Consider the following 57,021-nt stretch of genomic DNA (forward strand, 5'->3'; position numbering starts at 1 on the left):
CGTACTCGTCGTGGAGGCGGCGGTGCTCGGCTTCGTCCACCTCGTCCTCGGCCGGACCACCGAGAACCAGTCGATGTCCATCGCGGGCGCCGATCCGGATGTCATGTCCAAGGCAACCTACGCGCTGGGCGCCGGCATGGCCGTGTTCCTGCTCGCCTGCGCGGTATTCCTCGTCCTCGCCGCCGCCCGCGACCGGGCCCCGGGCGCCTTCGCGCGCGTGCTCCTCGTCAGCGCGGCCGTCATCCACGGGCTGCTCGGCGCCCTCGTCGTCGGCCTGGTGGGCTGGGGCGCCTTCGTGGTGCTGATGCTGATCCTGTGCCTGCTGGTGCTGAGCCTGACGCTCTACGCGGCCAAGGGCGCGGGCGGGGCCGCGGAGGGCTCGGGCGGCACCGCGGAGGGCTCCAGCGGGCCCGCGGACGGCTCCGGCGGACCCGAGGACGGCTTCGGCGGGCCCGCGGACAGCGTCGGCGGGCCCGGCGACGGACCCGACGGGCGGCCCGGGATCCGGGACGCGGCGCCGGGCCACCCGCTCGCCGACTTCGGGGACTTCGGCAAGCGCGGGGACGTCAAGCCCACAAGTCCGTGATGGACACGCCCAGTTCGGCCAGCAGCGAGCGCAGCAGCGGCAGGGAGATCCCGATCACGTTGCCGTGATCCCCGTCGATGCCCTCGATGAACGGAGCCGACAGCCCGTCCAGGGTGAACGCCCCCGCCACGTGCAGCGGTTCCCCGCTCGCCACGTACGCCGCCACCTCCGCGTCCGTCGGCTCGCCGAAGCGGACCGTCGTCGAGGCCGTGGCCGAAACCCGGCGGCCGCTCGCCGTGTCGATCACGCAGTGCCCGGTGCGCAGCACCCCGGCGCGCCCGCGCATGGACTTCCAGCGCGCCGTGGCCTCCGCGGAGTCCGCCGGCTTGCCCAGCGCCTCGCCGTCCAGCTCCAGAACGGAGTCGCAGCCGATCACCAGGGCGCCCGCGGCCTCGTCCAGGGCGGCCACGACGGCCGCCTTCGCCTCGGCCAGCGCGAGCGCCAGCTCGGCGGGGGAATCGGCGGTCAGGGCGTCCTCGTCGAAGCCGCTCACGATCACGTGCGGGGCGAGCCCGGCCTGCCGCAGCAGGTTCAGCCGGGCGGGCGAAGCGGAGGCGAGGACCAGGGCGTGGCGGGGGGCAGCAGTCATGCCTGCCATCGTAGGGGCGGCCGGCCCGCGGCCCGGCGGGGGCTCAGAATCCGCCCACGCCCAGTACGTACACCACGACGACCATCGCGATGACGACGATCACCGTCATCCGCCGGACCATCGCCGCGGCGTCGCGCATGTCCTTCGGCGGCTCGTTCTTCGGGTCTGACCAGAGCATGCTCCGATCCTGGCCCCGAGCACTCCGGTGGCGCCTGAGTACGGGTACTCAGGCGCCACCGGCAGTTCACGCCATCTTCATGACTCCATATGACGCCATCGTCATGACGGCCGCATCTACGCGGGCCAGTACGTTACGCGGGCCAGTACGTACGGCCCCACGCGGCCGGCCCCGGGCGCGGCAGGGTCCGCCGGGCCACCCGGCCCGGCGCCGCCCACGCGTCGCTCACCCGCGCTGCGCCCGACGGCTCCGACGCGAGGGCCGCCGCGCGCGCTCGGACCACCGCCAGTGCGGCGGCCAGCTCCTCGGGGGTCGGGTTCCCCTTGACGACCTTGATCACCACTGTGAGCTCCTCGTGACGGCTAGAGCGGGATGTTCCCGTGCTTCTTCGGGGGCAGCGACTCGCGCTTGGTGCGCAGCTGCCGCAGCCCCTTCACCACGTGTGCCCGCGTCTCGGACGGCATGGTCACCGCGTCGACGTAGCCGCGCTCGGCGGCCGTGTACGGGTTCAGCAGCGCGTCCTCGTACTCGGTGATGAGCCGCGCCCGGGTCTCCTCGGCGGTGCCGGCCTCCTCCGCTTCGGCGATCGCCCTGCGGTGCAGGATGTTGACCGCGCCCTGGGCTCCCATGACGGCGATCTGAGCCGTCGGCCAGGCCAGGTTCAGGTCGGCGCCCAGGTGCTTGGAGCCCATCACATCGTAGGCACCGCCGAAGGCCTTGCGCGTGATGACGGTGATCAGGGGGACGGTCGCCTCGGCGTACGCGTAGATCAGCTTGGCGCCGCGCCTGATGATTCCGTTGTACTCCTGGTCGGTGCCCGGCAGGAAGCCCGGCACGTCGACGAAGGTCAGCACCGGGATGTTGAAGGCGTCGCAGGTCCGGACGAACCGGGCCGCCTTCTCGGAGGCGTCGATGTCCAGGCAGCCGGCGAACTGCATCGGCTGGTTGGCGACGACCCCGACCGGGTGGCCCTCGACGCGGCCGAAGCCGGTGAGGATGTTCGGCGCGAAGAGCGACTGGGTCTCCAGGAACTCCGCGTCGTCGAGCACGTGCTCGATCACCTTGTGCATGTCGTACGGCTGGTTCGCGCTGTCCGGGATCAGCACGTCGAGCTCGCGGTCGCTCTCGGAGACCTCGGTGTCGGCCTCCTCGGGGAAGGCCGGGGGCTCGGAGAGGTTGTTCGACGGGAGGTAGGAGAGCAGCGACTTCACGTACTCGATGGCGTCCTTCTCGTCACCCGCCATGTGGTGCGCGACGCCGGACGTGCTGTTGTGCGTGCGCGCCCCGCCCAGCTCCTCGAAGCCGACGTCCTCGCCGGTGACGGTCTTGATGACGTCCGGGCCGGTGATGAACATGTGCGAGGTCTGGTCGACCATGACCGTGAAGTCGGTGATCGCGGGGGAGTACACGGCCCCGCCGGCGCACGGGCCGACGACCAGGCTGATCTGCGGGATCACACCGGAGGCGTGGACGTTGCGGCGGAAGATCTCGCCGTACATGCCGAGCGCGCTGACGCCCTCCTGGATGCGGGCGCCGCCGGAGTCGTTGATGCCGATCAGCGGACAGCCGGTCTTCAGCGCGAAGTCCATCACCTTCATGATCTTCTGGCCGTAGACCTCGCCGAGGGCCCCGCCGAAGACGGTGAAGTCCTGCGAGAACAGGGCTACGGGCCGCCCGTCGACGGTTCCGTAGCCGGTGACGACGCCGTCGCCGTACGGCCGGGTCTTCTCCAGCCCGAAGTTCGTCGACCGGTGCCGGGCGAACTCGTCCAGCTCGACGAAGGACCCCTCGTCCAGCAGCAGGGCCACCCGCTCACGCGCCGTCAGTTTCCCCTTGGCGTGCTGCTTTTCCACCGCCCGCCCCGAGCCGGCGTGGGTGGCTTCCTCGACGCGGCGCTGCAGATCCGCGATCTTGCCCGCGGTGGTGTGCATGTCGATCGGCTCTGACGGTTGTGACATCGGGGTCGCGGCTCCCTGCGTGGTGTCAACTGCCTGGTGACTTACTTGGTTTTTACTAGCTACTGGTGCGTAGCGTATCGGCGGGCATGGCGCTCGGCGGTGCGGCGTTTGACACACCTAATCTGGCTTGCTTGGCCTGGCGGTCCCGCTTAGGGGACCCCGTCCCGACCCTCGCGGGCGGGTTTCCTGCTTCACTGCGGACAGCCTGCCGGGAGGGTCCCCGGAGAGGTCTTCCGTCCGCTCGACAGGCTGACACCGCCGACCCGGCGGCCAATAGATTGACGGCTGCGTTGCCATCCCGGTCGTGAACGGCACCGCAACCCTCGCAGGTCCACGTACGGACGTTCAGTGGCATCGTGGCAGCGATGTCGCCGCAGGCCGAGCACAGCTTCGAGCTGGGGAACCACCGGTCCACGACGACCAGCTCGCGTCCGTACCAGGCTGCCTTGTACTCCAGCATCCTTCGCAGCTCGCGCCAGGCCGCGTCCGAAATGGCGCGGGCAAGCTTGTCGTTCTTGAGCATGTTGCGGACGGCGAGATCTTCGATCACGAGCGTTTGGTTTTCGCGCACGAGTCGAGTCGTCAGTTTGTGCAGGTGATCCCTCCGGCGGTCCACGATCCGGGCATGGATGCGGGCCACGCGGATGCGGGCCTTGGCTCGATTGCTGCTGCCCTTCTCCTTCCGGGACAGTTGCCGTTGTGCGCGGGCCAGTCGTTTCCGGTCGCCGCGTTCGTGCCGTGGGTTGGGGACCTTCTCCCCGGTGGAGAGCGTGACGAGGGCCGTCAGGCCGGCATCGATCCCGACCGCGGCGGTGGTGGCGGGCATGGAGGCGGGGATGTCCTCGCAGAGCAGCGAGACGAACCAGCGGCCGGCCGCGTCCCGGGACACGGTCGCGGTGGTCGGCTCCACGCCTTCCGGAAGGCGGCGCGACCAGACGACGGGCAGGGGGCTCGACATCTTGGCGAGGGTGAGCTCTCCGTTCCGGTAGCGGAATGCGGAGCGGGTGTATTCGGCGCTTGCCCGATGCCTCCGCTTCGCTTTGAAGCGCGGGTATCCGGACCGACGTCCCCAGAACGCGGCAAAAGCGCTCTGCAGGTGCCGCAGTGCTTGCTGAAGCGGAGCGCAGGAGACCTCGGCCAGGTAGGACAGTTCTTCGGACTGCTTCCATGCGGTGAGCAGGGCCGAGGTCTGGCCGTAGTTCACGCGTTCCAGGCGCGCCCATGCCTCGCTACGGGCGGCCAGCGCGAGGTTGTAGACCTTCCGCACGCACCCGAAAGTCTTCGACAGCTCTGTCGCCTGCGCTGCATCAGGGTAGAAACGAAACCTGAACGACCGCTTTACCGGAGATTCCCCCACAGCCCGGACGCTAGGGTCGATCACGATCCGTATGCAATCCCGGGTCAGAGGGTCACATACTGCTACATAGCGACATAAGGATCCGATCATGTCATCAGATGCCTCAGCAGGTACCGCGGGCCGTTGGTCGAGTCTTGACCGGCCGCCGCTGAACGTTGCCGCGCTGCGGCGGGCCCTCGTGACCGGTGAGGGGCTGTGGAGCTCGCTGGAGGTGGTGGCCGCCACCGGGTCCACCAACAGTGACCTCGCCGCGCGGGCCGGGACGCTCCCCGAGGGGGCCGTGCTCGTCGCCGAGGAGCAGACCGCGGGGCGGGGGCGGCTCGACCGGAGCTGGGTCGCGCCCGCGCGGTCCGGGCTGTTCTTCTCCGTACTCCTGAAGCCCGGGCCCGCGGTGCCGCAGGAGCGGTGGGGCTGGCTGACGCTGCTGGCCGGGGTGGCCACCGCCACCGGGCTCTCGCGCGCGGCCGGCGTGGACACCGCCCTCAAGTGGCCCAACGACCTGCTGGTCACCGTGGACGGTGAGGAGCGCAAGACCGGCGGGATCCTCGCCGAGCGCGTGGGCGACGGGGTCGTCCTCGGGATCGGGCTCAACGTGACGCTGACCGACGCCGAGCTCCCGGTGGACTCCGCCGGGTCGCTGGCGCTGGCCAAGGCCACCGTCACCGACCGGGACCCGCTGCTCAGGGCCGTACTGCGGTCCCTGGAGCAGTGGTACGGGACCTGGCGGGAGGCCGGCGGCGATCCGGCGGCCAGCGGTCTGCAGGAGACGTACGCGGCGGGCTGCGCGACCCTCGGCAAACACGTGCGGGCCGAGCTGCCGGGCGGGCGCACGCTCACCGGGACGGCCGAAGCGGTGGACACCGACGGACGGCTCGTCGTACGGACCGCCGAGGACAGGCACGAGGCCGTGGGGGCAGGGGACGTCGTCCATCTGCGGTCGGTGCGGTAGCCCGCGCGGAGACCGCCCCGGGTGACGGAGTAGGGGAGTGAGCTACGGCACACCTGCCGTATGGTTTAGGCGATCCCCGGTCCTCCCGGTGATCACCCGGTTCGGCAGTGCGCACGGCAATGGACAGGAGGCGGCCCTTGACCGTCGACGACCCTCGGTCCAGCGCGCCCGCCCCCGCGACGGCGACGGGCGGTGCGGGCGGCTCCGGCGGCGCCGGCAGCCCCGGCGGCTCCGGAGTCCACTCCACCCCCATCGGGCGCGACCAGCACACTCCGCACCACGAGGTCGACCACACGGCCCAGCCGACGGCCGACCCGCTGGCCATCCGCCTGGAGCAGCTGATCCTGGGCGCCGAGCGCCGCTACACCCCCTTCCAGGCGGCCCGCAGCGCCGGGGTCTCGATGGAGCTCGCCTCCCGCTTCTGGCGGGCCATGGGCTTCGCGGACATCGGCCAGGCCAGGGCCCTGACGGAGGCCGACGTACTGGCGCTGCGCCGGCTCGCCGGCCTCGTCGAGGCCGGGCTGCTGAGCGAGCCGATGGCGGTCCAGGTCGCACGGTCCACCGGGCAGACCACGGCCCGGCTCGCGGAGTGGCAGATCGACTCCTTCCTGGAGGGGCTGACGGAGCCGCCGGAGCCGGGGATGACCCGTACCGAGGTCACGTACCCGCTGGTCGAGCTGCTGCTGCCGGAGCTGGAGGAGTTCCTCGTCTACGTGTGGCGGCGCCAGCTCGCGGCCGCGACCGGGCGGGTCGTGCAGGTGGCGGACGACGAGGAGATGGTCGACCGGCGCCTCGCGGTGGGCTTCGCCGACCTGGTGGGCTTCACGCGCCTGACGCGGCGGCTGGAGGAGGAGGAGCTCGGCGAGCTCGTCGAGTCCTTCGAGACCACCTCGGCGGACCTGGTGGCGGCGCACGGCGGCCGGCTGATCAAGACGCTCGGCGACGAGGTGCTGTACTGCGCCGACGACGCGGCCACGGCGGCGGAGATCGCACTGCGGCTGATCGAGACGATGGAAGCCGATCCGCAGATGCCCGAGCTGCGCGTGGGCATCGCCTTCGGGACGGTGACGACCCGGATGGGCGACGTCTTCGGGACCACGGTGAACCTGGCCTCGAGGCTGACGTCGATAGCGCCGAAGGACGCGGTCCTGGTGGACGGGGCGATGGCCCAGGAACTGGGCCGCACGGGCGCGGCGCCGGTCTCGGAGAAGGAAGCCGAGAACGAGGAGGGCGGCGGCACCTACCGCTTCGCGCTCCAGCCGATGTTCCAGCGCCCGGTGCGCGGCCTCGGCGTCGTGGAACCCTGGTCGCTGACGCGGCGGAGCCCTAAGATCCCCGGATAACGTTCGTTAACCGGGAGGGTCCCTGTGTCCGAATCTTCGGCATTCGTTGCTATCCGCAGGCACGAGGGCGGGGTCGCCGAGCTGGTGCTGGACCGGCCCAAGGCGATGAACGCCGTGTCGACCGAGATGGCGCGGGGTATCGGCGCCGCGTGCGCCGAGCTGGGGGCGGATCCGTCGGTGCGGGTGGTCGTGCTCTCCTCCACCGCCGAGCGGGCGTTCTGCGTGGGCGCGGACCTCAAGGAGCGCAACTCCTTCTCGGACGCCGAACTGCTGCGGCAGCGGCCGACCACGCGGGGCGCGTACGGGGGAGTGCTGGAGCTTCCGATGCCGGTCATCGCGGCGGTGCACGGGTTCGCGCTGGGCGGCGGCTTCGAGCTGGCCCTCGCGTGCGATGTCATCGTGGCCGACGAGACGGCCGTCGTCGGGCTGCCCGAGGTGTCGGTCGGGGTGATCCCGGGCGGCGGCGGTACGCAGCTGCTGCCGAGGCGGGTGGGAGCGGCGCGGGCTGCCGAGCTGATCTTCACCGCGCGGCGGGTGGAGGCCGCGGAGGCGCTGGACCTGGGGCTGGTGGACTCGGTGGTGCCGGCGGGGTCGGACCGCGAGGCGGCCCTGGCGATGGCGGCGGCGATGGCGGCCAACTCCCCGGTCGGACTGCGGGCCGCCAAGCGGGCGCTGCGGCTCGGGCACGGCATGGACCTGGTGGCCGGGCTGGAGATCGAGGACGCGGCGTGGCGGACGGTGGCCTTCTCGGGGGACCGGGCCGAGGGTGTGGCGGCGTTCAACGAGAAGCGGAAGCCGCGGTGGCCGGGGGTGTGAGGTCCGGGGCCGGGTCCGGGTTTGGTGCGGGTACGCGACCCGCTCCGTGACGGGGTGTGATCTTGGTGCGTCTTGGTGCGACCGAATGTCGCGCCAAGTATCACTAAATCGGACAAAACTCCCTAACCTGGGGTAATGGGTGTTGACGGGCGGCTTCGAGCCGTTGTGGGCCTCGCGCAGGCCATGGCTGCCGCATGCGCGCCGCGGGACAGCGTGCGGGCCGCCGCGCGCGGGGCGAGGCTGGCGATGGACGGGTCGTTCGCCGCGATCTCCGCGTGGGAGCGGGAGCGGGGGCGCCTGCGGGTGCTCGTGAACGAGGGGGAGCGCCGGGACGGGGAGGAGGAGTTCCCCGAGGACGAGTCGTACCCCGTCCACGATTTCCCCGAGATCACGGAGTTCCTGCACGAACGCTGGGTCGGCGGCGGCGGGCCGCACGCCTGGGTGGACAGCGCGGTCGGCGACCGGCCGGGACGCCGGGGCGAGGCGCTGCGCAGGCGCGGGCGCGCCACGTGCGTGGTGGCACCGATCGTGCTCAGCGGGCGGGCCTGGGGCGAGCTGTACGTGGCCCGGGACGAGGGCATGGCGGACTTCGACGAGGACGACGCGGAGTTCGCCACCGTCCTCGCGGCGGTGATCGCGGCCGGGCTGGCGCAGAGCGACCGCCTGGAGGAGGCTCGGCGGCTCGCCTTCACCGACCCGCTGACCGGGCTGGCCAACCGGCGGGCCGTCGACATGCGGCTCGACGAGGCGCTGGAGGAGCACCGGCGGGGCGGGGGCGGGGGCGAGGTGGTGGTGAGCCTGGTCGTCTGCGACCTGAACGGCCTCAAGAAGGTCAACGACACCCTCGGCCACGCGATGGGCGACCGGCTGCTGGAACGGTTCGGCTCCGTGCTCAGCCTGTGCGGGGCGATGCTGCCGGGGGCGCTGGTGGCGCGGCTGGGCGGGGACGAGTTCTGCCTGGTCAGCGTCGGGCCTTCGGCGGACGAGGTGGTACGGGTCACCGAGGAGGTCTGCCTGCGGGCCGCCGAGCTGGAGCTGGGGGAAGGGGTCGCCTGCGGCGTGGCCTCCACGGGGGACCCGATCGGGCCGGTGAAATCCTCCCGGCGGCTGTTCCGGCTCGCGGACGCGGCGCAGTACAAGGCGAAGGCGGCGCGGTCGGCGAAGCCGGTGGTCGCGGGGCGGGACACGGCGGTGGTCCGGCTCGCCGACGCGGAGCCCGGCGACCCGGGGGAGCGGCGCCGCTTCCGCGGCCGGGCGTAGCCCCGCCTGGGCCCCGAGGCCCGGGCGCCCGGCGCGGCCCGGCCCGCCCGCAGCCCGGCCGGGCCCGGGGCCGGCGCCCCCGACCTCGGCGCCCGGCGCCCTGGCCCGCCGTTCCGGGTGCGGGTGGCTGGCCCTGCGGGGCGAAGTCCCCTACCCGCCCTTCCACCGTTCCCCGGGCGCTGCCCGGAGCCCGCGCCTCAAACGCCGGCGGGGCTGGAAGTGCCCCCGGGCGCTGACCAGACCCCGGTCCTCAAGCGCCGGACGGCTGAAAGGTCCTGGGGCTCCGTGCCGGACCCCGCGCCTCACGCGCCGGTGAGGCTGGATTTCGGCCGGCGCAGCCTGCGTGTGCGGGCGCGTGCCAACCGGATCAAGCCGGTCGCCTGCCAAATCCAGCCCCTCCGGCGTTTGAGGAGCGGGGGTGCGGGGGCTGGCCCCCGCGACGGGTCCGGGCGGAGCCCGGGGAACGGGCGAAGGGTGGGTAGGGGACCTTGCCCCGCAGGGCCCAGCCAGCCGCACCCGCCCACCGGACCCCCTCGCCGGGACGGCCGGGGCGCCAGCCCCGACCGGCCACCGCCGGACGGAGTCCGGCGCAGCGAAGCGAAGCCCGCGTAGCGGTGCGAGCGGCGCATTGAGAGGGGTGACATGAAGAGATTCAGTCCGTAGGGTGCTGAATATGGATATGCACACTGTCGTGGTGGGAACGTCCGGGACCACCGCCGAAGACGTGATCGCCGTCGCCCGCGGCAATGCCCGCGTGGAGCTTTCCGGCGAGGCCGTCGCCGCGCTCGCCGCGGCCCGCGAGATCGTGGACGCGCTCGCTGCGAAGCCCGAGCCCGTCTACGGGGTGTCCACCGGGTTCGGGGCGCTCGCCTCCCGGCACATCAGCCCCGAGCTGCGCGCGCAGCTCCAGCGCAACATCGTCCGCTCGCACGCCGCCGGCATGGGCCCGCGCGTCGAGCGGGAGGTCGTGCGTGCGCTGATGTTCCTGCGGCTGAAGACCGTCGCTTCCGGCCACACCGGCGTCCGGCCGTCCGTCGCGCAGACGATGGCCGACGTGCTCAACGCCGGGATCACCCCGGTCGTGCACGAGTACGGCTCGCTGGGCTGCTCCGGCGACCTCGCCCCGCTCTCGCACTGCGCGCTCGCGCTGATGGGCGAGGGTGACGCGGAGGGCCCCGACGGGACCGTGCGCCCTGCCGGGGAGCTGCTCGCCGAGGCCGGGATCACTCCCGTCGAGCTCCGCGAGAAGGAGGGCCTCGCCCTCCTCAACGGCACCGACGGCATGCTCGGCATGCTGGTCATGGCCCTCGCCGACCTCGGCAGGCTGTACACCGCGGCCGACATCACCGCCGCGCTGACGCTGGAGGCGCTGCTCGGCACCGAGAAGGTGCTCCAGCCCGAGCTGCACGCCATCCGCCCGCACCCCGGCCAGGGTGCCTCCGCCGCGAACATGGCCGCCGTCCTGAAGGGGTCCGGGCTCGTCCGGCACTACCAGGAGGAGACCGCCCCGCGCGTCCAGGACGCCTACTCCGTGCGCTGCGCCCCGCAGGTCGCCGGCGCGGGCCGCGACACCATGGCGCACGCGGCCCTGGTCGCCTCCCGCGAGCTGGCCGCGGCCGTCGACAACCCGGTGGTGCTGCCCGACGGGCGCGTGGAGTCCAACGGCAACTTCCACGGCGCACCGGTGGCCTACGTGCTCGACTTCCTCGCCATCGCGGCCGCCGACCTCGGGTCGATCGCCGAGCGGCGCACCGACCGGCTGCTCGACAAGAACCGCAGCCACGGTCTGCCGCCGTTCCTCGCGGACGACGCCGGCGTGGACTCCGGGCTCATGATCGCCCAGTACACGCAGGCCGCCCTCGTCAGCGAGATGAAGCGGCTCGCGGTTCCGGCCTCCGCCGACTCGATCCCCTCCTCCGCCATGCAGGAGGACCACGTCTCGATGGGCTGGTCGGCGGCGCGCAAGCTCCGTACCGCCGTCGACAACCTCACCCGGATCGTCGCGATCGAGATGTACGCGGCCACCCGCGCCATCGAGCTGCGCCACGGGCTCACCCCGGCGCCGGCCAGCCAGGCCGCCATCGCGGCGGCGCGCGCGGCGGGCGTGCAGGGCCCCGGGCCGGACCGGTTCCTCGCGCCCGACCTGGCCGCCGCGGACGCCTTCGTTCGTTCGGGTGGACTCGTGGACGCCGTCGAGACCGTCACCGGCCCGCTCGCCTGAGAGGCATCCGAGAGGTGCCCGAGTAGGGGTGCGGCCCCGGGGGTGCCCCCGGGGCCGCACCCTTTCGTGTGCGGCGCGGCCGCTACACCGTGCGCGAGCGGCGTACGGAGAAGGTCACGAAGCCGGCCCCGGCGCCCAGGAAGAGCGTGCCGGCGAGCAGGTAGGGCGTGGTGTCCAGGCCGCCCGTGTCGGCGAGCTCCAGGGTGGATCCGGCCGCGGAGGCGGCCTGGACCTGGGTGTTCGCGGCGGCCGGCGCGGCGGAGGAGGCCTTCTCGTGGCCGGGCGCGGTGGCGTTGGCCGAGGGAACGAACCACAGGACGGCGAGGAGGGTGGTCGCTCCGAGAGCGGTGACTGTTGATCGTCGTGCGGACACGGTGCGATCCCCCTTGTGGCAGCAGCGAATTGGCCCCGTGCGGTGATGCTACGGAAAGGGGCGGGTCGTGGGAAAGCCGGGGCTGCCGCGGGATTACTCTCCGTCGTATGAACCCTTCTGAGACCTCACGATACGTACGCCTTCGGGTGGATTTGGTACTTGAAGTACCGGACGTCGATGCGCTGACCGGCGCGGCCCTCGCCCACATCAAGGCCGACGAGTTCATGCCGGACGAGGAGCGCGGCCACGCCGAGGCGGCCGTCCGGGAGGACGAGTCGGAGGCCCTGGCCTACCTCGTGGACCCCACTGACCTGGTCGCGGAGATCCCCGGAGTGGAGCTCGCACAGGCCTCCTGGAGCAGCGAGCCCGTGGAATACGACCCCGAGTCCATGGAGTGGGACCTGGACGAGGAAGATGGGGAGCTAGACGAAGAGACTGACAACGCCTGACGGTGGGGTTGACCACATTCGAACGGAATGGGGCAGCACCTCGGGGTGTAATGCGTTGTCAGGACAGAGGCAGGGGGTCATGACCCCCTGCCCGGGGATTCGGGGTTCCGGCAACGATGGAGTGGCGTGTGAGGACGGACAGCAAGCGGCGGAGAAGGTCCCTGGTGGCCATATCCGCCGTACTCGGCGGCGTACTGGTGCTCGCGGGATGCGGCGGCGGTGACGACGGCGGCGGTGACACGCCGAAGGCCAATGGGGAGGCATCGGCCAAGTCCCAGGCGGACGTGGACGCGGCTGCGGCCAAGGACGCCTCCAAGGCCAAGATAGCCATCACGCCCAAGGACGGCGCCGCCAACGTCGGCCTGAACGACGCGGCCAACGTGGCCGTGACCGAGGGCACGCTGACCCAGGTCGAGCTGAAGAGCTCGGAGGGCACGGCGGTGCCGGGCAAGATAGCCGCCGACGGGAAGAGCTGGAAGCCGGACGGGGCGCTGAAGCGCTCGACGAAGTACGCGCTGTCGGCGACCGCGAAGGACGAGGCGGGCCGCGAGGCGCACGAGAACGCCTCCTTCACCACCGTCTCCCCGCAGAACAGCTTCGTGGGCTCCTTCATCCCCGACGAGGGCCAGACCGTCGGCGTGGGCATGCCGGTCTCGATCACCTTCGACAAGCAGATCAAGGACAAGAAGGCCGTCCAGGCGGGCATCACGGTCACCTCCAGCAGCGGCCAGGAGGTCGTGGGCCACTGGTTCAGCACGCAGCGGCTGGACTTCCGCCCGGAGAAGTACTGGCAGGCCGGTTCCACGGTCACCCTGAAGCTGGCGCTGGAGGGGGTCCAGGGCGGCCCGGGCATCCAGGGCGTGCAGAGCAAGACCGTCACCTTCAAGATCGGCCGGAGCCAGGTCTCCACGGTCGACGCGAAGACCAAGAAGATGACGGTCACCCGGGACGGCGCGGTCCTCAAGACCATCCCGATCTCGGCGGGCTCCCCGGAGAACCCGACCTACAACGGTCAGATGGTGATCTCCGAGAAGTTCAAGGAGACCCGGATGAACGGCGCCACCGTCGGCTTCACGGACGACGACGGCAAGGGCGAGTACGACATCAAGGACGTGCCGCACGCGATGCGCCTGTCCAACTCCGGCACCTTCGTGCACGGCAACTATTGGGGACCGGACTCGGTCTTCGGCAGCGCCAACACCAGCCACGGCTGTGTCGGCCTGAACGATGCCAAGGGCGCGAACGACCCGAGCCAGCCCGCGGCCTGGTTCTACGACAACTCCCTCATCGGAGACGTCGTCACGGTCGTCAACTCCCCGGACAAGACGATCAAGCCGGACAACGGCCTCAACGGCTGGAACATGAACTGGGCGGACTGGAAGGCCGGTTCGGCCGTCTGACGCACCGGCAGGTGAACTGAACCCCGCGACGGACGGCGGGGAGCCCCGGCCAGGGGGCTCCCCGCCGTCCGTCTGTGCGTGTCGCTCCCGCCGTGCGCCTGCCCGCGGTGCGCCTGCCCGCGGTGCGCCTGCTCTCCGTGCGCCTGCGCGTCATGCGCCTGCCCGTCGTGCGCATTCCTGTCAGTCAGCTGTGAGTTCGCGTTCTCATCCGGCTCTTATGGACGGCTTATCCGGCCGTCACCGGTGCTGCCTAGTTTCGGCCGCATGTTCTTCACCTACCTCCGGCGCGAGCTGCGCCGCCGCAGGAAGGCGGCGCTCGTCGTCGCCTCCGGACTCGCGCTGGGCATCGCCCTCGTCATCGTCGTCACCTCCGTCTCGGCGGGCATGACCCGGGCCCAGGACAAGGTCCTCCAGTCGCTCTACGGCCTCGGCACGGACATGACCGTCACCAAGGCCCAGACCCCGCCGGCCGAGGGCGACGCCGCGGCCCGGCCCCGGTTCAGGTTCGACGCGAAGGGCGAGGGCGACGCGAACGCCGGGGCCGAGCAGAGCAGCGACCTGGTGATGCCCCAGGGCTTCGAGACCCTCGACGCCGCGACCGTGACCAAGGTGTCCGGCCAGACCGGCGTCGCGCAGGCCGTCGGCGGGCTCAGCCTCCAGGTGATGAAGGTCAACGGGCAGTTCAGGCGCGGGGAGTTCAAGCGCTCGCAGGGCCAGACCGGTGGCGGAGCCGCCGCCAAGCCGGGCGCCACGGGTGGCGGCCAGGGCGGTACGGTCGAGGGCGGCGGCGCCGACTTCGACGTCAACTCCTTCTCCGTCTACGGCGCGGACGTCGCCCGGCCCGAGCTGGGCCCGCTCACCACCTCCAAGATCACCTCGGGCCGCACCTTCGCGGCCGGCGAGACCGACGCGGCCGTCGCCGTCGTCGACAGCGCCTACGCCACGAAGAACAAGCTCGCCGTGGACTCCGAAGTCACCGTCAAGGGCGCGAAGTTCAAGGTGATCGGGATCGCGACCGCGGACAGCGGCGACGCGGCCGCCAACGTCTACGTCCCGCTCAAGCAGGCCCAGACCCTCGCCGGAACCCCCGACAAGATCACCACGGTCTACGTCCAGGCCAAGGACTCCCAGGCCATCGGCTCCGTCAAGCAGGCCATCCAGAAGAACGTCCCGGACACCACCGTCACCACCTCGGCCGACCTGGCCGACACCGTCTCCGGTTCGCTCTCCACCGCCTCCTCCCTCGCCTCCACCGTCGGCACGTGGCTCTCGTACGCCGTCCTCCTTGCCGCCTTCCTCGTCGCCGGCCTGCTGACCTCCTCGGCCGTCTCCCGCCGCGTCCGCGAGTTCGGCACGCTCAAGGCGCTCGGCTGGAAGAGCGGCCGCGTCACCGGGCAGGTCGCCGGCGAGGCCCTGGTCAACGGGCTCATCGGCGGAGCGCTCGGCATCGGCCTCGGGCTCGCGGCCGCGTACGCCATCACCGCCATCAGCCCGCAGCTGACCGCGACGCTCGCGGGCGGCGCCGGCCGCGGTCAAGGCCCGGGCGGTGGTGGCGGTGGCGGGATGATGCGCTCCGCCCGGCAGGGCGCGGGCAAGGCCCTCGACATCGCGCTCACCGCGCCCGTCTCGCTCTCCACCATCGGCCTGGCCGTCGCCCTCGCCGTCGCGGGCGGACTCATCGCAGGCGGCTTCGGCGGCTGGCGCGCCTCCCGGCTGAGGCCGGCGGACGCACTGCGCCGCGTCGAATAGCCGGCTCGCGGACGCAGCTTCGTACAGCGGTGAAAGGCCGCAAGCCCGTACAGCCGAGCACAGGCCGTACAAGGCCGTGAGGCCGTACGTGAGCTGCGCGACCGCGCCTGCCCGCCCGCCCCGTCCCACCCCGCCCCGCAACCCGAGGGAACGAACCAGAGATGTACCAGCTCACCGGTGTCACCAAGCGTTACCAGCGCGGCAAGGAATCCATCGACGCCCTCGCCGGCGTGGACCTGACCATCGAGGACGGCGGCCGGCTCGTCATCCAGGGGCCCACCGGCGGCGGCAAGTCCACCCTGCTCCAGATGCTCGGCGCCCTGGACCGTCCGACGGCGGGACAGATCGTCCTCGACGGACTCGACCTCGCCACCGTCTCCGAATCCCGCCTCACCCGGGTCCGCGCGGAGAACATCGGCTTCGTGTTCCAGTCCTTCAACCTGATCCCCACGCTCACCGCCCAGGAGAACGTCGAGACGGCCCTCGTCCCGCTCGGGCTGAAGGCCCGCGAGCGGCGCGACCGGGCCGCCGAGGCGCTGGACTCCGTGGGGCTCGGCGAGCGGATGGGGCACCTGCCCGGGGAGATGTCCGGCGGCCAGCAGCAGCGGGTGGCGATCGCCCGGGCGCTGGTGAAGCGGCCGAAGGTGCTGCTCGCGGACGAGCCGACCGGCAACCTCGACGAGTCCATGCGCGACGAGGTCATGGAACTGCTCGAAGGGCTGTGGAAGGAACACGGCCTGACCTTCGTCATGGTCACCCACGACAGCGCGCTCGCGAAGCGGGCCCCGCGGGTGGCGACCATCCGCCGGGGCAAGGTGACCATCACCGAGAACGGCTGAGACGGCCCGCGAAGAAGGTCTGGGCAGGCCGACGCGGTCCGGTTTAGGGTCCGGACCATGACGATCACCGCGCTCTCCGTGCCCCCGACCGACAGCGAGATCGACCACTGGTGGGCCGTCCTGGCAGCTGCCCGGACGGCCGACCGGCCGGGCACTCCGCCGCCCTCCCGGACGGAGGTCGCCGGAGCGCTGCGGGTGCCGTCGGTGCGGGGGCGCTCGGAGTACTGGGCCACCGACGACGCGGTCGCCTCGCTGGTCCTCTTCACCGACGGAGCCAACGAGCACACCGCGTTCCTGGACGAGCTGACCGTACGCCCGGACGCGCGGCGGCGCGGTGTGGGAGCGGCCCTGTGGGCGCGGGTCCGTGAGGAGCTGCTCGCGGACGGCCGCACCTCGGTGGCGGCGGAGGTGGATCTCGGGGGTCCATGCTCGCCGAGGAGGCGACCCGCCACCCGGACCTGCGCACCATCGCCACCTCGGTGGCGGACGACAACACCCCGATGCTCGCGGTCAACGAGGCCCTGGGCTACCGGCGCGAGCGCGGGGTCGGGTACTTCCAGCTGACGCTGTAGCCGCGTTACGGGGCGGCTTCCCCGACGGGACCGGGGGCGTGCTCCCGGCTCTGGTCCTTGCCCTTGCCCTGGTCCTGGCCTTGCTTCCGGTCCGGGCCCGCGGGGGACGCGGACCAGGAGGCGAGGAGGCTGAGGGCGTCGGCCGACGGGGAGCCCGGGGGCGCGTGGTAGGTGACCAGGAACTGCGCCGGGTCGTCCGGCAGGGACAGGGTCTCGAAGGAGAGCCGGAGCTCGCCGACCAGCGGGTGGCGCAGTCGCTTGACGCCGTGCGTCTTGTTGTCGGCCACCGTGTGGGCCGCCCACAGCCGGCGGAACTCCTCGTTCTTGACGGAGAGTTCACCGACCAGCGCGGACAGCCGCTCGTCGTCGGGGAACTGCCCGGCGTAGATGCGCAGGTTGCTCACCACCTCGCACGCCCGGCACTCCCAGTCCGCGTACAGCTCGGCCGTCGCCGGGTCCAGGAACACCAGCCGCACCAGGTTGCGCTCCTGCGCCGGGAGCGCCCCGAAGTCGCCGAAGACCGCGGCCGCCAGCCGGTTCCAGCCGATGACGTCCTGGCGCCGCCCGACCAGGTACGCCGGTACCCCGTCCATGGCGTCCAGCAGCGTCCGCAGCTCCGGCCGGACCTGCTGGGGGCGCGGGGCCTGGCGGCGCTTGCGGGGCTTGGGGCCGGCCAGGTGGCTCAGGTGCGCACGCTCCGTACCGTCCAGGCGCAGGGCCCGGGCGATGGCGTCGAGGATCTCCGCCGACACGTTCTGGCCGTGGCCCTGCTCCAGGCGCGTGTAGTACGCCACCGACACCCCGGCCAGCTGCGCCAGCTCCTCGCGGCGCAGTCCGGGGACCCGGCGGTGGCGCCCGTAGTCGGGCAGGCCCACGTCCTCGGGGCGCAGCCGGGCCCGCCGGGAGCGCAGGAACTCGCCGAGCTCGGCTCGCTGATCAAGCTGGTCCATTACCCCAGTATCCCCGCGCGGGCGCGCAGGCCGGGGGCACGAGCCTGACCCCGCCAAGGGTAGGTCCGCCAGACCTAGGCAGGGCAGGGGGATGGGTGTCCGGGACGGAGGGGTGCAGGCTGTGATCACACGGCGGTACCGCACTGCGGTACCGCCCGGCGGGACTGCACAGCAGCACAGCAGCACCGCAGCACATCAGCACCGCACAGCAGTCCCGCACGGCAATCCCGTACGCCCATCCCGTACGGCCGCAGCACAGTCTTCCGAGGAGCCCCACCGTGTCCGTCACCCAGGTCGCCGCCTACGCCGCTCCCGCGCCCAAGGCCCCGCTGGAGCGCACCACCGTCCCGCGCCGTCCGGTCGGCGCCCATGACGTACTCATCGACATCAAGTTCGCCGGCATCTGCCACTCCGACATCCACCAGGTCACCGACGGCTGGGGCGAGGGCATCTACCCCATGGTCCCGGGCCACGAGATCGCCGGTGTCGTCGCCGAGGTCGGCCCCGAGGTCACCAAGTTCGCCGTCGGCGACCGGGTGGGCGTCGGCTGCTTCGTCGACTCCTGCCGCGAGTGCGAGCAGTGCCTCGCCGGGCAGGAGCAGTTCTGCGCCAAGGGCATGACCGGCACGTACAACGCCCTCGACAAGAACGGCGAGCCCACGTACGGCGGTTACTCCACGCACCTGGTCGTCGACGAGAACTACACCGTCCGCATCCCCGACGGCCTTCCGCTCGACGTCGCGGCCCCGCTGCTGTGCGCCGGCATCACCCTCTACTCCCCGCTCAAGCACTGGCAGGCCGGCCCCGGCAAGCAGGTCGCGGTCGTCGGCCTCGGCGGCCTCGGTCACATGGGCGTCAAGATCGCCCATGCGCTCGGCGCCGAGGTCACCGTCCTCTCGCAGACCCTGCGCAAGCAGGAGGACGGGCTCAAGCTGGGCGCCGACCACTTCCACGCCACCAGCGACGCGGCCACCTTCACGGAGCTGGCCGGCCGCTTCGACCTGATCGTGTCCACCGTCTCCGCGCCGCTCGCCCTCGACGCCTACCTGGGCCTGCTCAAGGTGGACGGCGCCCTGGTGAACGTCGGCGCCCCGGAGGAGCCGGTCTCGCTGAACCTGTTCTCCGTCATCGGCGGCCGCAAGACCCTGGCCGGCTCGATGATCGGCGGGATCGCCGAGACGCAGGAAATGCTCGACTTCTGCGCGGAGCACGGGCTCGGCGCCGAGATCGAGGTGATCCGCGCCGAGGAGGTCAACGAGGCCTACGAGCGCGTCCAGTCGGGCGACGTCCGCTACCGCTTCGTCATCGACACCTCGACGATCTGAACCGACACGTCGGCCGGCTGACCGGCGGCAGATGACGGCGGCCCCGGGGCACGCCCCCCCCGGGGCCGCCGTCACACGCTTTTCATGCCCCGTGCATGGTCTCCGCGGCCGCCCGCGCGGACGATCTTCCCACCAGCCTTCTGTCACCGGGGAGTTCGAGATGCCCAGCCGCCGCCATTTCCTCGCGGGTTCCGCGGCCGCCGCCGTGGGCCTCACGGCCCTCCCGCAGGCCGTCCGGCCCGCGCGGGCGGCCGAAGCCGCGGGGACGCAGGGACCGCCGAACCTCGTGGTGATCCTGGCCGACGATCTGGGCTACGGCGACCTCGGCGCGTACGGCCAGAAGCTGATCGCCACCCCGCGCATCGACCAACTGGCCGCCGAGGGGCTCCGGTTCACCGACGCCTACTCCGCGGCCGCGGTCTGCGCGCCCTCCCGTGCCGCGCTGCTGACCGGACTGCACACCGGCCACGCCGCCGTCCGGGCCAACCCCTCCGGCGGCGGCCAGGGCAGCCTCGGCGCGGGCGACACCACCTTCGCGGAGGTGCTCCGGGCACGCGGGTACCGTACGGGCCTCTTCGGCAAGTGGGGCTTCGGACCCGAGGCCGGGGACCAGCCGAGCCACCCGTCCGCGCGCGGCTTCGAGGAGTTCTACGGGTACATCGACCACGGGCACGCTCACGAGTACTACCCGGCGTACCTCTGGAACGGCAACGCCAAGGAGACCGTCCCGACGGGCACCTTCGCCCCCGACGCGATCGCCGCGCGCGCCCTCGGCTTCATCGACGCCCACGCCGCCGGCCCGGCCCCCTTCCTGCTCTTCCTCACCCCGAACCTCCCGCACGCCCCGAGCGAGATCCCCGCTGCGAGCGCCTACGCCTCCCGGTCCTGGACGCAGGCGAACAAGTCCCACGCGGCGCAGATCAGCCTCCTCGACGCCCAGGTCGGCGCGGTCGTCGACCGGCTGAAGGCGCGCGGGGTCGCCGAGCGCACGGTCGTCCTGGTGGCCTCCGACAACGGCCCGCACGAGGAGGGCGGGGTCAACCCGGACCTCTTCGACGCCAACGGCCCGCTGCGCGGCTACAAGCGCAACCTGTACGAGGGCGGCGTCCGCGTCCCCCTCGTCGCCTGGTCCCCGGGCCGGATCGCCCCCGGCACCACCAGCGCCCGCCCCACCCCGCTCTACGACCTCCTGCCCACCCTCGCCGACCTGGCGGGCGGCGCCCCGGCCCCCTCCGACATCGACGGGCTCTCGGCGGCCCCCGTCCTGAACGGGACCCCGGCCCTGGCCCCCCTCCACAACCACCTGTACTGGTACCGGGACGAGCAGGGCGTCACCAGCCGGGCCAACGCACAGGACGGCGGCCGGGCGAAGCAGGTCGCGGAGGCCATCCGCAAGGACCGGTGGAAGGCCGTACGGTTCGCCCCGGCGCGGGACCGCAACGTACCGGACGCACAATGGCAGTTCGAGCTCTACGACCTGACGGCGGACCTCGGCGAGCAGCGCGACGTGGCCGCCGCGAACCCGGCGGTGGTCGCCTCCCTCACGGCCCTGCTCCGCTCCTCCTGGGCCGATGCGTACGCCCGCCGCCCCTGGGGCCTGACCGCGACGGCCTCCCCGTCCGCCGGCACCCTCACCACCACCCTGGCCAACGGAACGGCCCGCCCCTGGGCCGACGCCCGGATCACTCCGACCCTCCCGGCGGGCTGGACCGCGACCCCGGCGGGCCCCGCCACGGCGGCCTCCCTCGCCCCGGGGGAGGCCCTGACGACCCTGTGGAACCTCACCGCCCCGCCGGGCGCCCCCGCCACCACCCTCACCGCGACGGCCACCGCGAGCGGCCACACCTTCACCGCGAAGACCCCGTACGCCCCGCTGCCCGCCCCGCCCACCCGCGACAGCTACCTCAGCGACCTGCCCTGGGTCTCGGCGGCCAACGGCTGGGGCCCGGTCGAGATCGACCGCTCCAACGGCAAGCAGGCGGCGGGCGACGGCACCCCGATCGCCTTCGGCGGGGTCACGTACGCGAAGGGCCTCGGCGTGCACGCCCCCTCGGAGATCGTCTACCACCTGGGCGGCCGCGGGAACCGCTTCACGGCCCTGGTCGGCATCGACGACTTCTCGAAGAAGCAGTCGGCGTCCGGAGCCACCCGCGCGACCGTCCGCGGCGACGGCCGGATCCTCGCCACCACCGGGGTCCTGACCGGCGCCTCGGGACCCACGGCGCTCGACGTGGACGTCCGCGGAATCCGCCTCCTCCACCTGGTGGTCGAGGACGCCAACGCGAACTCCGCCTTCGACCACACCTCGTGGGCGGCGGCGCGGGTCACGGTGGTCTGAGGACTGCCCACCGGCGGGGAGGGGAGGCCCCTCCGGTGGGCCCGTTATGGGGGAATGACGGCGAATCATCCGGGGTGACAGCGGGTGCACGGCAGTGGATGATGCTCGGAGACTTGCGGATCAGCGTGTGCCCGACCGTTGCAGGGGGGAACGGCCGGGCAGCCGCTTGCGCCACCGCGTCCCCGGGTCCTTCCCCTCGCTTCGTCGCCGAAGGAACCCTGCCCCGTGCGCCCTACCCGTAGGACGGCCCTGCTCACCGCGGGCCTCGTCACCCTCCTCGGCCTGCCGGCCACCGCGGCGGCCGCCGCGGACCCGGCCGACCTGTACGTGAACAACAGCGCGGACTCGCGTTGCACCGACGGCGGCACCGGGACGAAGGCCGTCCCGTTCTGCTCGATATCGGCGGCCGCGAAGGTGGTCAAGCCGGGCCAGACCGTGCGGATCGTGCCGGGGAACTATGACGAGGACGTCACGCTCAGCCGCTCGGGGGAGCCCGGCAAGCCCGTCGTCTTCGCCGCCGAGCAGCCCGCCGAACCGACGGCCCTGGCGTTCGGCAGGGTACTGAACATCAGCGGTGCCTCCCATGTGGTGGTCCGCGGGCTGCAGGCTTACGCCGGCATCACGGTCAGCCGTTCCGGCGACGTCGAGATGGACCGTCTCTACGTCTCGAACCGGGACGCTGCCGTCGGCCTGGTGGTCGGCGAGGGAAGCACGGACGTGAGGCTCCTCCGGAGCCGTCTGAACAGCGCCCGGATCGAAGCCGGTGCCCGCGGAACGGTGCTGAGCCGGAACAAGGTGGAGGGCGACGGAACGGCGATCGACGTGGTGGACGCCGTCGACACCGCCGTCACCAACAACAATTTCGTCATGGGCTGCGGAGCGGCCGTCTCGGTCGGCGCCGCCGCGTCGGGGTCGGCACTGTTCAACAACGTGATCTTCAACTGGGACACGGCCACCCGCTGCACGACGCCCGCATCGCGCAAGGGCATCGCCGTGTCGGCCGGCGCGGCGTCGGGCACGCGCGCCGACTACAACCTGATCACCGGCCCCGACCTCAAGGTGACGCCCTACGCGTGGGGAGGCAGCGACTACGCGACCCCGGCCGCGCTGAAGGCCGCCACGGGCCAGGGCGCCCACGACATCCTGGCCCCGGACTTCAACGCGGTGGGCCCGCAGGACGGCTCGCCCACCATCGACTCCGGCGACCCGACGGCGCCGGGCGTGCTGCCCACGGACTACTACGGGAAGCCGACCGCGGACGACCCGCGCGTCGCCAACACGGGCAAGGACGGCGGCTACGTCGACCGCGGCGCCGTCGAAACCCAGGACGACCTGAGCGCTGTCGCGCTGGACGTCGCACCGGCCTGGGCGCCCGCCGGCACCAAGGTGAAGGCGACGGCGAAGCCGACGAGCTCCTGGGCCGCCGCACTCACCTACCGCTACGACTTCGGTGACGGGACGTCCCCGGTGACCACCAAGGCGACCACCGCGGAGCACGCGTACAGCGCCCCGTGCGACTGCGGGGTGACGGTGACGGCGATCAACGCCGTCGGGAAAGAGGTCTCCGACACCGGATCCACCAAGGTCACCGCGGCCGGCCCGCTGACCGCCGCGTTCACGGCCACCCCGGACCTGCCGACCAACACCAGCCCCCTGGGCGGCGCCCACCCGCTGAGCATCTCGGTCGACCCGGCAGCCAGCGCGGCTCCGTGGCCGGTGACGAGCATGGACGTGGACTTCGGCGACGGCGGGACCGCTCACGCCGACGAGCTGTCCAGGACCGGGCACACCTACAAGTCGCCTGGCGACTACCAGGTGACGCTGACCGTCCAGGACTCCAAGGGCGCGAAGTCCACGGTCACCAAGACCGTCAAGGCCCGGTACGCACCGTCCGGCTACGTCGCTTCCGAGCCCTTCCGCCTGCTGGACACCCGCACCACCAACACCCCCGTTCAGGGCGGGAATCCGGTCCCCGTGCAGCTGCCCAACTCGACCGCCATCCGCGGACACGAGCTCTCGGGCGGCATGGCCTCGGCGGTCCTGAACGTCACGGTCACCGGTGCCACGGAGGACACCCACCTCGGCATCTGGCCTTCGGGTCAGCCCCGTCCGGCGACCTCGAACGTCAACGTCGTGGCCGGCGGCACCTCCTCCAACACGGTCACCGTCCCGGTCGGTGCCGACGGCAAGATCCAGGCCCAGCTGAACTCGGGCAAGGCCTCGCTCATCGTGGACTTCGTGGGCTACTACCAGCCCAACGTCGGCGAGCGCTTCTCCCCGCTCGCCCCGACCCGGGTCCTGGACACCCGTACGACCGGCGGCGCACTGGGCGGCGGCAAGACCCGCACCGTCAAGGTGGCGGGCGTCAACGGCATCCCGGCGGACGCCACCGCCGTGGCCCTGAACCTGACGAGCACCGGCGCGACGGAGCAGGGCCACGTCATCGCCTACCCGGACCCGGCGAAGCGCCCCACCACCTCGAACCTGAACGTGGAGCCGGGCAAGGACAAGTCCAACCAGGCCATCGTCCCCGTCGGCCCGAACGGCACCATCACCCTCTTCACGAACACCGGCTCGACCCACCTGATCCTCGACGCGGTCGGCTACTACGGCAAGGACGGCAAGGCCCTCTTCACCCCGGTGGTCCCCCAGCGCCTCGCGGACACCCGCACCACGGGCAAGGTCGCCCCGGGCGCCACCACCACGGTCTCGGGCATTCCCACCACCGCCGTCGGCGCGGTCCTCAACATCACCGCCACCGACACCACCGCCCCCGGCTTCCTCACCGCGTACGCCTACGGCGGCACGCTCCCGGCCGCCAGCAGCCTCAACACCCTCCCCGGCCTCACGGTCCCGAACCACGTGACGACCCAGGTCGGCACGGGCGGCAAGGTGAACATCTTCAACAGCTACGGCGGCCCCAACCACGTGATCACCGACCTCCTCGGCTACTTCACGACGAGCTGACGCCCTCACGGCACACGGCAGAGCCCCGGCCCCCGCAGTGCGCGGGGACCGGGGCTCTGCCGTAGGGGTACTGCTCAGCCCTCGGCGCGGGCCACGCCGATCGGGCAGGAGACGCCCGTGCCGCCGATGCCGCAGTAGCCGCCGGGGTTCTTGTCCAGGTACTGCTGGTGGTACGCCTCGGCCGGCCAGAAGGGGCGATCCTCCGCCGGGAGGACGGCCGTGGTGATCGTGCCGTAGCCGGAGGCGCTCAGGACGCGCTGGTAGGCCTCGCGGGAGGCTTCGGCGGTGGCCTGGGCGGCGGGGGAGTGGGTGTAGAGCGCCGAGCGGTACTGGGTGCCGACGTCGTTGCCCTGGCGGAAGCCCTGGGTGGGGTCGTGGGACTCCCAGAACAGCTTCAGCAGGGCCTCGTAGGAGACCAGGGAGGGGTCGAAGACGACCCGGACCACCTCGGTGTGGCCGGTGCCGCCCGAGCAGACCTCTTCGTAGGTCGGGTTCTCGGTGAAACCGCCCTGGTAGCCGGCCAGGGTGGTCCACACCCCCGGGGTCTGCCAGAACTTGCGCTCGGCGCCCCAGAAACAGCCGAGGCCGAAGTCCGCGACCTCCAGGTGGGCGGGGTACGGGCCCGCGAGCGGGTTGCCGAGCACGGTGTGCACGGCGGGCAGTCCGAAGAGCGGCTCCGCCCGGCCGGTCAGGGCTTCCTCGCGGGTGGGCAGCTCGGGCGTGCGGCGGTACGAGAACATGGATTCCCTCCTAGTGGTCTACCGATAACGGCGGACGGGGGGTGGGGATTCCCGTGCCCGGGAAGGCGCCGGGCGCCGTCAGTGCGGCAGGGTCGCCGGGGAGCCGCCGTTGGCTTCGTAGCCGGCTACCGCCAGGGCGCGGTAGACGGCGTACGAGGCGGCCGGGTCGGGGTCGGCGGACCAGGGGAGGGCGCCGACGTAGCCGTCGACGTGGCGGATCTGGTCCATCGCCTCCGCCCAGCGCTCGCCGCCGACCAGGAAGAGGATCAACAGGTGGCGTACGTGCGCCAGCATCGGGTCGTCGGGGCGCGCGCTGTGGACCGCGTACAGGGCGCCCTCCACCGCGCGGGTCACGGACGCGCTCTGGTGGAAGCTGCGGATCAGGACGACGTCCGGGACGTGCTCGTAGAGGGCGAAGAGGGGGAGCGCGGCCAGCAGGGAGCCCTGCGGGGCGCGGGCCGCCGCGTGGTGGGTGAAGGCGTCGGCCTTCTCGCGGGAGCCGTGCCACTTCTCGCACCAGTAGTTCAGGGCCGCCAGGTGTGCGCCCATGTGCTGGGGCGCCCGGTCGATGATCTTCGCCCACAGGGCGTCGTACTCGGGCTCGGAGTAGTGCAGCATGCGGGCCACGGACAGCTCGATGATGTACGGGACCGGGTCGCCGGGGGCGAGCAGCGCGGCCTTGTGGCAGGACTCGCGGGCCTCCTCCGCGATGATCCGTACGTCGGCCTCGCTCATGCCCTCCGGACGCCGCCACATCTGCTGCGCCAGCAGCTCGGCGTGCACCTGCGCGCCGCCCGCGTCCTTCGGGGCCTCCAGCCGCCAGGCCTTCAGCCACCGCGCCCCGGCCCCGGGCTCCTGGGAGAGCTCCAGCGCCGCCGAGCCGGCGAAGGCCTGGACGCGCTGCCAGCGCACCTCACCCTCCCGGGCGGTACCGGCCAGCAGCTGGGAGGCGGCCTGCCACTGCCCGGTCCGCCGCACGTGGTCGAGGGCGTCCATCAGGTCCTGGTCGGGGCCGGGGATCCGGATGTCGAGCTCCTCCTGGAGGGCGAATCCGTAGTTCGCCGGGTCGGCGGCGTCCGGGCTCCCGGGCTGGACCAGGCGCAGTCCGCCGCGCCTGCGCCGCAGGATCGGTGAGAGGGCGGCGAAGAGCAGACCCATCGCGAGCAGGAACCACAGAATCTCCATGACCCCAGCGAACCAGACCGACCCGGGCGAAAGCCAATAGGAGGCAAAGCCGACCGTGGGAGAGGAGCCCCGCGGCAGGTGCCCGGAGCCCCAGGGGCGGGGCCGCGGAGGGGTCCTACGGGGCATAGCATCGGGCCATGAGCGACGACAGCCACGAGCACCAGAGCTTCGAGACCCGTGCCATCCACGCGGGCAATACGGCGGACCCCCTGACCGGCGCGGTCGTGCCCCCGATCTACCAGGTGTCCACGTACAAGCAGGACGGCGTCGGCGGGCTGCGCGGCGGCTACGAGTACAGCCGCAGCGGCAACCCGACCCGTACCGCCCTGGAGGAGAACCTCGCGGCGCTGGAGGGCGGCCGGCGCGGCCTCGCCTTCGCGTCCGGGCTCGCCGCCGAGGACTGCCTGCTGCGTACGCTGCTCTCCCCGGGCGACCACGTGGTCATCCCGAACGACGCCTACGGCGGCACCTTCCGCCTCTTCGCGAAGGTCGTCTCCCGCTGGGGCGTCGAGTGGTCGGTCGCCGACACCTCCGACCCGGCGTCGGTGCGCGCGGCGATCACCCCGAAGACCAAGGTCATCTGGGTCGAGACCCCATCCAACCCGCTGCTCGGCATCACGGACATCGCCGTCGTCGCCGACATCGCGCGGACGGCCGGCGCCAAGCTGGTCGTGGACAACACCTTCGCGTCCCCCTACCTGCAGCAGCCCCTCGCGCTCGGCGCGGACGTGGTCGTGCACTCCCTGACCAAGTACATGGGCGGCCACTCCGACGTCGTGGGCGGCGCGCTCGTCGCCGCCGACGCGGCGCTGGGCGAGGAGCTGGCCTACCACCAGAACGCCATGGGCGCCGTGGCCGGCCCCTTCGACTCGTGGCTGGTGCTGCGCGGCATCAAGACGCTGGCCGTCCGCATGGACCGGCACGCGGAGAACGCCGGCAAGATCGCCGAGATGCTGGCCCGCCACCCCAAGGTCCACACGGTCCTCTACCCGGGCCTGCCCGAGCACCCGGGCCACGAGATCGCCGCCAAGCAGATGCGCAACTTCGGCGGCATGATCTCCTTCCGCGTCACCGGCGGCGAGGAGGAGGCCGTCGCGCTCTGCGACCGGACCAAGATCTTCACCCTGGGCGAGTCCCTCGGCGGCGTCGAGTCCCTCATCGAGCACCCGGGCCGCATGACCCACGCCTCGGTGGCCGGCTCGGCCCTGGAGGTCCCCGGTGACCTCGTCCGCCTGTCGGTGGGCATCGAGAACGCCGACGACCTGCTGGCCGACCTCGCGCAGGCGCTGGGCTAGTCGTCCCGTCCGTCCGAGCAGGTTTCCCCGCCCGAGCACGTCGTGCCGGGGCGGGGAGACCGTGCTCCACCGGGGCGGGGAGCCCCTGCTCCACCGGGGCGGGGAGCCCCTGCTCTACCAGGGCGGGCTGACCTCGCTCGAAGGCGTCGACCAGGCGCCGGTCAGCGAGGCCCACACCACGAAGGCCACCAGGGCCGCCCACAGCAGGGTCCAGCCGGTCCGCCGCAGGGTCCGGCGGCGCCGCATCAGCCGGTCGCCGCGGGCGGCCGCGCCCGCCGCGAGATCGGGCGGCACCGCCGGGTACGGGTCTTCCAGCAGCCGCTTGACCTGGGCTTCCCGGGGATCGGCGGGACTCATGCCGCCTCCTTGCCGCGGGCATCCGGCCGGGCACCGGCGGCACCTGCGGCGGCGCCGGGGCGGGAGCCCAGCTCGGCGACGGCCCGGCCGCACAGGGCCCGCACCCGCTCGGGCGCCAGCCCCAGCTGCGCGGCCGTGACCTCCTCCGCGACCCCTTCGTAGAGCCGCAGCACCACGACGAGCCGCTCCAGCGGGCCCAGCCGCCCCAGTACCCCGCTGCCCCCGTGGTGGCGGCGGCCGGTGCGGGCGAAGGCGGCGCACAGCTCCTGGCGGGTGTGGTCGTACGGGTCGTCCCCGCGCAGCCTGCGCCAGTTCGCGTACGTACGGGCCAGCGCGTCGCCGAGCAGCCCGCGCGCGGCGGGGGCCTCGGACGGGGGCGTCGCGGGCTCCGCCGTCAGCAGGATCGCGACGCGCAGGAGCCGCCCCGCCGCTCCCGCGACGAAGGCTTCGAACTCCGTGTAGGCGCCCGGCCCGTGGTCCACAGTCCACATAGTGCGGCCGGAGGGACCGCCTCGGAAGGGGTCGGGCGTCAGGTCCGGCGGCCGCTGGGCATCAGTCGGGTATCGGCCAGGCGCGAGCAGGGCGTGAATCGGCGTCAGCCGGCTCCGGGCCAGGCGCGCCCCGGCCCGGGCCACGGCCTCCGCCCGGTGTCAGGAGGCGGGGCCGGCCTCGGAGCCGGGCTCGGCGCCGGCCGACATCAGCTCGGACAGCGAGACGTTGAAACGGGTCAGCAGCCCGGTGAACGCCTCGCGCTCCTCCTCGTCCCAGCCGTCCGTCACCCGGGCCATCAGCTCGCGCCGCGAGGAGCGGACCTCTTCCAGCCGCGCCAGCCCGCGCGGGGACAGCGCGAGCACCACGGCCCGGCCGTCCTCGGGGTGCGAGGTCCGCTTGACCAGGCCGCTGTCGACGAGCGGGGCGACCTGGCGGGTGACGGTGGAGGAGTCGATGCCCATGCCGCCGGCGAGCGCCTTGACGCCCATCGGGCCTTCCAGGTCGAGCCGGTTCAGCAGCAGGTACGCGGCCCGGTCCATGGAGTTGCGGGCCTGGCCGACCCCGCCCAGGCGGGTCTGCTCGGCGCGCCGGGCGAAGACCGCAACCTGGTGCTGGAGCGCGTCGAGGAGACCGGCTTCGGCGGGCGCGCCGGCCGGCGCGGGCAGGTCGGAACTGGCCGGAGTGGAGGGCATGGCCGTGGGCTCTCTTCGCATGGGGCCGACAAGGATGGGGGACAGAGTACGCGGCCGTGGGACGGCTCGTACTCCTCGTACAAGAACTGATACGGCAGCGGTGAAACGGCGTCTACGAGCCGTCCCGCATGGCGAGATATCGCCGCTCCCGCTCGGGTCCCGCCCGGGTCCCGCCCGGCTCCTTCCGGCCTGCCGCCCGCCGCTCCCGCCCGGGTCCCGCAAGGCCCCCGGAGCGGCCGCTCACCCGTCCCGCCCAGCGCAGCGGAACGTGCGGCGGACCGGCTGCGAGACTGGCCGCATGAACTACCGCGTGCCGCAGCCCGTCCCGCAGGTCATCCTCGACGACATCCGGGGGGCCCAGAAGATGCTCTCCGGCGTCTCCCGGGTGACCGCGATGGAGGGCAGCCGGTACCTTTCCTCGCTCACCGGCTCCCCGGTCCACTTCAAGTGCGAGAACCTCCAGCGCACCGGCTCCTTCAAGCTGCGCGGGGCGTACGTGCGCATCGCGGGCCTGCGCCCCGAGCAGCGGGCCGCAGGGGTCGTCGCCGCCAGCGCGGGCAACCACGCCCAGGGCGTGGCGCTGGCCTCCTCCCTGCTCGGGGTCCGCTCGACCGTGTTCATGCCGGTCGGGGCGCCCCTGCCGAAGGTGGCCGCGACCCAGGACTACGGCGCCGAGGTGCGGATGCACGGGCAGGTCGTCGACGAGACGCTGGCCGCCGCCCAGGACTACGCGGACCGTACGGGGGCGGTGTTCATCCACCCCTTCGACCACCGCGACATCATCGCGGGCCAGGGCACGGTCGGCCTGGAGATCCTGGAGCAGTGCCCCGAGGTGCGCACGATCCTGGTCGGCATCGGCGGCGGCGGGCTCGCCGCCGGGGTGGCGGTCGCGGTGAAGGCGCTGCGCCCCGACGTGCGGGTGATCGGGGTGCAGGCGGCGGGCGCGGCCGCGTACCCGCCTTCGCTGAAGGTCGGGCACCCGGTGTCGATCGACAACCCGGTCACGATGGCGGACGGCATCAAGGTGGGCCGGCCCGGCGACATCCCCTTCAAAATCATTGGCGAGCTGCTCGACGACGTCCGTACGGTGTCCGAAGACGCGCTCTCCAGCGCGCTGTTGCTCTGCCTGGAACGGGCGAAGCTGGTGGTCGAGCCGGCCGGGTGCAGCCCGGTGGCGGCGCTGCTGAGCGAGCCCGAACTGTACGGCGACGGCCCGGTGGTGGCGGTGCTCTCCGGCGGCAACATCGACCCGCTGCTCCTGCAGCGGATCCTGCGCCACGGCATGGCGGCGGCCGGCCGCTACCTGTCGCTGCGGCTGCGGGTGACCGACCGGCCGGGGGCGCTGGCCGGTCTGCTGGGGGAGTTGTCAGTGGTGGATGCGAACGTGTTGGACGTGAGCCACGTGCGGACGGATCCGCGCCTGGGGCTCACGGAGGTGGAGGTGGAGCTGCACCTGGAGACGAAGGGGCCGAAGCACTGCGCGGAGGTCGCGCGGGCGCTGCACGGCGCGGGGTACACGGTCATGAGCTAGCAGGGTGACGAGCCCTGGCTGACGCGATGTTCCCGCTCCGGTGGCGAGACGCGATATGACGCGATACGGTGTCGCCCGTTCGGCCGAGCGAGGTCGGCTCGGCACCCATAGGATTTCGCGTAGGAATGTCACGATTCAGCCGGTTCGATTCGCACTGGGAGCACCCATATGCCAGGCGCCATCTACGCCGAAGGTCTGGTCAAGACCTTCGGCGATGTACGGGCTCTGGACGGCGTTGACCTCGATGTACCCGAAGGCACGGTCCTCGGTCTGCTCGGCCCGAACGGTGCGGGCAAGACCACGACCGTCCGCGTCCTGACCACCCTCCTCCAGCCCGACAGCGGCAAGGCGGTCGTGGCCGGGATCGACGTCCTCAAACACCCCAACGAAGTCCGGCGCTCGATCGGCCTGTCCGGCCAGTTCGCCGCCGTCGACGAATACCTCACCGGCCGGGAAAACCTCCAGATGGTCGGCCGGCTCTACCAGATGGGCGCCAAGGCGGCGAAGGCCCGGGCCGCCGAACTGCTGGAGCGCTTCAACCTCGGCGACGCCGCCGACCGCACCGCCAAGACGTACTCCGGCGGCATGCGCAGGCGCCTCGACCTCGCCGCGGCCCTCGTGGTCAGCCCGCCCGTGATGTTCATGGACGAGCCCACCACCGGCCTCGACCCGCGCAACCGCCAGCAGTTGTGGGGGATCATCCAGGAACTGGTCGCCGGCGGCACCACCCTGCTGCTCACCACGCAGTACCTGGAGGAGGCCGACCACCTCGCGCACGACATCGCCGTGGTCGACCACGGCCGGGTCATCGCACGCGGCACCTCCGACGAGCTCAAGGCCCGGACGGGCGGCGAGCGCGTCGAGGTCGTCGTGCACGAGCGCGAGCACATGGTCACGGCCCGCGAGGTGCTCGCGGGCTTCGGCAAGGGCGAGACCACCGTCGAGGAGCACACCCGCAAGCTGACCGTGCCGGTCTCCGGCGGTGCCAAGCTGCTCGCCGAGGTCATCCGCGAACTGGACGGGCGCGGCATCGAGATCGACGACATCGGCCTGCGCCGTCCCACCCTGGACGACGTGTTCATCTCCCTGACCGGCCACGCGGCGGAACGGGCCGCCGAGGAGAACGGCGAGTCGGCCGACGGCGCGAAGTCCGCGAAGTCCGCGAAGTCGGCCGGCGGCCGCAAGGACCGTAAGGAGGTGGCGAAGTGACCCTCACCTCCACGACCCCGGAGTCGGCGGCGCCTCGCCCGCGCGGCGGCATCGTCCAGGGGTTCAACGACTCCCTGGTGATGGCCAAGCGCAATCTGATCCGGATGTCCCGGATCCCGGAGATGGTCATCTTCGGGCTGATCCAGCCGATCATGTTCGTCGTGCTGTTCAGCTACGTCTTCGGCGGCTCGATGATGATCGGCGGCTCCACCTCGCCCGCCGCCTACCGCGAGTTCCTGATGGCCGGCATCTTCGCGCAGACCGTCACCTTCGCCACCGCCGGAGCCGGCGCGGGCATCGCCGACGACATGCACAAGGGCCTCATCGACCGGTTCCGGTCGCTGCCGATGGCCCGCGGCGCGGTCCTCACCGGCCGCACCCTGGCCGACCTCGTCCAGACCGCCCTGACCATGGTCGTCCTGGCGATCGTGGCGCTCCTCGTGGGCTGGCGCATCCACGAGGGCGTGCCGAAGGCGCTCGCGGGCTTCCTCCTGCTCCTGCTCCTGGGCTACGCCTTCTCCTGGATCGGCGCCCTGATCGGCCTGTCGGTGCGCACCCCGGAGGCGGCCACCTCGGGAGGGCTGATCTGGCTGTTCCCGGTCACGTTCATCTCGAACGCGTTCGTGCCCACCGAGAACATGGCGGGCTGGCTCCAGCCCGTCGCGGAGTGGAACCCGTTCAGCGCGACCGTCCAGGCCTGCCGGGAACTCTTCGGCAACCCGGGTGTGTCGCCGTCGGACGCCTGGCCGATGACGCACCCGGTGTGGGCCTCGCTGATCTGGTCCGTCGTGATCATCGTGGTGTTCCGGACCCTGGCCGTACGCAAGTACCGCTCGGCGACGGCGTAGCCACCGCGGCCCGTACCCCTCATGCGCGAAGCCCCGCCGAGCAGCGGCTCGGCGGGGCTTCGCGGTGTAAAAGGCGGTGTGAAGAAAGGGGGGTGATCAGCCGGTGAAGGGCTTGACGTCGAGGATCTTGACCGACGCCTGCTTGCCGTTCGGCAGCTCGTACTGGGCGTCCTCGCCGATCTTCTTGCCCAGCACGCCGGAGCCCAGCGGGGACTGCGGGGAGTAGGTCTCGAAGTCCGAGGACGCGTACTCGCGCGAGGCCAGCAGGAACTCCATGGTGTCGCTCTCGTCACCGTCGAAGGCGATCTTCACCAGGGTGCCGGGTGCCACTTCGCCGTCGGCGGCGGGGGCCGTGCCGACCTTGGCCTTCTCCAGCAGCTGCGTGAGCTGGCGGATGCGCAGCTCCTGCTTGCCCTGCTCCTCCTTGGCCGCGTGGTAACCGCCGTTCTCACGGAGGTCACCCTCCTCGCGGGCCGCCGCGATCTTGATCGTGATCTCCGACCGTGCGGGACCAGAGAGGTACTCCAGCTCGGCCTTCAGCTGGTCGTACGCCGCCTGGGTCAGCCAGGTGACGCTCTCGCTCGTCTGGGTCACGGGTGCTCCTCGTCGGTACAGGGACTACAAAGCCGCCAGCGGCGGACGAAACCACGAGCCTAACAATTCGGGAAGAAAAGGGGGAGGACGCCAAGTGTGTGAACTGCGTCGGGTCAGCCCGCGGAGCCGGCCGCGCGGCAGCCGACGATCTCGATCATCGTGGCCCGGCCGGTGGTCTTCAGCGTGACCACCTCGTCCACGCGCCCGCTCTTCTGTGCGAACGTGAAATCGGCGCGGCCGACCTCGCCGTGCCCCTCGTCCTGCGAGCTCAGCGTGCACACCCCGGTGACCGAGGTCTCCTTGCGGACCTCCAGGTGCACCTGGACCTCGGTGTCGGAGACGACCTGGTACTTGATGAGCTCGGCGCTCACGCTCTGCCCGGCCACGTAGTCCCAGCCGATCCAGCCGACCACACCCAGCAGGGCGACCCCGAGGACGGAGCCGATGACCTTGAGCTTGCGGTCGGCACGCTCGTCCGCCGACCGGCCGTAGCGGCCCTCGGGCAGCTCTTCGCGCACCGCGCTCATCGATCGTTCCCTTCGAGGTGGGCGTAGACCGGGATCCCGGGGTGACCCCCCGGAATTTTTCCACCTCCCGATTCGGTCACTATAGGAGCGCCCGCCCTGACGACTCAAAGAGGATCCTGTCTTGACCGAGCAGCTTCGACTGATGGCCGTCCACGCCCACCCCGACGACGAGTCGAGCAAGGGCGCGGCCACCATGGCCAAGTACGTGTCCGAGGGGGTGTCCGTGCTGGTCGTCACCTGCACCGGCGGCGAGCGCGGCTCCGTCCTCAATCCCAAGCTCCAGGGCGACCCGTACATCGAGGAGAACATCCACGAGGTGCGCGCCAAGGAGATGGACGAGGCGCGCGAGATCCTCGGCGTCGGCCAGGAGTGGCTGGGATACGTCGACTCCGGGCTGCCCGAGGGCGACCCGCTGCCGCCGCTGCCCGAGGGCTGCTTCGCCCTGGCCGACGTCGACGAGGCGGCCGGCCGTCTGGTGAAGAAGATCCGCGCCTTCCGGCCGCAGGCCGTCACCACGTACGACGAGAACGGGGGCTACCCGCACCCCGACCACATCATGACCCACAAGATCACGATGGTGGCCTTCGATCACGCGGCCGACACCGAGAAGTACCCCGAGGCCGAGTTCGGCCCCGCGTACCAGCCGCAGAAGCTCTACTACAACCAGGGCTTCAACAAGCCGCGCACCGTCGCCCTGCACGAGGCGCTGCTCGCCCGCGGCCTGGAATCCCCGTACGGGGAGTGGCTGGAGCGGTGGAAGGAGTTCGAGCGCAAGGAGCGGACCCTGACCACGCACGTGCCCTGCGCCGACTTCTTCGAGATCCGTGACAAGGCGCTCATCGCGCACGCCACGCAGATCGACCCCGACGGCGGCTGGTTCCGCGTCCCGATGGAGATCCAGAAGGAGGTCTGGCCGACGGAGGAGTACGAGCTCGCGAAGTCCCTCGTGGACACTTCCCTCCCCGAGTCCGACCTCTTCGCGGGCATCCGGGAGAATGCGTAGCTATGAGCGCTACGCACGAAGCAATCGCCCAGCTCCTTCCGCTGGCCGGCGACACCTTCGACAAGAACAAGGTGACCCCGGGCCTGCTCGGATTCGTCGTGTTCGCGGCCCTCGCCCTCGGGGTGTGGGGCCTGATGAAGTCGATGAGCCGCCACATGGGCCGCGTCGACTTCAAGGAAGCCCCCGAGCCCGCCCCGACGGAGGGCCCGCGCGCCCCGTAGGGGCCGCAGGTGTGGTGAGCGCCGCCGCCCGGCCGCAAGAGCCGGACGGCGGGTCTCCGCACGCCCCTACACCGATGGCAGCGGCACCGGGACGCCCATGATCTCCCGCGAGTGCAGGTTCGGTACGAGCGACAGCCGCCACGCCTGCCAGCCCTCCGCCGGGTCCACCCCGCGCGCCAGGATCACCGTGTAGGACTCCAGGCAGTCCTCCAGCCGCCCGTCCCGCATCGGGTGCGGGGCCGCCGCCAGCCGCGCCAGCTCCGTCCGCGCCTCGTCCGCGGCCGCCGGGACCGCGTACGGCAGGAGCGTGCAGCGCAGGAAGCGCGCCCAGTCCTCCCCGCGCCGGTCCCCGTAGGAGATGAACAGCCGCACCGCCTCCTCGCAGAGGTCCAGCGCCTGCGCGGTCCGCCCGTTGCCCGCGTCCACCACCGCCAGCTCCAGGCAGGTCCACGCCTCCCCGTGGGCCAGCCCGATCCGCCGGAAGTCCGCCCGCGCGTCCACCAGCAGCTGGCGGGCGAAGCCGGAGTTCTTCAGGTTCCCCGTCTGCGTCGCCCGCTGGTCGCGGGTGACCCGGCCCGAGTGGTGGCGGGCGTGCGCCAGCCCGTACACGTCCCGCATCCGGGAGAACATCGTGCGGGCCCGTTCCAGCTCCCGCACCGCCCGGTCCCGCTCCCCGGCCTCCTCCAGCGCCTGGCCCAGGTAGTACAGCGTCCAGGCCTCGCCGCGCGCGTCCTCCGACTCCCGGTGCCGGGCCAGTGCGTCCCGCAGCCGCTCCAGGGCCGGCCCCGGATCCCCGTCGACCACCCGGGCCCGGCCGAGCTGGGTCAGCGCCCACGCCTGGCCCCGGTCGTCGCGCGTGCGCCCGTACAGCTCCAGCGCCAGGCGCAGCTCCGCCTCCGCGCGCGGTACCTCGCCCAGGCGCAGGTACACCTGGCCGAGCTGCAGGTGCGCCCAGGCCTCGCCGTGCACGCTCTCGCTCTCGCGGTGCAGGACGAGGGATTCGCGCAGCAGCCGCAGCGCCTCGGCGAGGTGGGCGCGGTCGCGTTCCACCGCGCCCAGGGCGTGCAGGCCCCAGGCCCGGTCGCCCGCCAGCTCGTCGGAGGCCTGGAGCACCAGCGCCTCCCGGATGCGGGCCGAGGCCTCGGGGAGGTTGCCCTGGTGGTGCAGGGTGATGCCCAGGGAGACCAGGGCCATGCCCGCGCCGGCCTCCTGGCGGGCCTCCTTGTACTGGTCGACCAGCGAGGTCAGGGTGGTGCGGGACTTGTCGAGCTCGCCGAGCTGGCGGGCCGCGATGCCCGTGCGCCACTGCACCGAGCGCACCAGCAGGCCCTGGTCGACGGCCTGCGTGAGCTCGTTGATCTCCCCGAGCCGGTACAGGTCGCCGCGCAGCAGGCAGAAGTCGCAGAGCGCGCCCAGGAGGTCCAGTACCGCCTGCTGGTCCACGCCCTCCGAGTGCCGCAGCGCCGCCGTGATGAAGCTCGACTCGTCGTCCAGCCAGCGCAGGGCCGCGTCCAGGGAGGCGAACCCGTGCCCGCCGACCGTGCTCGCCTTCGACAGGGCGTTCGCCCGCGTGGACATCTTCCCGTCGACCATCCGGATCACCGAGTCCGCGAGCTGGGCGTACGTACGGATCAGCCGCTCGTGCGCCGCCGAGGCGTCGGCCCGGTCCTCGTCCCGGGCGAGGCGCGCCGCCGCGTACGCGCGCACCGCGTCGTGCATCCGGAACCGGTCCCCGCGCACGTGGTCCAGCAGCCCCGCCCGCGCCAGCTCGCGCAGCAGCCGCCCCGCCTCCGCCTGGTCCGCGTCGATCAGCGCCGCCGCGGCCGCCGCCCCCAGCGAGGCCCGGCCGGCCAGCGTCAGGCGGCGCAGCAGCCGGCGCCGCTCCTCGGGCAGGGCCGCGTACGCCAGGTCCAGGGCGGCGTCCAGCGAGCCGCCCGCCTCCGGAGCCTCCCCGACGTCCCCGAGGGGGGCCAGCACGCGCAGCGCCAGCGGCAGGCCGGCGCCGAGCGCGAGCAGCGCACGCACGGTCTCCCGCGGGTACGCGGCTGCGGGCGCGGCGCCGCCGGGGCGTGGTTCCGTACCGGCGCCGGCGCCGGCGGCAGCTGCGGCTGCGGCTCCCGAGGCTGCGGGGGCCGTGCCCGTGCCTGTGCCCGTGGCCCTTCCCGTGCCCGGCCCTGCCGTCCCGGTCCCCGAGGCGTCCGCGGCCGCCGCCCGGACCAGCTCCGCGCCGGCCTCCTCCGCCAGCCGGGTCACCGGCAGCTGGTACACCCAGGCCGCCAGCTCGGGGGGCAGCTCCAGCGGCTCCCGGGCCGTGACCAGGACCAGGCTCTCGGAACGCTCGGGCACGAGCATCCGTACCTGCGCGGCGTCCACGGCATCGTCCAGGACCACCGCCACCGGAGTGCCCTGCACGTGCTGGTGGTACAACTCGCCCAGCCTGCGCACCTGCTGCTCCGCCGAGGAACCCTCGCGGAACAGCAACTGCTCGCGCGGCGCCCCGAGCCGGTTCATCAGGTGCAGCAGCGCCTCACGTGTGGGCAGCGGGCTCTCCGAGGCGCCCCCGCCGCGCAGGTCCACCACACAGGCACCCCGGAACTGGTCCCGCAGCGCCTGCGCGGCATGCAGCGCCAGCGTGGTGCGGCCCACCCCGGGCTCCCCGTGCAGCACCACGACCACCGGGCGGGTCTCGGTGCTCGCCCGGGCGCTCTGCACCCATTGCGCGATCCGGGCCAGCTCCGCCCGACGACCGACGAACGCACCCTCCAGCGCGGGTAGTTGACCGAAGGACTGCTCCAGCATCGCCCGCCGGCGCGCCTCGGCGCTGCGATTGGCCCCGCGCAGCTGAAGGGCGGAGCCGCTGCTGCCGCCGGTCCCGTTCACCTTGGCCGGGGCCTGCAGCGCCGCCGCCACCTTGCGCTGCTGCTCCAGGAAGGGGCGTATCCCGCGCACCTCCAGCGCCGTCAGCCACTGGAGCCTGAGCTGCTCGGCGCCGCCCGGCCGGCCCAGCTCCCCGGCGCGGCGGTTCGCCGCGGGCAGGTGCAGGGCCGTCACCTTGACCACCGTCGCCGTCGCTCCGGCCACGCCCGCGACCGCGCCGGCGGTCAGCGCCGCACCGGCGGCCACGCCGAAGGCCAGGTCGGCGATGACCGCGGCGGCAGCGGCAACTCCGGTGACCAGCACCGCCGTCGAGGTATTCGCCCGCCGGAAGGCCTCGCCGAGCGACTCGTCCCCGGCCGCCGCCTCGTCCAGTGCGTGCGCATAGGCCTCGTACTCGGCGGCCGCGCTCGCCGCGAGCGAGTCCAGCGCCTGCCCGCCGCGCGCCAGCAGCGCCGCCTTGGCCTCGGGAGTCCCGGCAGCCCCGCCCGCCCCCCGCCGGGACTCCTCCTCCACCGCCCGCCCCAGCAGCCGCTCGGCCTCACCGCGATGACTGTCCCGCATCGGCAATCCCCCTCAGAGAGCTCCGGCACCGTGCCACAAGTGTCCGCCGGTACGGTCGCGAGCGCGAGGGAATCTGAGCTAGTTCAGAGGGAGTTGGCTGTCCTGCGGCCAACACCGTGCATCGATGTACACCCGTGCTCCCGGGGCCGGCAGCGCGGAGCCGCCGCCGAGTGTCCGGATCGGGCGGGGGTGGCCGGATCGGGTGAGCGACGTGGCGGGTCGCCCGGGGGACCGGCTGCGAATAGATTTGGCCCCATGTCGAACCGCCTCGCGAACGAGACCTCCCCGTACCTGCTCCAGCACGCCGACAACCCCGTCGACTGGTGGCCCTGGTCCCCGGAGGCCTTCGCGGAGGCGCGGGAGCGCGGGGTGCCGGTGATGCTCAGCGTCGGCTATTCGAGCTGCCACTGGTGCCATGTCATGGCGCACGAGTCCTTCGAGGACGAGCTGGCCGCGGCCTACCTCAACGAGCACTTCGTCAACGTCAAGGTCGACCGGGAAGAGCGTCCCGACATCGACGCCGTCTACATGGAGGCCGTGCAGGCCGCGACCGGGCAGGGCGGGTGGCCCATGACCGTGTTCCTGACGCCCGACGCCGAGCCCTTCTACTTCGGGACCTACTTCCCGCCCGAGCCCCGGCACGGGATGCCCTCCTTCATGCAGGTGCTCGAAGGTGTGCGCACCGCGTGGGTGGGGCGGCCCGAGGAGGTGGCGGAGGTCGCGCAGCGGATCGTACGGGACCTCGCGGGGCGGCAGCTCGACTACGGGAAGGCCGGCACGCCCGGGCCCGAGGAGCTGGCGCAGGCGCTGCTCGGACTGGTGCGGGAGTACGACGCCACGCGCGGCGGGTTCGGCGGGGCGCCGAAGTTCCCGCCGTCCATGGTGCTGGAGTTCCTGCTGCGCCACCACGCCCGGACCGGGTCCGAGGGGGCGCTGCAGATGGCGGCCGATACCTGCGAGGCCATGGCGCGGGGCGGGATCTACGACCAGCTCGGCGGCGGGTTCGCGCGGTACTCCGTGGACCGGGAGTGGGTCGTGCCGCACTTCGAGAAGATGCTCTACGACAACGCGCTGCTCTGCCGGGTCTACGCCCACCTCTGGCGCACCACCGGGGACGAGCTCGCCCGGCGGATCGCCCTGGAGACCGCCGACTTCATGGTCCGCGAACTGCGCACCCACGAGGGCGGCTTCGCCTCCGCGCTGGACGCCGACAGCGAGGATCCGGCGACGGGCAAGCACGTGGAGGGGGTCTACTACGCCTGGACTCCCGCCCAGTTGCGCGAGGTGCTGGGGGAGGAGGACGGCGACCTGGCCGCCGCCTGCTTCGGGGTGACGGAGGAGGGGACCTTCGAGCACGGCATGTCGGTGCTCCAACTGCCTTCCCAGGGGCCGGACATCGGCGAGGAGCGGCTCGCCGGTTTCAAGGAGCGGCTGCTCGCCGCGCGGCAGGCGCGGCCCGCGCCCGGCCGGGACGACAAGATCGTGGCGGCCTGGAACGGGCTGGCCATCGCGGCCCTCGCCGAGTGCGGGGCCTTCTTCGGCCGGCCCGACCTGGTCGAGCGGGCCACCGAGGCCGCCGATCTGCTGGTCCGGGTGCACATGGACGGGATGGCCCGGCTCGCGCGCACCAGCAAGGACGGGCGGGTCGGGGCGAACGCCGGGGTGCTGGAGGACTACGGCGACGTCGCCGAGGGGTTCCTCGCGCTGGCGGCCGTCACCGGGGAGGGGGTCTGGCTGGAATTCGCCGGGTTCCTCGTCGACCTGGTCCTGGCCCGGTTCACGGCCGAGGACGGTTCGCTGTACGACACCGCGCACGACGCCGAGCAGCTGATCAGGCGCCCGCAGGATCCGACCGACACGGCGGCCCCCTCGGGCTGGACGGCTGCCGCCGGCGCCCTGCTCTCGTACGCGGCGCACACCGGTTCGCAGGCGCACCGCACGGCGGCCGAGCGTGCGCTCGCCGTGGTGCACGCGCTCGGGCCGCGCGCTCCGCGCTTCATCGGGCACGGGCTGGCGGTCGCGGAAGCGCTGGTCGACGGGCCGCGCGAGGTCGCGGTGGTGGGTCATCCGGAGGATCCGGCGCGGGCGGAGCTGCACCGGGTCGCGTTGCTGGGGACGGCTCCGGGGGCGGTCGTGGCGACGGGTCCGGCTGGGGCGGCGGACGGCAGCGGCGGGGAGTTCCCCCTTCTGGCCGAGCGCACGCTGGTGCGCGACCTCCCGACGGCGTATGTCTGTCGACATTTCGTCTGCGCGCGGCCTACGACCGATCCGGTCGAGCTGGCCGAGCAGTTGGGTGCGGTTCATCCCTGAAAGTAGGGGAGTAGCGTCAATTCCGTTTGCATCAAGGTCAGTTCGGCAACGTGGTTTTTATCTCGAAAGCGCCTGAGCGTCATGTTCGCTGCCTAATCTCATGACTTCGGAGTCACCGATCAGTCACTGTCGGCGCCAGAGCGCGCCGGGGCGGCGCGCACCGGGGGTTGCGCAGGCGGGGGGAAACGGGGGCGGGGCGAGTGCGGCGGGCTGGGGAGCCCGCCGCACGACGCCCGTCCCCGGGGGGTTGAAGGATCGCCGCAGGGGGTTGCGGCACGTCTGTGGGGGACGCTTTGTTCATATCCGTGTTCATTTGTGTCGTATCGCTCGCGCTCTTCTGGATGGCGGCGTTCACGCTCTGGTGGCAGATGCACGCGTGGCGGACGCCCGAGACGCTCGCCTCGACCCGGTTCGACCGCCCCGACGGCGGCGGCCGGCTGGCCTTCTCCCTGCTGCTGCCCGCCCGCCACGAGCAGGCGGTCCTGGAGCACACCATCGAGCGGCTCCTGGAATCGAGCCACCGCGACTACGAGATCATCGTGATCGTCGGCCACGACGACCCCGGGACCGCGGAGGTGGCCGAACGCGCCGCCGCCCGTGCGCCCGGTCTGGTGCGCGTCGTCACCGACCACCACGAGGCCAAGAACAAGCCGAAGGCGCTGAACACCGCGCTCCCGCACTGCCGGGGCGACATCGTCGGGGTCTTCGACGCCGAGGACCAGGTCCATCCCGAGCTGCTGTCCCACGTGGACCACGCCTTCCGCGCCACCGGGGCCGACGTGGTCCAGGGCGGGGTCCAGCTCATCAACTTCCACTCCAGCTGGTACAGCCTGCGCAACTGCCTGGAGTACTTCTTCTGGTTCCGCTCCCGGCTGCACCTGCACGCGGAGAAGGGCTTCATCCCGCTCGGCGGCAACACCGTCTTCGTGCGCACCGAGGTGCTGCGCGAGGCCGGCGGCTGGGACCCGAACTGCCTCGCCGAGGACTGTGACCTGGGCGTACGGCTGTCCTCCGTCGGCAAGAAGGTGGTCGTCGCCTACGACTCCGACATGGTGACCCGCGAGGAGACCCCGGGGTCGCTGGTGAGCCTGCTCAAGCAGCGCACCCGCTGGAACCAGGGCTTCCTCCAGGTCTACCGCAAGAAGGACTGGCAGCAGCTGCCCGGCCGCGGCCAGCGCTGGCTGGCCCGCTACACGCTCATGACCCCCTTCATGCAGGCCACGTCCGGGGTGGTCATCCCGGTGAACTTCGCCGTCGCCGTCTTCCTCGACGTGCCCGTGGGCGTCGCGATCGTCACCTTCCTGCCGATGATCACGGCGATGGTGACCTTCGTCTTCGAGGTGGTGGGCCTGCACGACTTCGGCCGCCAGTACGGGCTGCGGGTGCGCTTCACGCACTACGTCAAGCTCGTGATCGGCGGCCCGTTCTACCAGGTGATGCTGGCCGGCGCCGCGATCCGCGCGGTCTGGCGCGAGCAGCGCGGACGGAACGAGTGGGAGCTCACCAGCCACACCGGAGCCCACCTCGCGACCCCGTCCGGCGGCGCGGTCCCGACCGCGCAGAGCAGCCAGAGCAGCCAGAACAGCCCGACCGCGCAGAGCAGCCAGAGCAGTCAGAGCAGCCCGAAGACCCTCACCCGAGAGGACAGCCACCGGTGACCGCCACCCTGCCCACGGCCACTGATCCCGCGGCCGGTTCGACCGCCACTGCTCCCGCCACCACCATCACTGCTCCCGCCGCCACCGCTCCCGCCGTCGATGCCGCCCTCATCCCGCGCCGGCGGACCGGCGGACCCGGCGGCCTCGGGGTCCGCCCGGCCGCGCCGGCCCGGCCGCTCGTCCGGTTCCGTTCCTCCCGTCCCGACCTGCTGCTGTGCGGTGCGCTGCTGCTCGCGATCCTCCTCGTGCAGGGCTGGAACATCACGAACTTCCCCACCCTCAGCGACGACGAGGGCACCTACCTCGCGCAGGCGTGGGCCGTCCAGCAGGGCAAGGGGCTGGCCCACTACACCTACTGGTACGACCATCCCCCGCTCGGCTGGATCCAGATAGCGGGCCTGACGTACCTGCCGTCCCTGTTCGTGCCCGACACGATGACCGTCGCGCCGATGCGGTTCTCGATGCTCGCCGTGTCCGCCACCAGTGCGGTCCTGCTGTACGTGCTCGCGCGCCGGCTCTGGCTGCCGCGGTGGGCGGCCGGGCTGGCCATGGGCCTGTTCGGGCTCTCCCCGCTCTCCGTCGTGCTCCAGCGGGAGATCTTCCTCGACAACATCGCCGTGATGTGGATGCTGCTGGCCTTCTGCCTGGCCGCGTCCCCCAGCCGCCACCTGTGGCACCACTTCGCCTCCGGCCTGGCGGCCGCCACCGCCGTGCTCACCAAGGAGACGATGCTGGTGGTGCTCCCGGCGCTGCTGGTGACCATGTGGCGCCACAGCCACCGCGACACCCGCAAGTTCGCCGTCACCGGAGCCGTCACCGCCTGCGTGCTCATCGGGGTGACGTACCCCCTGTACGCACTGCTCAACGCCGAGCTGCTGCCCGGCTCCGGCCACGTCTCCCTCATCGACGGAATCGTCTACCAGATGGGCCGGGCCGGCTCCGGCTTCATCCTCGACCCCGGCTCGGGCTCGCACGGGGTCTTCGAGTCCTGGCTGTACTACGACACCGTGCTGCCGCTCGGCGGGCTGGCCGGGGCGGTGCTGCTCCTCGTCACCATCCGGTGGTCGGTCACGGCCCGGGCGCTCGCGGGCCCGGCGCTGGCCGTGGTCATCCTCGGCCTGGTCGCGCTGAGGCCCTCCGGCTACCTGCCGGCGATGTACGTGATCCAGGCGCTGCCCTTCCTGGCGCTGGTGCTCGCCGGGGGCGCGGCCAGCGTCACCCACGCCGTGCTGCGCCGCCGCCGGGCGCCGGGGGAGCGGCGGGCCCTGGCCTACGGGCGGTGGGCGCTGGTCGGCGTACTGGCCGCCTCGGCCCTCGTGTACCTCGTCCCGCGCTGGTACGACGGCAACCGGACGGCGCTCACGGTCGACGCGAACGCCCCGTACCGGCAGGCCGCGGACTGGCTCGGGCGCGAGGTGCGCGAGCCCGCCGCCACCCGGGTGCTGGTCGACGACGCGCTGTGGCTGGACGCCGTCCACCACGGCTTCGACCCGGGGCTGGGCGCCATCTGGTTCTACAAGGCCGACCTGGACCCGGCGGTCACCAAGACCCTGCCGGGCGGCTGGCGGGACATCGACTACGTGGTCTCCTCGCCCACGGTCCGGCGCGACGCGGCCCAACTGCCCAACGTGAAGGCCGCGCTGGAGCATTCGACGCCGGTGGCCGTCTTCGGCGAGGGCGAGGACCGCATCGAGATCCGGCGCACGGACCGGGCGGCGGGCAGTGATCCCGCGGCCGGCAGCGACCCCACGGCCCGCACCGTCAACGGGAGTTGATCCGGCATGAGCGAAGACCTGTGGACCGCACCGGCCCCGCACGCCCCGCGCGCCCCGCACTTGCCGGAGGGCGCCGTCGAGGTGCCCGCCCCGGGCAGCATCACGCTCATCGTCCCGACTTTCAACGAGGCTGGAAACATAGCCGAGTTGCTGAGCAGGCTGGCCGCCGCGCTGCCCGCGCACCTGCCCGTGTCGGTGCTGTTCGTCGACGACTCCACGGACGACACCCCGGCCGTCATCGAGCAGGCAGCCCTGAACTGCGCCTTCCCGGTGGAGGTCCTGCACCGGGAAAGCCCCGACGGCGGGCTCGGCGGGGCCGTCGTGGCGGGGATCGGGCGGGCGGACACCGACTGGATCGTCGTCATGGACGCCGACCTCCAGCATCCGCCCCACCTGGTCCCAGAGCTGGTCGGGGAGGGTGCGCGCACCGGCGCCGACCTGGTCGTGGCCTCCCGCTACATCGCCGGGGGCAGCCGGGCCGGGCTCGCCGGGAGCTACCGGATCGCCGTCTCGCGCGGGGCGACCTGGCTGACCAAGGGGCTCTTCCCGCGCGCCCTGCGCGGGATCAGCGATCCGATGAGCGGGTTCTTCGCGATGCGCCGCGCGGCGGTCACGGAAGAGGCGCTGAAGCCGCTGGGCTACAAGATCCTGCTCGAACTGGCCGTGCGGTGCCGGCCGGCGCGGGTCGCCGAGGTGCCCTTCGTGTTCCAGGACCGCTTCTCGGGGGAGTCGAAGTCCACCGCCCGCGAGGGCCTGCGCTTCCTCACCCATCTCGCCTCGCTGCGCGCCGCGACCCCATGGGCCCGCATGATCGGCTTCGGGCTGATCGGGCTCTCCGGCTTCGTCCCGAACCTGGCCGCCCTGTGGATGCTCACGCACACCGGCATGAACTACCTGGCCGCCGAGGTGGTGGCGAACCAGGCCGGGGTGCTGTGGAACTTCCTCCTCATCGAGACCCTGCTGTTCCGCGACCGGCGCCGGCACCGCCACTGGGCCGACCGCCTCGGACGCTTCACGCTGCTGGCCAATGCCGATCTGCTGCTGCGGATCCCGCTGATCGCGGTGTTCGTCGGCACCTGGGGCTTCGGGGTGCTGTCCGCGACCGCGCTCGCTCTGGTCACCACCTTCGTCCTGCGCTTCGCGGCGACGGAGGCCCTCGTCTACCTCCCGCGCAAGACGGGCCGCACGCGTACGAGTTGAGCCGCACGGCGAGCCGTAGGCCGAGCCGTAAGCCGAGCCGCACGAAGGGATGCTCCCCATGGAGAGGAAGATCCGGCGCAGGGCAAGGTGGCGGGCCGCCCTGCCGGCCGTCGGGGCGATGATCGCGGGCCTGCTGCTGACCGCACCGCAGCAGGCCACGGCCGGACCGCCCAACCTGCTCACCAACCCCGGTTTCGAGACGGCCGGCCCGGCCGGCGCCGACATGCCGTCCTGCTGGTCGAAGTCCGGCTGGGGCGACAACGACTTCACCTTCGCCACCGTCGCCGACGCGCACTCCGGCACCAAGGCCATGAAGGTCTCGCTGACCCGCCGGGTCGACGGCGACCGCAAGGCCCTGGTCACCGAGAACGGCACCTGCGCCCCGACGGTCGTCCCGGGCCGCCAGTACGACCTCTCGGCCTGGTACAAGTCGAACACCCCGGACGTGTCGGTGACCGTGTTCCGCCACGACACGACGGCCGGCTGGCAGTACTGGACCGATCTGCAGAATCCCCCCGTCAGCGCCGCGTGGGCGCGCACGGCGGTCCGTACGCCGGCGGTCCCGCCGGGCACCGACAGGATCGTGTGGGGCCTGTCCGTCTACGGGGTGGGCACGCTCACCACCGACGACTACGCGCTGGAGGAGGTGGGGGCGACCCCGCCGCAGCCCACCTGCACGGGTACGGCGACGGAGTGCGCGAAGGGCGCGTGGCAGGTGATCGCCGCCAAGAACCCGGTGCGCTCCATGCACGCCGTCGTGCTGAAGAACGGCAAGGTGCTGCTGATCGCGGGCTCGGGCAACGACATCGCCCAGTTCAACGCGGGCACCTTCACCTCCGCGGTCTACGATCCGGCGAACGGCTCGTTCAAGACGATCCCGACGCCCGTGGACATGTTCTGCTCCGGCCACGTCCAGCTGGCCGACGGCCGGGTGCTGGTGATGAGCGGCAACAAGGGCTACCCCTCGGCCGACGGCACGATCGGCTACCAGGGGCTGAAGGACTCGTACATCTTCGATCCGGCGACCGAGAAGTACACGAAGACGAACGACATGAACGGCGGGCACTGGTACCCGTCGGCGACCGTCCTCGGCAACGGCGACGTGATCACCTTCGGCGGGCTGAAGGAGGACTCCACGGGCAACGTGACCGCGGAGAAGTTCTCGGCGGCGCAGAACAAGTGGCTGCCGATGAACGAGGTCAACCAGACCTGGTCGTACTGGGGCCTGTACCCGTCGATGATCCTCATGCAGGACGGCCGGCTCTTCTACTCGGGCAGCCACACCTTCGGCAACGGAACCCAGGGCACCGGCTCCTCCGTGTACGACTACGCCGCCAACACCATCACCGACGTGCCGGGCCTGCGGAACAAGGACCAGCGCGACGAGTCGGCGAGCGTGCTGCTGCCCCCGGCGCAGGACCAGCGGGTCCTGACCATCGGCGGCGGCAACAACGAGTCCAACCCGGCGGCGAACCGGCTCACCGACATCATCGACCTGAAGCAGCCGAGCCCCGCCTACACGGCCGGCCCGGACCTGCCGCAGGGCCAGGTCGACCAGGGCGCGGGCAAGCGCCCGCAGACCGGCGCCGAGGGCAAGATGTACGTGTCCGCGGTGCTGCTGCCGGACGGCAAGGTGCTGGAGACCGGCGGCGCCCTGCACGACCGGGCCGACCCGGTGTACGAGGCCTCGTTCTTCGACCCGGTGACCAACACCTACCAGCCGGGGCTGGCCACCGACCCGATCCCGCGGACGTACCACTCGGCGTCGTTCCTGATGCCGGACGGTCGCGTCATGTCGGTCGGCGACAACCCGGGCAACGGCACGTACAACAACAACGTGTCGATCTACACCCCGCCGTACCTCTTCAAGGGGGCGCGTCCGCAGATCACTTCGGTGATCGACAACCAGTGGGTGTACGGGGACACGCAGCGCATCACCGTCAACCGGGCGGTCGCCAAGGCGGAGCTGATCCGTCCGGCGGCGGTCACCCACTCCTCGGACCCGAACCAGCGGTTCGTGGACCTGCCGCTGACGGTGGTCAACGGCACCACCGTCGACCTGAACGTCACCAGCAACCCGAACCTGGCCCCGCCCGGCTGGTACATGCTCTTCGCGGTCGACGCGAACGGCATCCCGTCGATCGCGCAGTGGGTGCACCTGGGCGGCCCCTCCGCCCTGGCGGCCGACGCCGAGCCCCCGACGGCGCACGAGCACACCTTCGCCGCCGAGCTGGCGGCCCCGAAGCGCAATCCCGCGCAGCGGGACTCGGCCCCGGTGGCCCCGAGCGTGGCCGGCTGCGACCGGCACTACGGCACGGCCAACGTGTGCGTGCCCACGCGGTTCCCGGCGGAGGTGAAGGCGACGGCGAAGGCCCGCTGCGACTGGCTGGCCGCCCACGCGTACCCGGCCCGCCTGAAGGTCAACGGCAGCGACCCGCTCCGCCTGGACCCGGACGGCGACGGCTACGCCTGCACGTAGGAGTCCGGTACGCGGCGGGGCCCTGACCGCGCATCGCGGCAGGGCCCCGCTCCCGCTCCGGCTGTCGCTCCGGCTCCCGCTCCGGCTGTCGCTCCCGCCTAGTGGGTGTACGCGGCGATCGAGATGCCCACGTAGTGGGCGACGAAGGCGGCCAGGGTCAGGGAGTGGAAGACCTCGTGGAAGCCGAAGAAGCGCGGTGAGGGGTTCGGGCGCTTGATGCCGTAGATGACGCCGCCCACGCTGTAGAGGAGGCCGCCGACGACGACCAGGACCAGGACGGCGATGCCGCCGGTGCGCATGAAGTCGGGGAGGAAGAAGACCGCGGCCCAGCCCATGGCGATGTAGCAGGGCGTGTAGAGCCAGCGCGGGGCGCCGACCCAGAAGACGCGGAAGGCGATGCCGGCCGCGGCCGCGATCCAGACCGCCCACAGCAGGGTTCGCCCGGTGGAGTCGGGCAGCAGCAGCACGGTCAGCGGGGTGTACGTGCCCGCGATGATCAGGAAGATGTTGGCGTGGTCGAGCCGCCGGAGGATGGCCTCGCCGCGCGGGCCCCACGTACCGCGGTGGTACACGGCGCTGACTCCGAAGAGCAGGCACGCGGTGAGGATGTACACCCCGCAGGCCACCCGGGCCCGGGTGGAGTCGGTGAAGGCCATCAGGACGAGGCCGGCGATCACCACGGCGGGGAACATGCCGGTGTGGAGCCAGCCGCGCATGAGCGGCTTGGTCTCCTGATCGGCGGTTTCGACCATCGGAGCGGCCACGGCAGCGGCGTCGGAAGTCATGCCGAACATGCTACCTACGGTTGCGTAGGTTTCCGTTAGTGCGCTTTACGGAAGATTGACCGGAGTGGCGATGCTCACGTGAGAGGCCCCCTGGACATATGCGCACACGCACCGGATGATCAGATGAGTGCGGTCGACACCGGATGAGCGGAGCGCGAAGCGTCCGGGTCGCGGCCCCCACGGGGCAATCACAAATCAAACCCCTCAACAAGGAGCGATCGTGGCGCGCGACATCGCGGCTGGCACCACCACTTCCGACGTCCCCACCAAGCACCAGGAGCTCATCTCCTGGGTCGGTGACATCGCAGCCCTCACCCAGCCCGACCGCATCGTCTGGTGTGACGGTTCGGAGGCCGAGTACGAGGCCCTCTGCGAGGAGCTCGTCTCCAAGGGCACCTTCAAGAAGCTGGACCCGGCCAAGCGCCCGAACTCGTACTACGCCGCCTCCGACCCCTCCGACGTCGCGCGCGTCGAGGACCGGACCTTCATCTGCTCCGAGAAGGAGGAGGACGCGGGCCCGACCAACCACTGGAAGGCCCCTTCCGAGATGAAGGCCCTTTTCACCGGTGAGGGCGAGGAGGGCGGCATCTTCCGCGGTTCCATGAAGGGCCGCACGATGTACGTCGTCCCCTTCTGCATGGGCCCCCTCGGCTCGGAGCTCTCCGCCATCGGCGTCGAGATCACCGACTCCGCCTACGTCGCCGTCGCCATGCGCACCATGACCCGCATGGGCCAGGCCGTCCTCGACGAGCTCGGCACCGACGGGTTCTTCGTCAAGGCCGTCCACACCCTGGGCGCTCCGCTCGCCGAGGGCGAGGCCGACGTGCCGTGGCCGTGCAACACCACCAAGTACATCTCGCACTTCCCCGAGACCCGCGAGATCTGGTCCTACGGCTCGGGCTACGGCGGCAACGCCCTGCTCGGCAAGAAGTGCTACGCCCTGCGCATCGCGTCCGTCATGGCCCGCGACGAGGGCTGGCTCGCCGAGCACATGCTGATCCTCAAGCTCACCCCGCCGGCCGGCGAAGCGAAGTACATCGCCGCTGCCTTCCCCTCCGCCTGCGGCAAGACCAACCTCGCCATGCTGGAGCCCACCATCCCCGGCTGGACCGTGGAGACCGTCGGCGACGACATCGCCTGGATGCGCTTCGGCGAGGACGGCCGCCTCTACGCGATCAACCCCGAGGCCGGCTTCTTCGGCGTCGCCCCCGGCACCGGCGAGCACACCAACGCCAACGCCATGAAGACCATGTACGCGAACACCGTCTTCACCAACGTCGCGCTCACCCCCGACGGCTCCGACGTCTGGTGGGAGGGCATGACCGAAGAGGCGCCCGCGCACCTGATCGACTGGAAGGGCAACGCCTGGACCCCGGAGAGCGACACGCCGGCGGCCCACCCCAACGCCCGCTTCGCCGTCCCGGCCTCGCAGTGCCCGACGATCGCCCCCGAGTGGGAGGACCCCAAGGGCGTCCCGATCTCCGCGATCCTCTTCGGCGGCCGCCGCGCCTCCGCGGTGCCGCTGGTCACCGAGTCCTTCGACTGGAACCACGGCGTCTTCATCGGCTCGAACATCGCCTCCGAGAAGACCGCCGCCGCCGAGGGCAAGGTCGGCGAGCTGCGCCGCGACCCCTTCGCCATGCTGCCGTTCTGCGGCTACAACATGGGCGACTACATGGGTCACTGGGTCGACGTGGCCAAGGACAAGGACCAGTCCAAGCTCCCGAAGATCTACTACGTGAACTGGTTCCGCAAGAACGACGCGGGCAAGTTCGTGTGGCCCGGCTTCGGCGAGAACAGCCGCGTCCTGAAGTGGATCGTCGAGCGCCTCGACGGCGCCGCCGAGGGCGTGGAGACCCCGATCGGCATCCTGCCGACCGTCGCCTCCCTGGACACCGACGGCCTGGACCTGCCCGCCGCCGACCTGGAGTTCCTGCTCACGGTCGACAAGGAGGTCTGGCGCGACGAGGCCTCCCTGGTCCCGGCGCACCTGAACACCTACGGCGACCACACGCCGAAGGAACTGTGGGAGCAGTACGAGGCGCTCGTCGAGCGCCTGGGCTGATCCCACCCCCCGCCGGGCGACCGGCACCGCCGAAGAACTCCTGCGGCCGGCTGTCCCCGGCCACGGGTTGACGCGGGATTCCCCGATCTAGGTTTCCCTGCGGCCTTCCAGATAGGTCGTGTGCGTCTGCTGGCGGCGGGCCTCCGTTTCACGGAGGTCCGCCGTCATGCGTTCCGCCTCCTCGCGCAACAGCGTCAGCTGCCGCTCCAGGTGGCGCTCGGGCGATTCACCGCCCGCCGTCAGCCGGGTCCACCACCGGGTCCGGTTGTAGGTGTCCACGCACTCCGGCACGTCCGTGCGGATGGCCCGGGTCAGCGCGTGCACCGCCTCCGGGTCGGCGGCGAGCACGCCCGCCACCCAGCCCGGCTCCAGCATCGCCGCGTACAGGTCCAGCAGTCCGGCCAGCACCCCGGCGGGCTCCGACGGCAGGTCCACCTCGCCGACGTACTCCTGGAGCCGCGCGAAGTCCTCCCGTACGAAGCCCAGTTGCTCGGCGAGCTCCGGCGGCACCGGCGGCGCCGGTACCTCCGGCGGGGCGACGAGCGCGCCCGCCCCGTACAGCCCGGCCACCACCAGCGGCCAGTACGTGCCGGCCACCCCGGTGAGGGTCAGACCCACCCCGAACAGTCCGCAGGCGCTGCCGGCCAGGTTCTTCTTCGACTCGAGGTATCCGAGAGCCTTGCCGGTAGCTGTGTCGGTAGCCCTACTGGTAGCCACGGATCTCCTCGAATGCTCCGTCCAGCGAACCGTTTCCGTCGGTGGCGTCGAAGAGCCGCCCGCCGGTCAGCTCGGTGATGTGGGCGAGTTCCTTGCGGTCCGAGTCGCCGAACAGCACCGCGAACACCGGGGTGTGCTTCTGCGCCTCGGGCAGCCCCGCGTAGAAGGCGTCGAACTGCTTGGCCCCGGCGCCGGCGGTGTTCTCGCCGTCCGTCATCAGCACGATCGAGGTGAAGGCGTCCGCGGTGCCCTTGCCGAGCTGCTGGTACGCCGCCTGCAGACTGCTGTAGATCGCCGTGCCCCCGTCCGGCTGCAGCGACTTCACGTCTCCCCGGATCGCGTCCAGCGCGGGCCCGGCGTTGCCCGGCTCGACCGTGTGCGTCAGCACCTTCTTCACCTTGTCGCCGAAGGGCAGCAGCGTGACCTCCTCACGGTCCCGGAACCGCTCCCCGGTACCCGAACTCCCCGTCCCCGTCAGGTCGGTGAGCGCCGCCTTCAGCCGGCCGATCCGGTCCTCCTCGGCCATCGACCCCGAGGTGTCCAGCACGTACACCGTGCGCGAGGGGCGGCGCAGTTCGTTCTCGTAGCTGGCCAGCAGCCCGTCCGCCACCGAGCGGGTGCCGGGGAAGGGGAGCTCGCGCCGCTTGTCCGGGTTCAGCCCGGCCGCCGGGGCCACCCCGGCCGCGACGGGCCGCCGGAAGGTCTTCTCCGTGATCGCCTTCTGCGCCTCGGTGCCCCGCAGGTACTCGGTCAGCACCCGCCCCGACTCGCGGGCCCCGGCCGGGGCCGAGGTCAGCAGGGTCAGCGGGTAGTGGGCCGTGACCACGCCGTCGAGCGGCCGGATCACCGTCAGGTTCGTCTTCGCGTCCCGGTTCATGGACAGCAGCACCGACTCGTAGTTCACCAGCGCGTCCACGTCCCCGCGCTGCTTGTACGCCGAAGCCAGCCAGCCCGAGGAGCCCGACGTCAGCTTCTGCCCGGTGAAGAACCCCTTCAGCATCGGCTGCGCCTTCGCCACGTCGGCGTCGGTCAGCGCCGCCTGGGCGCCGGAAAGCCCGGAGGCCACCGAAATCAGGGCGGAGAAACCGGAGTTGGAACGCACCGGGTCGGTCATCCCGTACGTCAGCTTCCCGGCGGCCACGGCCTCGTGGACCGCCGACCAGGTCACCGACTCCGGCTTCCAGCCGAGCCGCGCCAGGGCCTCGGGCTTCACGCCGAGGGCGACGGGCGAGGACATCAGCGGGGTCTCGCTCGACAGCTTGCCCGCGGCCTCGGGCCGCAGCCGCAGGTAGTCGTTGGAGGACAGCCAGACGGCGTCGTACGCGCCGTCCGCCTTGCCGGAGGCGATCTGCTCGACCGCGTCGAGGGTGCCCGACATGGTCAGCTCCACGCCCACCCCGGTGGCGGCCTTCGCCGCCTTCAGCACCTCGTCCATGTCGGACAGCTCGCTGGAGGCCAGCACGCGGAGCTTGCCCTCCTGGTACGCGGTCTGCTTCGGCGCGGGGTGGTCGGGGCTCTCCGAGCAGGCGCTCGCCCCGAGCAGGGTGGCGGCCAGGGCCACCGCCGCGGCGAGCCGTCTGCGCAGCACGGCGCCGCGGATGCTCATGGCGTTCATCGGGCATCGCCGCCTTCCAGGGCGCTCGCGGTACGGGTGCGCGCCAGGTACGCGGAGGCGTGCTGGAGTTCACCGGTCAGGGACTCCACGGTGGCGGCCATGTTCTCGGTCGCCTGCACCTTGAAGGTGTCGATGGTGTCGAGCGTCTTGTAGATCTGGGCGAAGGCCGTCCGCAGCGTCTCCGCACCCACGGCCGGGTCGGCGGCGATCCGCTGGATCTCCCCGCTCTGCGTGGACAGCATCTCCGCGTTGCCGCGGATCAGGCCCTCGGTGGTGTCGCGCAGGGTGTTGATCTGCTGGATCACCTCGCCCTGGGTGTTCAGGGCCTGCGCCAGCATCACGGCGATCCGCAGCGCGGACACCGTGGTGGTCGCGGCCCGGTCGACGCCCTTGATCAGCTCTTCGTTGTTGCGCCGGACCACGTCCATCGCCAGGTAGCCCTGCGCGCAGACGGCCAGCTGGGTCAGCAGGTCCTGGTGCTTCTGCCGTACGGGGAACAGCACGTCCGCGCGCAGCGCGTCGGCCTGCTGTGGATCGCTCTGGCCGGCGATCCGCTGCTCCACGGCCGCGTCCAGGGCCTCGGTGAGCACCGCGTACTCCTGGAGCTTGCCCATGGTCTCCCACAGCCGGGCGCGCTCGGTGTGCAGGGCGGCGTTGTCGCGGCGCAGCTCGTCCTGGCCGCCGCGCAGCGCGCCCACGATCCGGTTGAGGGTGGTCTGCGAGGAGGCGTACTTGGCCACGTGGTCGCGGAACTTGTTGCCGCCGGGCAGCTTGGAGAGGAGCTTGCGCACTCCCTTACCCGATCCGGCGGAACTCGCACTGGGGTCCAAGTCCTCGACTGTGCGGCGCAGTTCGACGAGCGAGCCCGCGACGCGGGCCTGGGCGTCGCCGCCGCCGTCCGCGCCGAGGGAGCGTACGGCCCGCTCCAGCATCCGGTTGGACTGCTGGGCGGCCCCGCGAATGTCGGCGGCGCCGAGGCCGGTGATCTCCCCGATGCGGGTCGCGAAATCGGGGGAGCGGCTGTCGATGCCGGCCAGCGAGCCGACGTACTCCCCGGCCCGGCGGGCCATCTCCTCGCGCACCCCGTCCTGGAGCGGTACCAGGCCGGAGGCCTGCTCGCGCTTGACGGGGGCCACGGGTTCGGGGGCGGTGAGGACGAGCGGCCCTTCTTCGGGCGGTGTCAGCGTCATGATCTTCTGCTCCCCCTATCCCTTGGCGCGCGCGGCCAGCGCCATCAGGACCTTGACGGTCGGTGCGCCGACCTGGCGGATGCCGGTCAGCCCCGGGTTGAGGTACGCGGTGTGCGGCGCGGTGGCCGCGGTGAACTCGGCCACCCCCTCCGTCGGCCGGAACCCGTGGCGGACCACGAGCGAGCGCAGCTTCGGGTCGGTGGCCAGCAGGGAGCCGAGCTCCTTGGCCTTCTCGCTGATCGGCACGAAGGTGTGCGGGGAGTTGACGGTGGTGTCGGGGTAGAGCACCACCATGTCGCCGACGTCCCCCGTTGCCTGCTTCTGCTGGAGCAGACTCGCCACCTGGGACTCGTAGGCCAGGATCAGCGGCTCGCCGCTGCCGCTGATGAAGGAGCGGAAGGGGTCGTCCGTGCTCTGCTCCAGGGCGCCCTGGACGGAGACCAGCTTCTTCATCAGGGGCGCGGTCCGGTCGATGCCGGCGTCGTCCGAGACGACGGTCGCGTTGTTGGCGACGTTCGAGGCGGTGGCGAGGAAGAGCGCGCCCGAGTTGGAGGTGGTGGGATCGGTGGTCTTGACGAACACCGTGCCGGCCAGCTCGGGATAGGCGCTCGTCCCGCCCTGGAGCGCCTGCCACGTCTTGTCCTCGGCGGCGGCCTTCAGGAAGGGGCCGAGGAGGAGGGTGCCGGAGTTCTTGGCGGTCATCCTCGCGAGGCCGTGGCCGGCGAGGACCTTGGCGGCGTTCGCGCGGGCGATGACGACGAGCGGGGAGAAGAAGGGCTTGCTGATCTGCGCGCCCTTCACCCCGGCCGCCGCCTCGATCTCCGTGGCCGGTTCACTGCTGCTGGGGAAGGCGAAGTCGAATTCCTTCAGGGCGAGTTGGTCCATCGCCCAGGAACCCGAGGTTTCGGTCTTCACGGTGTAGCCCTTGTCCGCAAGGGCCTTGACGACGTCGGGGTCGCGGAAGAACTCGGACTTCTCCGAACCGATGACGCCACGCACGGTCTTCGTTGCCGTGCCCTCCGGCTTCTTTCCCCCGATGGCGATGGCGGCTATCACGCCGCCGACCAGGAGGACCGCCAGGGCGATTCCTAGGATGCGTCTCACGGGTGCAGAGTGCTCGCGGAAACCCACATTCCGCGCGGAGTTGAATGAACGCGAGGTGACCAGGCGGTCCCACTTCGAAATGCTGTGTGGGCCCGTGAGTGCTGGTGACCGGGGCGGGGGGCCGGGAGGATCGTGCCATGGGCGTGAGCGCGTTGAAGTGGCAGGGCTGGTTGGTTGCCCTGGTGTTCGTGGCGGGACTGCTGGTCTTCGCCCCGCTGGGGCTGTACGTGTGGGCGGGCGGGCGGCCCGCGGTGCGGCCGGCGGGGGCCGCGCCGGACGACGTCCGGATCACCGACTGCCGGATCGACCCGACGAGCCGCCGCGTGGTCGCCTCGGTCGAGGCGGTCAACGGCTACCCGGAGCCGGGGTCCTACGTGGTCACCGTGGAATTCCGCGAACCCCCGGCCCCGACCCTGGCCCCGCCGGGTGGCGCGGATACCCCGGGCGGCGGGGGTGGCCGGGCTGTCCGGGGTGGGCCGTCTGCCCTGGGTGCTCCGGGTACCTCGGGTGCCCCAGCTGTTCGGGGTGGGCCGTCTGTTCCGGGTGCTCCGACTGGCCAGGGCGCTCCGGGTGCTGACTCGACTGGCCCGGCCGGGCAGGGGGCCGCAGGTGTTCCGGTCGCCCGGGGGCCGCAGGTGTTGGTGAGGATCCCGGGTGTCCGTCCGGCTGCGACGGAGCGGGCGGAGGCCGTCGGCCCGGTCTGGCCCCCGGCCACGATCCCCTGGTGCGGCGTCGCGGCTGCGGAGTTTGCCCCAGCCCCACCCTTCGCCCGTTCCCTGGGGCTCCGCCCCAGCCCCCGCGCCTCAAACGCCGGCGAGGCTGAACCTCCCGCCACCCGGCAGCCCAGCACCCCCGGCTAGGCCATCCACGCCGCTCCGCGGCAGTCCGGGCCCCTGCCTCCGCCGGTTAGGTCATCCACGCCGCTGCGCGGCAGCCGGACGTCCCCAGGCACCCCCGGCTCCGCCGACTAGGTCGGCCACGTCGCTCGGCGGCAGCCCGGGCACCCCCGGCTCCGCCGGCTAGGTCGGCCACCTTGGTCCGCGGCAGCCCGGCGGCCCCGGCTCTGTCGGCTAGGGCAGCGATGCCGCTGTGCGGCGGCGGCCTGGCGTGCCAAGCCCCGTGGACGAGGCCGGACGTGCGGATGCCCGGCGGTCCGGGCATCCTCGGCTCCGCCGCCGAGGCCGACCAGTCGCTGTGCGGCGGCCTGGGCATCCTCGGGTTCGCCGGTGGGCTGGACATGCCGCTGCGCGGCAGCCTGACGGTCCGGGGATTCTCAGCCCCGCCGGCGTTTGAGGCGCGGGTCCGGGCGGAGCCCGGGGAACGGGCGAAGGGCGGGTAGGGGACAAACCCCGCAGGGCCCGGCCCCGCGGCGCGGGCGGCGCGGCCGGGCAGGATCGGCCCGCCGGTCAGGCCCATCCGCTGGTCTGCCCCATCAGCCGGGCAGGGGCGGACAGGCCAGACGGGATTCAGCTTTGCTGCGCAGGGCCCGGCTCCACTGTGCGGGGGCGGCACGGTTGCGGGATCACCCGCCGGTCAGGGGCGGACGGGCCAGGCAGGACCCGTGCTCCGCTGCGCGGGGGCGTCACGGCGGGCAGGGCTGAGGTGGGCCTCCGGCCAGGGGTCACCCGCCGGGTCGGGCCATCCGCTGGCCTGGAGCATCCGCCGAGCTGGGGCATCCACCGAGCCGGGGTCGGCCCGTCGGGCAGGGGCGGGGCGGCCGGTGGCCCGAGGCGGGTTGCCCCGTGAGGTGTGGCGCCCGGTCCGGAGCCTGC

At 72.2% G+C, this 57,021-nt stretch carries 47 protein-coding genes and 1 pseudogene (1 of these 48 cut by a window edge); 28 read left to right on the forward strand and 20 right to left on the reverse strand.

Going from position 1 to position 57,021, the window contains the following annotated elements:
* Positions 1-586, forward strand: partial view of a hypothetical protein gene (locus ACIA8F_RS03650; RefSeq protein ID WP_399376500.1) — the 3' portion only. The gene continues 20 nt to the left of window position 1, outside the view; 586 of the gene's 606 nt are visible here — the last part of the coding sequence; its start codon lies off the left edge, out of view; its stop codon occupies positions 584-586.
* Here the strand turns inward: ACIA8F_RS03650 and ACIA8F_RS03655 are convergent.
* From ACIA8F_RS03655 to ACIA8F_RS03675, 5 genes are all read right to left on the reverse strand, one after another.
* A complete protein-coding gene (locus ACIA8F_RS03655; protein ID WP_399376501.1) occupies positions 567-1,175 on the reverse strand; it encodes a Maf family protein in 609 nt (202 codons plus the stop codon). The genes ACIA8F_RS03650 and ACIA8F_RS03655 overlap by 20 nt on opposite strands.
* Before the next feature lie 43 nt (positions 1,176-1,218).
* On the reverse strand, positions 1,219-1,353 hold the full coding sequence (gene mmpB / locus ACIA8F_RS03660; protein ID WP_279346700.1) for a morphogenic membrane protein MmpB: 135 nt from the start codon (positions 1,351-1,353) through the stop codon (positions 1,219-1,221).
* Between the two features lie 133 nt (positions 1,354-1,486).
* The gene (locus tag ACIA8F_RS03665; RefSeq protein ID WP_399376502.1) at positions 1,487-1,696 is read right to left on the reverse strand and encodes an acyl-CoA carboxylase epsilon subunit; all 210 of its coding nucleotides are present in this window, start codon (positions 1,694-1,696) and stop codon (positions 1,487-1,489) included.
* Between the two features lie 19 nt (positions 1,697-1,715).
* Positions 1,716-3,311 (reverse strand): acyl-CoA carboxylase subunit beta, encoded by a 1,596-nt coding sequence (locus ACIA8F_RS03670; RefSeq protein ID WP_399376503.1) that lies wholly within the window; start codon positions 3,309-3,311, stop codon positions 1,716-1,718.
* Between the two features lie 55 nt (positions 3,312-3,366).
* Positions 3,367-4,668 (reverse strand): RNA-guided endonuclease InsQ/TnpB family protein, encoded by a 1,302-nt coding sequence (locus tag ACIA8F_RS03675; RefSeq protein WP_399376639.1) that lies wholly within the window; start codon positions 4,666-4,668, stop codon positions 3,367-3,369.
* 88 nt (positions 4,669-4,756) lie between these two features.
* Here ACIA8F_RS03675 and ACIA8F_RS03680 point away from each other — a divergent pair, with 88 nt between their 5' ends.
* From ACIA8F_RS03680 to hutH, 5 genes are all read left to right on the forward strand, one after another.
* Positions 4,757-5,617 carry a biotin--[acetyl-CoA-carboxylase] ligase gene (locus ACIA8F_RS03680; RefSeq protein ID WP_399376504.1) on the forward strand — a complete coding sequence of 287 codons (861 nt, stop codon included), beginning with the start codon at positions 4,757-4,759 and terminating at the stop codon, positions 5,615-5,617.
* A gap of 137 nt (positions 5,618-5,754) precedes the next feature.
* Positions 5,755-6,960, forward strand: coding sequence for an adenylate/guanylate cyclase domain-containing protein (locus ACIA8F_RS03685; protein ID WP_399376505.1), 1,206 nt, complete (start codon positions 5,755-5,757; stop codon positions 6,958-6,960).
* A gap of 24 nt (positions 6,961-6,984) precedes the next feature.
* Positions 6,985-7,776 carry an enoyl-CoA hydratase/isomerase family protein gene (locus ACIA8F_RS03690; RefSeq protein ID WP_399376506.1) on the forward strand — a complete coding sequence of 264 codons (792 nt, stop codon included), beginning with the start codon at positions 6,985-6,987 and terminating at the stop codon, positions 7,774-7,776.
* A gap of 135 nt (positions 7,777-7,911) precedes the next feature.
* Entirely contained in the window at positions 7,912-9,036 is a 1,125-nt protein-coding gene (locus ACIA8F_RS03695; protein ID WP_399376507.1) for a diguanylate cyclase domain-containing protein, read from the forward strand.
* 679 nt (positions 9,037-9,715) lie between these two features.
* On the forward strand, positions 9,716-11,257 hold the full coding sequence (gene hutH / locus ACIA8F_RS03700) for a histidine ammonia-lyase (RefSeq protein ID WP_399376640.1): 1,542 nt from the start codon (positions 9,716-9,718) through the stop codon (positions 11,255-11,257).
* An 82-nt stretch (positions 11,258-11,339) separates the two neighbouring features.
* Here the strand turns inward: hutH and ACIA8F_RS03705 are convergent, their stop codons facing one another.
* Complete coding sequence (locus ACIA8F_RS03705) at positions 11,340-11,630, reverse strand: LPXTG cell wall anchor domain-containing protein (protein WP_399376508.1); 291 nt, start codon at positions 11,628-11,630, stop codon at positions 11,340-11,342.
* A 146-nt stretch (positions 11,631-11,776) separates the two neighbouring features.
* Here ACIA8F_RS03705 and ACIA8F_RS03710 point away from each other — a divergent pair, with 146 nt between their 5' ends.
* The 6 genes and pseudogenes from ACIA8F_RS03710 to ACIA8F_RS03735 all read left to right on the forward strand — a co-directional run bounded on the left by ACIA8F_RS03710 (position 11,777) and on the right by ACIA8F_RS03735 (position 16,639).
* Positions 11,777-12,079, forward strand: a complete 303-nt coding sequence (locus ACIA8F_RS03710) for a hypothetical protein (protein ID WP_356515798.1) — start codon at positions 11,777-11,779, stop codon at positions 12,077-12,079.
* A 116-nt stretch (positions 12,080-12,195) separates the two neighbouring features.
* Positions 12,196-13,479 (forward strand): Ig-like domain-containing protein, encoded by a 1,284-nt coding sequence (locus ACIA8F_RS03715; protein ID WP_399376509.1) that lies wholly within the window; start codon positions 12,196-12,198, stop codon positions 13,477-13,479.
* Positions 13,480-13,743: 264 nt separating this feature from the next.
* Complete coding sequence (locus tag ACIA8F_RS03720; RefSeq protein WP_399376510.1) at positions 13,744-15,228, forward strand: ABC transporter permease; 1,485 nt, start codon at positions 13,744-13,746, stop codon at positions 15,226-15,228.
* A 161-nt stretch (positions 15,229-15,389) separates the two neighbouring features.
* On the forward strand, positions 15,390-16,067 hold the full coding sequence (locus ACIA8F_RS03725; protein WP_399376511.1) for an ABC transporter ATP-binding protein: 678 nt from the start codon (positions 15,390-15,392) through the stop codon (positions 16,065-16,067).
* Between the two features lie 57 nt (positions 16,068-16,124).
* Positions 16,125-16,469 (forward strand): annotated as a pseudogene (locus tag ACIA8F_RS03730) (GNAT family N-acetyltransferase); the annotation flags it as partial.
* Between the two features lie 23 nt (positions 16,470-16,492).
* Complete coding sequence (locus ACIA8F_RS03735) at positions 16,493-16,639, forward strand: hypothetical protein (protein ID WP_399376650.1); 147 nt, start codon at positions 16,493-16,495, stop codon at positions 16,637-16,639.
* A gap of 5 nt (positions 16,640-16,644) precedes the next feature.
* Here ACIA8F_RS03735 and ACIA8F_RS03740 read toward each other — a convergent pair whose 3' ends face one another.
* On the reverse strand, positions 16,645-17,589 hold the full coding sequence (locus ACIA8F_RS03740) for a helix-turn-helix transcriptional regulator (RefSeq protein WP_399376513.1): 945 nt from the start codon (positions 17,587-17,589) through the stop codon (positions 16,645-16,647).
* Positions 17,590-17,867: 278 nt separating this feature from the next.
* Between ACIA8F_RS03740 and ACIA8F_RS03745 the strand changes: the two genes are divergently transcribed.
* The 3 genes from ACIA8F_RS03745 (at position 17,868) to ACIA8F_RS03755 (ending at position 24,219) form a co-directional block, all read left to right on the forward strand.
* Positions 17,868-18,914: an NAD(P)-dependent alcohol dehydrogenase gene (locus ACIA8F_RS03745; RefSeq protein WP_399376515.1), complete on the forward strand. Its 1,047-nt coding sequence runs from the start codon at positions 17,868-17,870 to the stop codon at positions 18,912-18,914.
* 160 nt (positions 18,915-19,074) lie between these two features.
* Complete coding sequence (locus ACIA8F_RS03750; RefSeq protein ID WP_399376516.1) at positions 19,075-21,252, forward strand: sulfatase-like hydrolase/transferase; 2,178 nt, start codon at positions 19,075-19,077, stop codon at positions 21,250-21,252.
* A 225-nt stretch (positions 21,253-21,477) separates the two neighbouring features.
* Positions 21,478-24,219 (forward strand): PKD domain-containing protein, encoded by a 2,742-nt coding sequence (locus ACIA8F_RS03755; RefSeq protein ID WP_399376517.1) that lies wholly within the window; start codon positions 21,478-21,480, stop codon positions 24,217-24,219.
* A gap of 74 nt (positions 24,220-24,293) precedes the next feature.
* Here the strand turns inward: ACIA8F_RS03755 and msrA are convergent, their stop codons facing one another.
* Positions 24,294-24,959 carry a peptide-methionine (S)-S-oxide reductase MsrA gene (gene msrA, locus ACIA8F_RS03760; RefSeq protein ID WP_399376518.1) on the reverse strand — a complete coding sequence of 222 codons (666 nt, stop codon included), beginning with the start codon at positions 24,957-24,959 and terminating at the stop codon, positions 24,294-24,296.
* A gap of 78 nt (positions 24,960-25,037) precedes the next feature.
* The gene (locus ACIA8F_RS03765; protein WP_399376519.1) at positions 25,038-26,144 is read right to left on the reverse strand and encodes a hypothetical protein; all 1,107 of its coding nucleotides are present in this window, start codon (positions 26,142-26,144) and stop codon (positions 25,038-25,040) included.
* A 137-nt stretch (positions 26,145-26,281) separates the two neighbouring features.
* Between ACIA8F_RS03765 and ACIA8F_RS03770 the strand changes: the two genes are divergently transcribed.
* Positions 26,282-27,439, forward strand: coding sequence for a cystathionine gamma-synthase (locus ACIA8F_RS03770; RefSeq protein ID WP_399376520.1), 1,158 nt, complete (start codon positions 26,282-26,284; stop codon positions 27,437-27,439).
* Between the two features lie 114 nt (positions 27,440-27,553).
* Here the strand turns inward: ACIA8F_RS03770 and ACIA8F_RS03775 are convergent, their stop codons facing one another.
* The 3 genes from ACIA8F_RS03775 to ACIA8F_RS03785 all read right to left on the reverse strand — a co-directional run bounded on the left by ACIA8F_RS03775 (position 27,554) and on the right by ACIA8F_RS03785 (position 28,980).
* On the reverse strand, positions 27,554-27,796 hold the full coding sequence (locus ACIA8F_RS03775) for a hypothetical protein (RefSeq protein WP_399376521.1): 243 nt from the start codon (positions 27,794-27,796) through the stop codon (positions 27,554-27,556).
* Complete coding sequence (locus ACIA8F_RS03780) at positions 27,793-28,278, reverse strand: RNA polymerase (protein ID WP_399376522.1); 486 nt, start codon at positions 28,276-28,278, stop codon at positions 27,793-27,795. Before ACIA8F_RS03780 ends, ACIA8F_RS03775 begins: the two co-directional genes overlap by 4 nt.
* A 168-nt stretch (positions 28,279-28,446) precedes the next feature.
* Positions 28,447-28,980, reverse strand: a complete 534-nt coding sequence (locus tag ACIA8F_RS03785; RefSeq protein WP_399376523.1) for a MarR family winged helix-turn-helix transcriptional regulator — start codon at positions 28,978-28,980, stop codon at positions 28,447-28,449.
* A gap of 298 nt (positions 28,981-29,278) precedes the next feature.
* Here ACIA8F_RS03785 and ilvA point away from each other — a divergent pair, with 298 nt between their 5' ends.
* The 3 genes from ilvA to ACIA8F_RS03800 all read left to right on the forward strand — a co-directional run bounded on the left by ilvA (position 29,279) and on the right by ACIA8F_RS03800 (position 32,568).
* On the forward strand, positions 29,279-30,511 hold the full coding sequence (ilvA, locus tag ACIA8F_RS03790) for a threonine ammonia-lyase (RefSeq protein WP_383954852.1): 1,233 nt from the start codon (positions 29,279-29,281) through the stop codon (positions 30,509-30,511).
* A gap of 168 nt (positions 30,512-30,679) precedes the next feature.
* Positions 30,680-31,720, forward strand: coding sequence for an ATP-binding cassette domain-containing protein (locus tag ACIA8F_RS03795; RefSeq protein WP_399376524.1), 1,041 nt, complete (start codon positions 30,680-30,682; stop codon positions 31,718-31,720).
* Positions 31,717-32,568, forward strand: a complete 852-nt coding sequence (locus ACIA8F_RS03800; protein WP_399376525.1) for an ABC transporter permease — start codon at positions 31,717-31,719, stop codon at positions 32,566-32,568. Before ACIA8F_RS03795 ends, ACIA8F_RS03800 begins: the two co-directional genes overlap by 4 nt.
* 96 nt (positions 32,569-32,664) lie before the next feature.
* Here the strand turns inward: ACIA8F_RS03800 and greA are convergent, their stop codons facing one another.
* Together greA and ACIA8F_RS03810 are read right to left on the reverse strand one after the other, a co-directional pair.
* Positions 32,665-33,162, reverse strand: coding sequence for a transcription elongation factor GreA (gene greA / locus ACIA8F_RS03805; RefSeq protein ID WP_399376526.1), 498 nt, complete (start codon positions 33,160-33,162; stop codon positions 32,665-32,667).
* A gap of 113 nt (positions 33,163-33,275) precedes the next feature.
* A complete protein-coding gene (locus ACIA8F_RS03810; protein ID WP_399376527.1) occupies positions 33,276-33,689 on the reverse strand; it encodes a DUF4307 domain-containing protein in 414 nt (137 codons plus the stop codon).
* 121 nt (positions 33,690-33,810) lie between these two features.
* Between ACIA8F_RS03810 and mca the strand changes: the two genes are divergently transcribed.
* Together mca and ACIA8F_RS03820 are read left to right on the forward strand one after the other, a co-directional pair.
* Positions 33,811-34,692, forward strand: coding sequence for a mycothiol conjugate amidase Mca (gene mca, locus ACIA8F_RS03815; RefSeq protein WP_399376528.1), 882 nt, complete (start codon positions 33,811-33,813; stop codon positions 34,690-34,692).
* Between the two features lie 2 nt (positions 34,693-34,694).
* Entirely contained in the window at positions 34,695-34,913 is a 219-nt protein-coding gene (locus ACIA8F_RS03820) for a hypothetical protein (RefSeq protein ID WP_399376529.1), read from the forward strand.
* A gap of 66 nt (positions 34,914-34,979) precedes the next feature.
* On the opposite strand, the gene ACIA8F_RS03825 is transcribed toward ACIA8F_RS03820, so the two are convergent.
* Positions 34,980-38,351 carry a tetratricopeptide repeat protein gene (locus tag ACIA8F_RS03825; RefSeq protein WP_399376530.1) on the reverse strand — a complete coding sequence of 1,124 codons (3,372 nt, stop codon included), beginning with the start codon at positions 38,349-38,351 and terminating at the stop codon, positions 34,980-34,982.
* Between the two features lie 255 nt (positions 38,352-38,606).
* On the opposite strand from ACIA8F_RS03825, the gene ACIA8F_RS03830 reads away from it, so the two are divergent.
* From ACIA8F_RS03830 to ACIA8F_RS03850, 5 genes are all read left to right on the forward strand, one after another.
* Positions 38,607-40,661, forward strand: coding sequence for a thioredoxin domain-containing protein (locus ACIA8F_RS03830; RefSeq protein ID WP_399376531.1), 2,055 nt, complete (start codon positions 38,607-38,609; stop codon positions 40,659-40,661).
* A gap of 293 nt (positions 40,662-40,954) precedes the next feature.
* Positions 40,955-42,319 (forward strand): glycosyltransferase, encoded by a 1,365-nt coding sequence (locus tag ACIA8F_RS03835; protein ID WP_399376532.1) that lies wholly within the window; start codon positions 40,955-40,957, stop codon positions 42,317-42,319.
* A 110-nt stretch (positions 42,320-42,429) separates the two neighbouring features.
* Entirely contained in the window at positions 42,430-44,094 is a 1,665-nt protein-coding gene (locus ACIA8F_RS03840) for an ArnT family glycosyltransferase (protein WP_399376641.1), read from the forward strand.
* A 6-nt stretch (positions 44,095-44,100) separates the two neighbouring features.
* Positions 44,101-45,294, forward strand: a complete 1,194-nt coding sequence (locus tag ACIA8F_RS03845) for a glycosyltransferase (protein WP_399376533.1) — start codon at positions 44,101-44,103, stop codon at positions 45,292-45,294.
* A 58-nt stretch (positions 45,295-45,352) separates the two neighbouring features.
* Complete coding sequence (locus ACIA8F_RS03850) at positions 45,353-47,773, forward strand: galactose oxidase-like domain-containing protein (protein ID WP_399376534.1); 2,421 nt, start codon at positions 45,353-45,355, stop codon at positions 47,771-47,773.
* Between the two features lie 98 nt (positions 47,774-47,871).
* On the opposite strand, the gene ACIA8F_RS03855 is transcribed toward ACIA8F_RS03850, so the two are convergent.
* Positions 47,872-48,558, reverse strand: a complete 687-nt coding sequence (locus tag ACIA8F_RS03855) for a hemolysin III family protein (protein ID WP_399376535.1) — start codon at positions 48,556-48,558, stop codon at positions 47,872-47,874.
* 220 nt (positions 48,559-48,778) lie between these two features.
* On the opposite strand from ACIA8F_RS03855, the gene ACIA8F_RS03860 reads away from it, so the two are divergent.
* Positions 48,779-50,623: a phosphoenolpyruvate carboxykinase (GTP) gene (locus ACIA8F_RS03860; RefSeq protein ID WP_399376536.1), complete on the forward strand. Its 1,845-nt coding sequence runs from the start codon at positions 48,779-48,781 to the stop codon at positions 50,621-50,623.
* 87 nt (positions 50,624-50,710) lie between these two features.
* Here ACIA8F_RS03860 and ACIA8F_RS03865 read toward each other — a convergent pair whose 3' ends face one another.
* Genes ACIA8F_RS03865 through ACIA8F_RS03880 form a run of 4 tightly spaced genes read right to left on the reverse strand, consistent with a single transcriptional unit; the run spans position 50,711 to position 55,249 of the window.
* Complete coding sequence (locus ACIA8F_RS03865) at positions 50,711-51,340, reverse strand: hypothetical protein (protein ID WP_399376537.1); 630 nt, start codon at positions 51,338-51,340, stop codon at positions 50,711-50,713.
* Positions 51,327-52,955: a substrate-binding domain-containing protein gene (locus ACIA8F_RS03870; protein WP_399376539.1), complete on the reverse strand. Its 1,629-nt coding sequence runs from the start codon at positions 52,953-52,955 to the stop codon at positions 51,327-51,329. Before ACIA8F_RS03870 ends, ACIA8F_RS03865 begins: the two co-directional genes overlap by 14 nt.
* Positions 52,952-54,145: a toxic anion resistance protein gene (locus ACIA8F_RS03875; protein ID WP_399376541.1), complete on the reverse strand. Its 1,194-nt coding sequence runs from the start codon at positions 54,143-54,145 to the stop codon at positions 52,952-52,954. Before ACIA8F_RS03875 ends, ACIA8F_RS03870 begins: the two co-directional genes overlap by 4 nt.
* 15 nt (positions 54,146-54,160) lie before the next feature.
* Positions 54,161-55,249: a hypothetical protein gene (locus ACIA8F_RS03880; RefSeq protein WP_399376542.1), complete on the reverse strand. Its 1,089-nt coding sequence runs from the start codon at positions 55,247-55,249 to the stop codon at positions 54,161-54,163.
* Between the two features lie 1,141 nt (positions 55,250-56,390).
* On the opposite strand from ACIA8F_RS03880, the gene ACIA8F_RS03885 reads away from it, so the two are divergent.
* Positions 56,391-56,588, forward strand: a complete 198-nt coding sequence (locus ACIA8F_RS03885) for a hypothetical protein (RefSeq protein WP_399376543.1) — start codon at positions 56,391-56,393, stop codon at positions 56,586-56,588.
* Positions 56,589-57,021: the final 433 nt, after the last annotated feature.

Source organism: Streptomyces sp. NPDC051563, assembly GCF_044454225.1.
Classification (GTDB): domain Bacteria; phylum Actinomycetota; class Actinomycetes; order Streptomycetales; family Streptomycetaceae; genus Streptomyces.

Bases quoted from the DNA above. Each gene is read 5' to 3' on its own strand.
- ACIA8F_RS03655 (WP_399376501.1), bottom strand. From the start codon at position 1,175: ATGACTGCTGCCCCCCGCCACGCCCTGGTCCTCGCCTCCGCTTCGCCC.
- mmpB (WP_279346700.1), bottom strand. From the start codon at position 1,353: ATGCTCTGGTCAGACCCGAAGAACGAGCCGCCGAAGGACATGCGCGAC.
- ACIA8F_RS03670 (WP_399376503.1), bottom strand. From the start codon at position 3,311: ATGTCACAACCGTCAGAGCCGATCGACATGCACACCACCGCGGGCAAG.
- ACIA8F_RS03680 (WP_399376504.1), top strand. From the start codon at position 4,757: ATGTCATCAGATGCCTCAGCAGGTACCGCGGGCCGTTGGTCGAGTCTT.
- ACIA8F_RS03695 (WP_399376507.1), top strand. From the start codon at position 7,912: ATGGGTGTTGACGGGCGGCTTCGAGCCGTTGTGGGCCTCGCGCAGGCC.
- hutH (WP_399376640.1), top strand. From the start codon at position 9,716: ATGCACACTGTCGTGGTGGGAACGTCCGGGACCACCGCCGAAGACGTG.
- ACIA8F_RS03715 (WP_399376509.1), top strand. From the start codon at position 12,196: ATGGAGTGGCGTGTGAGGACGGACAGCAAGCGGCGGAGAAGGTCCCTG.
- ACIA8F_RS03720 (WP_399376510.1), top strand. From the start codon at position 13,744: ATGTTCTTCACCTACCTCCGGCGCGAGCTGCGCCGCCGCAGGAAGGCG.
- ACIA8F_RS03725 (WP_399376511.1), top strand. From the start codon at position 15,390: ATGTACCAGCTCACCGGTGTCACCAAGCGTTACCAGCGCGGCAAGGAA.
- ACIA8F_RS03735 (WP_399376650.1), top strand. From the start codon at position 16,493: ATGCTCGCCGAGGAGGCGACCCGCCACCCGGACCTGCGCACCATCGCC.
- ACIA8F_RS03740 (WP_399376513.1), bottom strand. From the start codon at position 17,589: ATGGACCAGCTTGATCAGCGAGCCGAGCTCGGCGAGTTCCTGCGCTCC.
- ACIA8F_RS03750 (WP_399376516.1), top strand. From the start codon at position 19,075: ATGCCCAGCCGCCGCCATTTCCTCGCGGGTTCCGCGGCCGCCGCCGTG.
- msrA (WP_399376518.1), bottom strand. From the start codon at position 24,959: ATGTTCTCGTACCGCCGCACGCCCGAGCTGCCCACCCGCGAGGAAGCC.
- ACIA8F_RS03765 (WP_399376519.1), bottom strand. From the start codon at position 26,144: ATGGAGATTCTGTGGTTCCTGCTCGCGATGGGTCTGCTCTTCGCCGCC.
- ACIA8F_RS03770 (WP_399376520.1), top strand. From the start codon at position 26,282: ATGAGCGACGACAGCCACGAGCACCAGAGCTTCGAGACCCGTGCCATC.
- ACIA8F_RS03775 (WP_399376521.1), bottom strand. From the start codon at position 27,796: ATGAGTCCCGCCGATCCCCGGGAAGCCCAGGTCAAGCGGCTGCTGGAA.
- ACIA8F_RS03785 (WP_399376523.1), bottom strand. From the start codon at position 28,980: ATGCCCTCCACTCCGGCCAGTTCCGACCTGCCCGCGCCGGCCGGCGCG.
- ilvA (WP_383954852.1), top strand. From the start codon at position 29,279: ATGAACTACCGCGTGCCGCAGCCCGTCCCGCAGGTCATCCTCGACGAC.
- ACIA8F_RS03795 (WP_399376524.1), top strand. From the start codon at position 30,680: ATGCCAGGCGCCATCTACGCCGAAGGTCTGGTCAAGACCTTCGGCGAT.
- ACIA8F_RS03810 (WP_399376527.1), bottom strand. From the start codon at position 33,689: ATGAGCGCGGTGCGCGAAGAGCTGCCCGAGGGCCGCTACGGCCGGTCG.
- ACIA8F_RS03820 (WP_399376529.1), top strand. From the start codon at position 34,695: ATGAGCGCTACGCACGAAGCAATCGCCCAGCTCCTTCCGCTGGCCGGC.
- ACIA8F_RS03825 (WP_399376530.1), bottom strand. From the start codon at position 38,351: ATGCGGGACAGTCATCGCGGTGAGGCCGAGCGGCTGCTGGGGCGGGCG.
- ACIA8F_RS03830 (WP_399376531.1), top strand. From the start codon at position 38,607: ATGTCGAACCGCCTCGCGAACGAGACCTCCCCGTACCTGCTCCAGCAC.
- ACIA8F_RS03845 (WP_399376533.1), top strand. From the start codon at position 44,101: ATGAGCGAAGACCTGTGGACCGCACCGGCCCCGCACGCCCCGCGCGCC.
- ACIA8F_RS03850 (WP_399376534.1), top strand. From the start codon at position 45,353: ATGGAGAGGAAGATCCGGCGCAGGGCAAGGTGGCGGGCCGCCCTGCCG.
- ACIA8F_RS03855 (WP_399376535.1), bottom strand. From the start codon at position 48,558: ATGACTTCCGACGCCGCTGCCGTGGCCGCTCCGATGGTCGAAACCGCC.
- ACIA8F_RS03870 (WP_399376539.1), bottom strand. From the start codon at position 52,955: ATGAACGCCATGAGCATCCGCGGCGCCGTGCTGCGCAGACGGCTCGCC.
- ACIA8F_RS03875 (WP_399376541.1), bottom strand. From the start codon at position 54,145: ATGACGCTGACACCGCCCGAAGAAGGGCCGCTCGTCCTCACCGCCCCC.
- ACIA8F_RS03885 (WP_399376543.1), top strand. From the start codon at position 56,391: ATGCCCGGCGGTCCGGGCATCCTCGGCTCCGCCGCCGAGGCCGACCAG.